The following is a 57671-nucleotide window of genomic DNA, read 5'->3' as shown; positions in this document are numbered from 1 at the left end:
TGCAGCAGTCCGCGGATAAGGAAGGCGTTACCGCCAAGGAACTCGCGGACCGCAACTCCGCCGCCTTCAAACAGATGGAAGCGGACATGGGCACCTCCTATGACCGTTTCATCCGCACCACCGACGCCGACCACTACGCCGCAGCGCAGGCCATCTGGAAGCGGATGGAGGAGAACGGCGACATCTACCTCTCCAAGTACGCCGGCTGGTACTCCGTCCGGGACGAGGCCTACTACACCGAGGACGAGACCGAAGTCCGCGAGGACGGCGTGCGCTACTCCAAGGAGACCGACACCGAGGTGACCTGGACGGAAGAAGAAAGCTACTTCTTCCGCCTCTCCGCCTACCAGGACCGGTTGCTGGCCCTGTACGAATCCCAGCCGGACTTCGCAGCCCCGCGCTCGCGGTTCAACGAAGTCATCAGCTTCGTCAAGGGCGGCCTGGAGGATCTTTCCATCTCCCGCACCACGTTCAACTGGGGCGTGCCCGTGCCCGGCAACCCGGACCACGTGATGTACGTGTGGGTGGACGCGTTGACCAACTACCTCACCGGCGTCGGCTTCCCGGATACGGAAAGCGAAGCGTTCAAGAAGTACTGGCCGGCCGATGTGCACGTGATCGGCAAGGACATCTCCCGCTTCCACGCCATCTTCTGGCCGGCGTTCCTGATGTCCGCCAAGCTGGAGCTGCCTCGGCGGATCATGATCCACGGCTTCCTGCACAATAAGGGTGTCAAAATGTCCAAGTCGCTGGGCAACGTGGTGGCTCCGAAGGCCTGGGCCGAGCAGTACGGCTTGGACTCCGTGCGGTTCTTCCTGCTGCGCGAGGTGCCCTTCGGTGCCGACGGCTCCTACAACCACGACGCCGTCGTGGGCCGGATGAATTCCGACCTCGCCAACAACCTGGGCAACCTCGCCCAGCGCTCACTGTCCATGGTGGCCAAGAACTGCGGCGCAGCGGTGCCGCAGCCCGGAGCGTTCACCCCCGAGGACACAGCGCTGCTGGAAGCGGCCGGGAACCTGCTGCAGATCTCCCGCGAGGCCTACGAGGTCCAGGATTTCCACGGCGCACTGGAAGCCACCTGGAAGGTCCTCGGCGACACCAACGCCTACTTCGCCGACCAGGCACCGTGGGTGCTGCGGAAGACCGACGTCGAGCGCATGAACACCGTGCTCTACGTGACGCTGGAAGTGCTGCGCATTGTGGCCATCCTGATCCAGCCGGTGATGCCGGAAAGTGCGTCGAAGCTGCTCACGGTCCTGGGCCAGGACGACGACGCCGCCCGGCAGTTCAGTGCGATCGCCGCGCCGCTGGTGCCGGGTACCCAACTGCCGGCTCCGACCCCCATCTTCCCGAAGTACGAGGAACCGGCCGAACAGGCCTAAGACATAAAAACACCCCCGGCAGGTTGCCGGGGGTGTTTTTGGATCCTGGGCAGGTCAGATGGATTCGGCGGAGCCGAGGAACCGCTGCGCGGCCGTGCGTTCCATCACGCCGGCCACGTCTTCCTGCTGACGTCGGGCGGTCTCGGTGAGTTCCTGCAGCCGCGCCGTGTTGAACCGGTGATCCGTGGCGGAAAGCACCAGCAGGGTCCGCCACAGGGATTCCTTCATCCGCACCAGGGACTGCAGGGATTCCAGTTCCAGCTGCCCTGTGGCGCCGCCGCCGGTGCTGAGCGGATTCAGCGGACCCAGCTTGCCCGCTGCAGCCCCCACCATGGCCGCAGCCGCCTTCACCTTGCTGCGCGAATAGCCCAGCGCATGGATCAGGGATTCCAGCTCGTCGCGTTCATCGGCGATCTCTTCCGCGAGCCGGGCGAAGGTTTCCTCATAGGGGGATCCTTCCCAGGTGCGCTGCGCGGCTGTGAAAAGGCGGACGCCCGTTTCCGCCCCGACCAGATGGTCGTCCAGGTAGGCGGCCAGCGATTCGTGTTCCGTCTGTGACTGCTGCATGTGCTCTCCTCACGTCGTCCGGATGCATCTCGTCGTGCCGGCTGAAATCAGCCTGCTTAGTAATTCATCCTGTTCAGTATCCTTGCAGATCCGCGGCCGGACCGCGAGGAGCTAGTCCGCGGCCAGCCCGGCCACGGGGGAGAGCCGGGCCGCACGCCGGGCGGGGAGCACCGACGCAGCCAACCCCGCCAGGAGCGCCACGGCCAGGACGGCGAGCAGCTGCAGCCAGGGCAGCGACAGTGCCACAGTGGTGAAGGAACCCAGCGCGGATTCCGCTCCCAACCAGCCGTACAGTGAGCCCAGGATGCTGCCCATCAGGGCGGCCACACCGGCAATCAGCACGGCCTCCAGGGCAAGCATGCCGCGCAGCTGTCCGCGGGTCAGGCCCAATGCGCGCAGCAGCGAGGACTCACGGGTGCGTTCCAGGACGGACAGGGAGAGGGTGTTGGCCACACCCACCAGGGCAATCACCACTGCCACTCCCAGCAGCCCGGTGACCACCATCAGCAGGACGTTGATGATCTGTTCAAAAGCCCCCCGCTCAATGGCCGAGCCCGAGACGGCGTAGTCCTCCACGTCCACCGCCGCGGCAAGGTCGGTGCGCAGGTCCATCAGCTCGTTGGTGTTCAGGCCGTCCGCCACGGTCAGCCACAGCTGCGGCTGCACAGGATAGGTATCCGCTTCCGCCGCCGGCAGACCGCCGAGGGTTTCGGCAGTCTCGCTGCTGATCAGCGGCTGCAGCTGGCTGCTGTCCGAGACCACCACCTTCAGTTCGACGCTCTTGGCCGCTCCTTGAACCGTAAGGGTTTTCTCCGTGGTTCCCTGCGGCATCAGGATGACGCCTGGCTCCAGTACCAGGGTGGAATCCTGCAGCACCTTCGCCGCGTCGGCAGGGTCCAGGGCATAGACACCGTACGGTCCGTACTCCGTCTCGGTCATGCCGGCCGGAGGCACCAGTACCGATTCCTGCACACCCTTCACGGCACGGGCCGCGTCCTCGTCGGTGGAGGTGAACGGCGAGTCGTCGATGGGACCGCTGATGCTGACATCAACCGGGTATTCCGCCGCCAGCACACCGTCCAGGGAAGTCCGGACGGTCGCAGCGCCGGTCATCATCATGGTCACCAGGGTGACGCCGATCAGCAGGGCGGAGGAAGTGGCGGAGGTGCGCTGGGGGTTGCGGACGGCATTGAGGGCCGCCAGCTTGCCCGGCACACCCAACGGCGCCGCGATCCTGCCGACGGTGCGCACCAGGGACGGAACAAACAACGTGGCGCACATCAGCACGCCCACGAAGCTGAGCATCCCGCCGGGCAAGGCAATGAGCAGGTTCCCTTTTACCGCGCCGACGGCCAGCAGTGCGGCGCCGACCGCCAGCAGTACCAACCCGATGCCCAGGCGGACGCGTCCACGTCGAGTTCCTGCACGGACGTCGTCCGCCGGACGCAGGGCTGCCAGAGGTGCAACGGTCGTGGCGGCGCGTGCCGGAACCAGCGAGGCCAGGACTGTCAGCGCGATGCCGACACCCAGCCCGGCGACAACGGCCAGGGGGGAGACCGACAGTGTTGCGAAGCCGCTCTCCGGGATGTTCTTCAGGTAGGTGATAATGCCGCCAACGAGTGCAATGGCTGCGAGGACTCCGGCAACTGACGCCACGATGCCAACGATCAGTGCTTCCACGATGACGGAGCGGCGGATCTGCGAGCGGGCGGCGCCAATGCACCGGAGGAGGGCGAGTTCCCGCGTGCGCTGGGCCACCAGCACCGAGAAGGTATTGGAGACCACCAGGGCACAGACCAGCAGGGCCACGGCAGCGAAGGCCAGCAGGATGGTGGTGAGGATGTCCTCCCCTCCGGTGAAGGAGGCAACCACAGCGTCCGTCTGTTCCTGCGCGGTGCGGACGTACACACCCTCCAGGCCGCTGATGTCCTGCTGCAGTGCTGCACGGACGTCCTCCACTGAGGCGCCGTCGGCCAGTGCCACCTGGATGCTGGTGAAACCGGACCCGGGCTCACCGAACTCAGCCGCCGTGGCAGAGGTTGAATACAGCTGCGGGGTTCCCATGAGCTGCGGGTCCTTGGACGCGGACACCAGGGCAGTGACCGTGAGCTCGGCCGTTTGTTGCTCACCGGCGGGGTCATCGATAAAGGCGGTGAGGGGTAGCACCGACCCCTCGGTCAGCTCCTGGCGCTCGGCGGTGTCCTTGTCCACGGCTACTTCGTTGTCGGCGACCGGGAGCGTTCCCTGGAGTACGTCCACGGGGAAGAGGTCCGTGTGCTCCGAGGTGTTGCCCAGCTGGGCGACGTTCAGGTCCTTGCCGAAGGCGACGTAGGTCTGCCGGGCCGCGTAGATACCCTCCACTCCGGGGGTGTCCCGGACCAGGGCGGCGGTGTCTTCATCCAATACGGCCGCGTCCGCACTGTACATATCGCGGGTGACGAGCAGATCGGCGTTCCGGTACGCCTCGCCGACGCTCTGCGTCAGCGAGGCCTTGGACGAGGAATTGATGATGAGGGTGGCGGTGAGGAAGCCGACGGCAATCAGCACCGCCAGGGAAACGGCGATGAACCGCCGGGCATTCAGGCGCACCTGCGCCAGGGCTACCTGCAGCATGCTTATGCCCCCAGCTGGGTGAGGGCGGCGAGCACGGACTCGGGGGTCGGCTGCGCCAGTTCCCCGACCAGCTCGCCGTCGTTCATCAGGACCACGCGGTCAGCGTAGGAAGCGGCCACGGGGTCGTGCGTCACCATGATGATGCTCTGGCCGAACTCCTTGGTGGAGCGGCGAAGGAGCGAGAGTACTTCGGCACCGGACTTGGAATCCAGGTTGCCGGTGGGTTCGTCGCCGAAGAGGACATGCGGGCGGGTCAGGAGGGCCCGGGCCACGGCCACGCGCTGCTGCTGCCCGCCGGAAAGCTCGTGGGGGCGGTGCCGAAGCCGGTCCCGCAGGCCGAGGGTTTCGGTGATGAAGTCCAGCCATTCACGGTCCACGGTGCCGTTGGCCAGGGAGACCGGCAACGTGATGTTCTGCTCCGCGGTCAGCGTGGGCACCAGGTTGAAGGACTGGAACACGAATCCCACGCTGTCGCGGCGCAGGCGGGTGAGATCGGCGTCCTTCAGCCCGGTGATTTCGGTGCCGCCTACCCAGATACGGCCCGAGTCTGAAGTGTCCAGGCCCGCGAGGCAGTGCATCAGTGTGGATTTGCCGGAGCCGGAGGGGCCCATGATGGCGGTGAACGTACCGGTTTCGAAACTTACGTCCACGTCCTTCAGGGCGTGGACGCGGGTGTCGCCGGTTCCGTAGGTCTTGTTCAGGAGCTGTGCGGCGGCGGCCAGACGCGGTTTTCCGGCGCCGGCCGCAGGGGAATGCTGTGCAAGTGATGTCATACCGCCACAGTATTGCCGAGGCGGATGCGGTTACATCGGAGGGCAGGAGGTCATTTTTCTCAGCGTCTCATACCGTGGGTGGAAGGGGGCCGGCCAGCCGGTAGGACTCGCGGAGCAGCTCGGACAGTTCATCCGGAGGCAGATGCTCCAGCCGGGCCAGGAGGAGCAAGGGGGACCGGTTGTGGTGCGGCGTCCAATAGAACAGGTCCGGCTGCAGCGCCGCCAGCGCCTCGCGTTCGGCGCTCTTCACGGTCAGGACATCGTCCTCCCACATCCGGGCCATCAGGGTACGGGCGAACCAGGCCGGCTGCTTCCAGCTAAGGCGCTCCGTCACGCCCGGGAGGGAGAGACAGATGGAGCGAACGTCGTCGAGCGTGACCATCTCCCTAGGGTGCGACAATCCCCGTCTCGTAGGCAATGACCACGGCCTGTACCCGGTCCCGGGCCTCCAGCTTGGCCAGGATATGCCCCACGTGGGTTTTCACGGTCGCTTCGGACAGGTACAGCTTCGCGGCGATTTCCGGATTGGACAGGCCCTGCGCAATCAGGGTGAACACCTCGTGTTCGCGCGGGGTCAGGGAAGCGACGGCGTCGGCATGCCGGCTGCCCGGCGCACCGGCCGTGCGCAGCAGGGGAGCGACGTGGTTCAGGAGGCGGCGCGTGGTGGACGGCGCAATGACGGCGTCCCCGCGGTACACGGTCCGGATGGCCTCCAGGAGTTCCTCAGGCGGTGCGTCCTTCAGGAGGAATCCGCTGGCACCGGCCTGGATAGCGGTGAGCGCGTATTCATCCAGGTCGAAGGTGGTCAGGACTACGACCTTGGGTCCGCCGCCGGTGTCGCCGTCCAGAATCCGGGAGGTGGCTTCGATGCCGTCCATCCCGGGCATACGGACGTCCATCAGTACGACGTCGGCGGACACGGCTGCCAGCGCGGCCAGCGCCTCCCGCCCGTTACCGGCTTCGGCAACAACCTTGAGGTCGGGCTGGGAATTGATCAGCATCCGGAACCCGCCGCGCACCAGCTGCTGGTCATCAACGAGGAGTACCCGGATGGGGGCTGCGGGCTCGGTGGACGGGTCGGACGCTGCAGTCCAGGGGGAATCCGGCACTGTGGCTAGGCCTCCGTGTAGGGAATGAATGCTTCAATGCGGAATCCTCCGCCGGCCGCAGGGGAGGCCTTCAACGTTCCATCGTAGAGGGACAGCCGCTCTGCCATGCCCTTGATGCCCTGCCCGGCGCCGTCGTCGTGCAGGGCCGACGCCGCGCCCAGCCCGTCGTCGTGGACATCCAGTTCCAGTCCGGCAGGGGTCCACCGCAGGGCCACGTCGGCACGCGCCCGCGGGCCGGCGTGCTTGAGCACGTTGGTGAGCGACTCCTGGATCACCCGATAAGCGGTAAGCTCCGCCCCCGGCGGCAAGGCGCGCCGCGGCGTACCGGTAACGCTGAAGGCGGCTTCCAGCCCGCCCCGTTGAACGGACTCAAGCAGTTCGTCGATGTCGGCGAGGGAAGGGAGGGGACGGGTAGAGGCGGCTTCGTCGCCGCGCAGTACGCCAAGCAGTCGGCGCATCTCCCGCAGGGAACTTCGGCCGGTCTCTGCAATGACGCCCAGCGTCTTCGGCGCGATGTCCGGGTCCTCGGCGCTCGCATACCGGGCGCCGTCGGCCTGGGTGATGATCACGGACAGCGAGTGCGCCACGATGTCGTGCATTTCGCGGGCGATGTGGCTGCGTTCATCGGCGGCGGCGAGTTCACGTTCCTGTTGGCGTTCAACTTCGAGCCGATGCGCGCGGTCTTGGAGGGCCTGCACGGCCAGCCGCCGGGTGCGGGTCAGGTCGCCGAACGTCCATGCCACCAGGACCACCGCTTCGACGGCGACGAGGTCGATGACGGCGATGACGGAAATGCCCTCCCCGGCGATGTCGGGGAAGATATACCGGATCAGGAAGAGTGCCCCGCCGATGCCGGCCAGGGCCAGCCCGGCAATGCTCGCCCAGCGCGGGGCGAAGGCAGCCAGGGAATACACAGTGACCAGAACGAAGATGTCTGCCGGCAGACCGGTGACCGGGACCAGGAAAAGCTGGAGGACACAGGCGGCGGCTTGGACGGCGGCTGCCGCCACCGGGCGGCTGCGGCGCCAGGCCAGGCTCATGCAGATGGCCGCGGACAGGAAGAACTCGACGTTTTGTCCTCCTCCCGTCAGCAGGAAGGGGACGGCGAAGATGAGCGTGGCAGCGATTGCCTGCCAGAAGTTCACTTTCCCGGAGTTCGCCTGCAGCCAGGCATAGAGTCGTCGGTGCACGAGCATGGAAACCAACTTTAGGGGTGTTCGGGCGTCCGCGCGTCATACTGCGGGTTGAACTCCCGGGGGTGACGTCCCGGAGGTCCGTCCCGGGTGTCCACGATGCGGGACGGGTTGCCCGGTATCTGGACCGGTTTCCTAGGATGGGCAGCATGAGCGAAGACACACCCCGAACCATTTCCCTGGCCGTCATCCCCGGCGACGGGATTGGCCCCGAAGTCACCGCCGAAGCAGTGAAGGTGCTGCTGGCGGTTACCGGCGGCGGCCCCGTCCGGTTTGAGCTGACGGAATACCCGCTGGGAGCGGAGCACTGGCTGGAAACCGGCGAGACGCTTCCGGAGCACACACTGGAAGCGCTCAAGGGGCACGATGCCATCCTGTTCGGTGCCGTGGGTGCCGCACCGGGGGACACGCTCGTCCCGTCGGGCCTGATAGAACGCGAACTGCTGCTGAAGCTGCGGTTCAGCCTGGACCACTACGTCAACCTGCGGCCGTCCCGCCTGTACCCGGGTGTGCACAGCCCGCTTTCTGCTCCGGGCAACGTGGACTTCGTTGTGGTGCGCGAAGGTACCGAGGGACCGTACGCCGGCAACGGGGGAGTGCTGCGGGAGGGCACCCCGCAGGAAATCGCCACCGAGGTATCCCTGAACACCGCGTACGGCGTGGAACGGGTAGTGCGCGACGCCTTCCGCCGGGCCGCTGCCCGGCCGCGCCGCCACCTGACCCTGGTCCACAAGCACAACGTGCTGGTGAATGCGGGCAGGCTCTGGAAGCGCACCGTGGAGAAGGTGGCCGCCGAGTTCCCGGAGGTGACGCATGACTACCTGCACGTGGATGCCGCAACGATCTTTATGGTGAGCGATCCGTCACGCTTCGACGTGATTGTCACCGACAACCTGTTCGGCGACATCATCACGGACCTCGCAGCGGCGATCACCGGCGGGATCGGCCTGGCGGCCTCCGGAAACATCAACATGGACCGGACCTTCCCCTCCATGTTCGAGCCGGTCCACGGCTCCGCTCCCGATATTGCCGGGCAGCAGAAGGCCGACCCGACCGCAGCCATTCTTTCTGCCGCGCTCCTGCTGCAGCATCTGGGCTTCCACGAAGAAGCGGCCAGAGTGGAACGGGCAGTGGAGAAAGACCTCGCCGGCAGGGACGGAACGCGGCGTTCCACCGCTGAGGTCGGCGATGCCATTGCCACCGCGGTGTCATAAGCTCGTGCATAGCCAATAAGCAGTCGTAGAACGGGCTTTTGCCGTTCACAGTGGAGGAATCATGACCGTCAGCGCACTGGAGTTTTCCCAGGAGCTTTCCAGCAATCCCAAGCTCGCCGCCGAGCGTGCAGCCATCCTGGCAAACCCCGGGTTCGGCGACTACTTCACGGATCACACCGCCGTCATTGACTGGAAGGCGGGGGAGTCCGGCGAGCAGGAGTGGCAGAACGCTCGGATTGAGCCCTACGGTCCCATCTCCATTGATCCTGCCGCCGGCGTGCTGCACTACGGCCAGGAGATTTTCGAGGGCCTGAAAGTCTACCGCCATGCCGACGGTTCAGTGGTGAGCTTCCGTCCGGAGGCCAACGCAGCCCGCCTGAACCTTTCCGCCCGCCGGCTTGCCCTGCCCGAACTGCCCGAGGAACTTTTCCTGGAGTCCATCCGCCAGCTGGTGGCGCTGGACCAGGACTGGATCCCCGACGGCGACGGCGCCGCACTGTACCTGCGTCCCTTCATGATCGCCACGGAGGCCTTCCTTGGCGTTCGCCCGGCCCGTGAAGTCTCCTACCGGGTCATCGCCTCCCCGGCCGGAAACTACTTCGGCGGGGAATTGAAGCCTGTATCCATCTGGCTCTCCTCCAAGTACGCCCGCGCAGGCCGCGGCGGCACCGGGGAAGCCAAGTGCGGCGGCAACTACGCGGCGTCGCTCATTGCCCAGATGGAAGGCGAAGCGAACGGCTGCAAGCAGGTGCTGTTCCTGGACGAATTCAATGACAACGCCGTTGAAGAACTGGGCGGCATGAACGTCTTCTTCGTCTTCAAGGACGGCCGTCTGGTCACGCCGGCCCTGTCCGGCACCATCCTGCACGGCATTACCCGCTCGTCCGTGCTGCAGCTGGGCCGCGACCGCGGCATGGACGTCCAGGAACGCAAGATCACCCTGGACGAATGGCGCGAGGGCATTGCCTCCGGTGAGATCACCGAGGTGTTCGCCTGCGGTACGGCTGCCGTCATTACCCCGATCGGCCAGCTGAAGTCCGAGGACGAGGTCATTGGCTCCGCCGACTCGAAGCCCGGCGAGGTCACCATGTCCATCCGCGAGCAGCTGCTCGGCATCCAGACCGGCACCGTGGAGGATACCCACGGCTGGCTGACCCGCCTGGCCTAGGACAAACATGCCAATGCTTCCGGAATCCGGAGTGGTCCGCAGCAGTGACCTGACCCGCGTAAGGCTGGCGCCGAACCCGGGTCCCATGTCGCTGGACGGCACCAACAGCTACATTGTGGCTGCCCCCGGATCCGGAAGCACGGTGGTAGTGGACCCGGGCCCCCGGGACGAGCAGCACCTGCAGGCCCTGGCGGATGCCGGAACCGTGGAGCTGGTGCTCATCACCCACCGGCATTCCGACCACACGGAGGCCAGCCGGCGGTTCGCCGAACTGACCGGCGCTCCGGTGCGGGCCTTCGATCCCGCTTTCTGTGTGTCGGGCAAACCACTGGCGGCTGATGAAGAGATCTCCGCTGCAGGTGTGGACATCCGGGTCCTTGCGGCTCCGGGCCACACGTCCGATTCGGTGTGCTTCTGGCTTCCCGATGACGGCGCCAACGGTTCCGTCCTGACGGGGGACACCATCCTGGGGCGGGGGACTACCGTGCTGGACTATCCGGACGGAAACCTCGGCGATTACCTGGACACACTGGATATGCTCTCCAACCTTGGACCGGCCATGGTCCTTCCCGGACACGGACCGGTCCAGGCGGACCTCAGTTCCCTGGTCCTGACCTACCGCGACCACCGAGAAGAGCGGTTGGAACAGATCCGGGCAGCCCTGGCACAAGCCGGGCCGGACGCCGGCGCGGGGGAGATCGCTGACTTGGTCTACTCCGATGTGCCGGCGAACGTCCGCCAGGCGGCGGAACGTTCGGTGGCCGCGCAGCTCGCCTATCTGCGGAACGGCAGCTGACGAAGGAAATTCCCGCCCGGAGCTGTCCGCGCGGGTGTGACGAGGAAAACCGGCTGCGGGCTTGCATGGGGGCAGCGGGACAGTCCTAAAATGGAAACATCGGTTGCAGGGCAGGGGACGGAAAACTGTTCCCGGGCCCAGTGCGGCAGGTCACTTCGATCCGGTTTGCAAGGACCGGAAGCGATGTGTAGAGTTACATGAGTCGCCGCGGCCGGGACGCTGGAAAAGCGCCCGAGCATGGCGGCCAAACCCCAACAAAAAACAGAGTCCAACCAGTGCGCGCCCTTCGCGGGGCCGGTGGAAAAGACTCCGGTTATTGCTGGGTCCGGAACGGCGGAAAACGCCTTTCACGGGCTCCCGACAAGGGAAACCGCGAATTGCAAATAACGCCGGAATGGAATAAGATATAAAACATTGCAGCGAAGAAGAAAAGGAAAACAATTGTTTTCCCGAGTATTTTCGGATTGCGTCTGTTGTTTGAGAACTCAATAGTGTGCCAAGTTTATTGATACCAATTTATTTTGATTGGTTGAACAGGCCGTTTCCGCCCACCCCGTGGGTATGGGACGGTTTTTTTAGCCGGTTTCGAATTTAGTGCAGTGCCTGCAGCCAATTTTCCTTGGCTCGGGTGCTGTGTCTGTAACACATTTACGGAGAGTTTGATCCTGGCTCAGGATGAACGCTGGCGGCGTGCTTAACACATGCAAGTCGAACGATGACTTCTGTGCTTGCACAGAATGATTAGTGGCGAACGGGTGAGTAACACGTGAGTAACCTGCCCCTGACTTCGGGATAAGCCTGGGAAACCGGGTCTAATACCGGATACAACGGACCACCGCATGGCGGTCCGTGGAAAGCTTTATGCGGTTTTGGATGGACTCGCGGCCTATCAGCTTGTTGGTTGGGGTAATGGCCCACCAAGGCGACGACGGGTAGCCGGCCTGAGAGGGTGACCGGCCACACTGGGACTGAGACACGGCCCAGACTCCTACGGGAGGCAGCAGTGGGGAATATTGCACAATGGGCGGAAGCCTGATGCAGCGACGCCGCGTGAGGGACGAATGCCTTCGGGTTGTAAACCTCTTTCAGCAGGGAAGAAGCGAAAGTGACGGTACCTGCAGAAGAAGCGCCGGCTAACTACGTGCCAGCAGCCGCGGTAATACGTAGGGCGCAAGCGTTATCCGGAATTATTGGGCGTAAAGAGCTCGTAGGCGGTTTGTCGCGTCTGCTGTGAAAGCCCGGGGCTCAACCCCGGGTCTGCAGTGGGTACGGGCAGACTAGAGTGATGTAGGGGAGACTGGAATTCCTGGTGTAGCGGTGAAATGCGCAGATATCAGGAGGAACACCGATGGCGAAGGCAGGTCTCTGGGCATTAACTGACGCTGAGGAGCGAAAGCATGGGGAGCGAACAGGATTAGATACCCTGGTAGTCCATGCCGTAAACGTTGGGCACTAGGTGTGGGGGACATTCCACGTTTTCCGCGCCGTAGCTAACGCATTAAGTGCCCCGCCTGGGGAGTACGGCCGCAAGGCTAAAACTCAAAGGAATTGACGGGGGCCCGCACAAGCGGCGGAGCATGCGGATTAATTCGATGCAACGCGAAGAACCTTACCAAGGCTTGACATGAACCGGAAAGGCCTGGAAACAGGTCCCCCACTTGTGGCCGGTTTACAGGTGGTGCATGGTTGTCGTCAGCTCGTGTCGTGAGATGTTGGGTTAAGTCCCGCAACGAGCGCAACCCTCGTTCTATGTTGCCAGCGCGTTATGGCGGGGACTCATAGGACACTGCCGGGGTCAACTCGGAGGAAGGTGGGGACGACGTCAAATCATCATGCCCCTTATGTCTTGGGCTTCACGCATGCTACAATGGCCGGTACAAAGGGTTGCGATACTGTGAGGTGGAGCTAATCCCAAAAAGCCGGTCTCAGTTCGGATTGAGGTCTGCAACTCGACCTCATGAAGTTGGAGTCGCTAGTAATCGCAGATCAGCAACGCTGCGGTGAATACGTTCCCGGGCCTTGTACACACCGCCCGTCAAGTCACGAAAGTTGGTAACACCCGAAGCCGGTGGCCTAACCCCTTGTGGGAGGGAGCCGTCGAAGGTGGGACCGGCGATTGGGACTAAGTCGTAACAAGGTAGCCGTACCGGAAGGTGCGGCTGGATCACCTCCTTTCTAAGGAGCACCTCGAAGACCATGTCCTTCCACAGTGTTGGATGTGTGCTTTGCAGGAGATGCCCATATCGGAGACATATGTTCTCCGGTGGGTGCTCAAGGGTGGAATATCAATGGATAGGCGCCGGCATGCCGGCCGCTATGGATCAGTACGTTCCTTCCCCTGGGGAGGTTCCTGGAACATCCGCTGCGGCCCTGGTAAGTCCGGTTAGTCGTTTGGCACACTGTTGGGTCCTGAAGCAACAGGCACCCGTGTTCTTCTCCCTTTCGGGGGGTGGTTCTGCGGGTTGACTGGTTTGTTTCTGTTTGTTCCTGCGCAGGCCGGAACCGTGTCGCTGACAGCCCTTTGCGGGGTGGTCGGGTGCGGGGATGGGTGTGACGGGGTTGTTGTTTGAGAACTACATAGTGGACGCGAGCATCTTAAAATATTAAGTGCAATTTCAGAAAAACCTGGTAGATCCGGGTGCCTGTCAAAGGGTGCCTGGTGAGACCGTGGTTTTCTCGATAGCGATAATAAATTGATCTTTGTGGTCAAGTTTTTAAGGGCACACGGTGGATGCCTTGGCATCAGGAGCCGAAGAAGGACGTAGGAATCTGCGATAAGCCTGGGGGAGTTGATAACCGAACTTTGATCCCAGGATGTCCGAATGGGGAAACCCCGCCCGGCGCGCGAGTGACCGGGTGACCCGCATCTGAACACATAGGGTGCGTGGAGGGAACGTGGGGAAGTGAAACATCTCAGTACCCACAGGAAGAGAAAACAACAGTGATTCCGTTAGTAGTGGCGAGCGAACGCGGAAGAGGCTAAACCAGTGGTGTGTGATAGCCGGCGGGCGTTGCATCACTGGGGTTGCGGGACTTTCCGTACCGATTCTGCCGGATCGGTGAAGTGAGTGCAGATGTATAGGTGAACCGGTTTGAAAGCCGGGCCGTAGAGGGTGTTAGCCCCGTAACCGGAATGCATGCTGCCGCTTGGAGAGGATCCCAAGTAGCACGGGGCCCGAGAAATCCCGTGCGAATCTGCCAGGACCACCTGGTAAGCCTAAATACTCCCTGATGACCGATAGCGGACAAGTACCGTGAGGGAAAGGTGAAAAGTACCCCGGGAGGGGAGTGAAATAGTACCTGAAACCGTGTGCCTACAAACCGTTGGAGCAGCTCTGATTGCTGTGACAGCGTGCCTTTTGAAGAATGAGCCTGCGAGTTAGTGTTACGTCGCGAGGTTAACCCGTGAGGGGAAGCCGTAGCGAAAGCGAGTCTGAATAGGGCGATGCAGTGGCGTGATCTAGACCCGAAGCGGAGTGATCTACCCATGGCCAGGTTGAAGCGACGGTAAGACGTCGTGGAGGACCGAACCCACTTCAGTTGAAAATGGAGGGGATGAGCTGTGGGTAGGGGTGAAAGGCCAATCAAACTCCGTGATAGCTGGTTCTCCCCGAAATGCATTTAGGTGCAGCGTTGCGTGTTTCTTACCGGAGGTAGAGCTACTGGATGGCTAATGGGCCCTACAAGGTTACTGACGTCAGCCAAACTCCGAATGCCGGTAAGTGAGAGCGCAGCAGTGAGACTGTGGGGGATAAGCTTCATAGTCGAGAGGGAAACAGCCCAGACCACCAACTAAGGCCCCTAAGCGTGTGCTAAGTGGGAAAGGATGTGGAGTTGCCCAGACAACCAGGAGGTTGGCTTAGAAGCAGCCACCCTTGAAAGAGTGCGTAATAGCTCACTGGTCAAGTGATTCCGCGCCGACAATGTAGCGGGGCTCAAGTACACCGCCGAAGTTGTGGATTTCAGATATAGATAAGCCTTCGTGGTTCAGTCGTCTGGAGTGGTAGGGGAGCGTCGTGTGGGCAGTGAAGCTGCGGTGTAAACCAGTGGTGGAGCCTACACGAGTGAGAATGCAGGCATGAGTAGCGAAAGACGGGTGAGAAACCCGTCCGCCGAATGATCAAGGGTTCCAGGGTCAAGCTAATCTGCCCTGGGTAAGTCGGGACCTAAGGCGAGGCCGACAGGCGTAGTCGATGGACAACGGGTTGATATTCCCGTACCGGCGAAGAACCGCCCATACCAAGCAGGGGACACTAACCGTCCGGAGCCTGCCCGATCACCCTTGTGGTGTGAGGGTTTTGGCCGAGCACGGGACCTGATCCTGGGAGGTAAGCGTATTAACAGGTGTGACGCAGGAAGGTAGCCGGGCCAGGCGATGGTAGACCTGGTCTAAGGACGTAGGGTCCGTGATAGGTAAATCCGTCACGGTGTCTTTGATGACGAACCTGAGATCCGACGGGACCCCCTCACGGGGGGATCCGGTGATCCTATGCTGCCTAGAAAAGCATCGGCGCGAGGTTCCAGCCGCCCGTACCCCAAACCGACACAGGTGATCAGGTAGAGAATACTAAGGCGATCGAGAGAATTATGGTTAAGGAACTCGGCAAAATGCCCCCGTAACTTCGGGAGAAGGGGGGCCCCAACCTTGATGGACACTTGCTGTCCGGAGGGGATCGGGGCCGCAGAGACCAGGGGGAAGCGACTGTTTACTAAAAACACAGGTCCGTGCGAAGTCGCAAGACGATGTATACGGACTGACTCCTGCCCGGTGCTGGAAGGTTAAGAGGACCGGTTAGCCCTTACGGGCGAAGCTGGGAATTTAAGCCCCAGTAAACGGCGGTGGTAACTATAACCATCCTAAGGTAGCGAAATTCCTTGTCGGGTAAGTTCCGACCTGCACGAATGGAGTAACGACTTCCCCGCTGTCTCAACCATAAACTCGGCGAAATTGCAGTACGAGTAAAGATGCTCGTTACGCGCAGCAGGACGGAAAGACCCCGAGACCTTTACTATAGTTTGGTATTGGTGTTCGGTGTGGCTTGTGTAGGATAGGTGGGAGACTGTGAGACCCGGACGCCAGTTCGGGTGGAGTCATCGTTGAAATACCACTCTGGTCATACTGGATATCTAACTTCGGCCCGTAATCCGGGTCAGGGACAGTGCCTGATGGGTAGTTTAACTGGGGCGGTTGCCTCCTAAAGAGTAACGGAGGCGCCCAAAGGTTCCCTCAGCCTGGTTGGCAATCAGGTGTCGAGTGTAAGTGCACAAGGGAGCTTGACTGTGAGAGAGACATCTCGAGCAGGGACGAAAGTCGGGACTAGTGATCCGGCGGTACATTGTGGAATGGCCGTCGCTCAACGGATAAAAGGTACCTCGGGGATAACAGGCTGATCTTGCCCAAGAGTCCATATCGACGGCATGGTTTGGCACCTCGATGTCGGCTCGTCGCATCCTGGGGCTGGAGTAGGTCCCAAGGGTTGGGCTGTTCGCCCATTAAAGCGGTACGCGAGCTGGGTTTAGAACGTCGTGAGACAGTTCGGTCCCTATCCGCTGCGCGCGCAGGAAATTTGAGAAGGGCTGTCCTTAGTACGAGAGGACCGGGACGGACGAACCTCTGGTGTGTCAGTTGTACTGCCAAGTGCACCGCTGATTAGCTACGTTCGGATGGGATAACCGCTGAAAGCATCTAAGCGGGAAGCCCGCTTCGAGATGAGATTTCCATACACCTTGTGTGTGAGAGGCCCCCAGCCAGACCACTGGGTTGATAGGCCGGATGTGGAAGCGGGGACTAAAGACCCGTGAAGCTGACCGGTACTAATAGGCCGATAACTTACACCACACCAGCACCTGGACGGACACGACTTCAAACGGTCCGTCAAAGTATAAAGGGTGTTGTAGATCATGCTGCTTGCGTCCACTATGTGGTTCCCGGACAACAACCGTTGGTTGTTGCACCAGGAACGAACACCGAATCACGCCTCCTTGTCCGGGGGGCGGGTTCACCAATATTTACCGCACTGCCGGCACCCCTCCTTGCGAGGTGGTTTCGGGACGTGTTGTAACCATTGTTTTCCCCCTGCATGCCCTGTTGGTTTTGGGTGTGTGGTGCGGGTGGAAGGGTTACGGCGGTCATAGCGTGGGGGAAACGCCCGGTCCCATTCCGAACCCGGAAGCTAAGACCCACAGCGCCGATGGTACTGCATCCGGGAGGATGTGGGAGAGTAGGTCACCGCCGGACAATATTTGAATACAGGTTGAGCCCGTACCAGTGCTGGTACGGGCTCTTCCTCTTTAACCCGCCAATCCGGATAGATTGAATACATGGATTCCAAGGTCGAGACAAAAATCACCAGCGGGCGCGGTATCTTCTGGCTGATCCATTTCGCTGCAGTGCTTGTTTCGCTGTCTTGTTTTGCCTACGGAACCACGATTTACGATTCCCTGCCGGAGACAATTCCAACCCATTGGGGCGCCGGCGGCAGCCCGGACGAGTGGGAAGCGAAGTCTTTCGGCACCGTTTTCTTCCCCTTGATGATGGGCGGCGGCCTCAGCGTCCTCCTGGCCCTGATTGCCGCCGTCGTGCCTGCCATGGTTCCCCCGGAGACGGATTCATCGGACTGGGAGCTGTATCGCCGGGAGGGGACGATCCGCGGCACAGTTGCGGCCCTGGGCTGGACTTCGTTCCTGATAGCGGTGCTGATCGGTACGCTCACTGTTGCCGGCTGGCGAACCCCGGACCATGTCCCCGCCGGGCCGGCCCTCGTGATGGTTGCGCTGATTCTTGGCTGCCTGGTCCTTTGCTATGCGGCTGGCGCGCGCTGGGCGAGGCGGACGGCTGAGCGGGACGGTGTCCGCCCGACAGCAGAGGAACAGGAAGAGGAGAAACGATGGGTGGGCGGTATCCTCTACAACGACCCGAATGACCCCCACGTCCTGGTACCCAAGCGCAGCGGGTCCGGCACTGGCTTGACGGTGAATGTCGGCAACCGCGCCGGACGCACCGCCGTCGTTGTGTTCCTGGTCGTTTTTGTTGTCCTTCCTGCCGGTTTCGGAGTCTTCCAGGCCCTGTAAGTACCGCCTGCCGGCTTGGCCAGTTTCTCCACTAGGCTTATACCCATGCGTATTGCTCGATTTGTACAGGACAGCGACCCCGCCTTCGGCGTGGTCGGCGGAGAAGAAGGCAGCGAAGAAATCGCCGTCATTAAGGGTGACCCGTTCTTTTCGGGCGTCCAGCTGACGGGGGAGCGGCACAAGCTGGAAGACGTGCGCCTGCTGGCCCCGATCATCCCGCGAAGCAAAGTGGTCGGCATCGGCCGTAACTACGCGGACCACGCCAGCGAAATGGGCAATGATGTGCCGCCGGCGCCGTTGATGTTCCTCAAGCCGAACACCTCGGTGATCGGCCCCAACGATCCCGTGGTGCTGCCCTCCTTCTCGGACGAGGTTTCCTACGAAGCCGAACTCGCCGTCGTCATCGGGCGCATCTGCAAGGATGTCCCGATTGAACGCGTGGACGAAGTCATCTTCGGCTACACCTGCGCCAACGACCTCACGGCCCGCGATGCCCAGCGCACCGACGACCAGTGGGCCCGCGCCAAGGGCTTTGACACCTCCTGCCCGCTGGGCCCGTGGATCGAAACCGAACTGGATCCCGAGAACACCGCGGTCCGCGGCTACCTCAACGGCGAACTGGTCCAGGACGGCAACACCAACTCGATGATCTGGGGGGTCAAGGAACTGGTTTCCTACGTCTCGCAGGCCTTCACACTGCTGCCGGGCGACGTCATCCTCACAGGCACTCCCGCCGGCGTCGGCATCATCAGCGACGGCGAACGCTTCGAGGTCGATATCGAAGGCATCGGCCGGCTGGTCAACACCGTCCGCAGCTGATGCCCCGCGGAGCGGACCGGGAGTCCGGCCGGAACACAGCCGCGTCTGCGCTGATCTGGTCCTTCATCCTCCTGGCCGCTCCGTTTCTCGGCTTTCCACCCGGTGCCGCCCTGCCGTGGGGAGCAGGTGCAGCGTTGCTGATGGGCGTTTTCCCGGCCGTCCTGGTCACCTACCTGCAGCGGCACAACGACCTCCGCAGCCTGCCGCCGTCGTCCCTGCCGCCCACCGTGCTTGGCGCGGCGGCACTGGCGTTTATGTTCCAGCGGCTCATCCTCTGGCTGGACGGCCCGCTGCCGCTTTCTGCGGCGGCCTTCGCCCTGCTGGCCGCAGTCCTCGTGCTGCTGGTCGCCAACGCGTTCACGTCCTGGTCCTGGCTGGACCTCACGCTGGGGGTGGGCATTGTGATCCTCGGTTCGACGGCGGCCCTGCTGTTCCAGGGACTGCCGGGGACAGTGTCAGGTGTCGTCATTGCCTGCGCGCTGGCGCTTTTCCTCGCCGCCCGGCTGCAGCAGGGACGCCCGGCAGGCCATCTCCTCGCAGCCGCCGCCGGAGCGGCAGCCGGCGGGGGAGTCTTCCTCTGGCTGCTGTCCTACGCACAATAAGGCGGCTACCGGACAGAAGAGTCTAAACTGGGAAGTATCATGACTAACGCTCCCACTCCCTTAGCTGACCTGCCCACCGTTACCGATGACACGCCCGTACGCGTGCGCTTCTGCCCGTCTCCCACGGGCACCCCGCACGTCGGCCTCATCCGGACCGCCCTTTTCAACTGGGCCTATGCCAAGCACACCAAGGGCACCATGGTGTTCCGCATCGAAGATACCGACACTGCGCGTGACAGCGAGGAAAGCTACCTCCAGCTCCTCGACGCGCTGAAGTGGCTGGGCATCACGTGGGATGAAGGCGTGGAAGTGGGCGGCCCGCACGAACCGTACCGGCAGTCCCAGCGCGGCGAGATCTACCAGGACGTCATCGCGAAGCTGCGCGAGGCCGGCTACGTTTACGAGTCCTACTCCACCCCGGAGGAAATCGAAGCACGCCACCGCGCCGCCGGACGCGACATCAAGCTTGGCTATGACAACTATGACCGCGACCTGACCCCGGAGCAGATCGAAGCCTTCCGGGCTGAAGGCCGTTCACCCGTGCTGCGCGTGCGGATGCCGGATGAAGACATCACCTTCACGGACCTGGTCCGCGGCGAGATCACCTTCAAGGCCGGAACCGTTCCCGACTTCGTAGTGGTCCGGGCCAACGGCGCACCGCTGTACACCCTGGTCAACCCGGTGGACGACGCGCTCATGGGCATCACCCACATCCTCCGCGGCGAGGACCTGCTGTCCTCCACCCCCCGCCAGGTCGCGCTCTACCGCGCGCTGATCGACGTCGGCGTGGCCAAGTACATGCCCTTGTTCGGGCACCTCCCGTACGTCATGGGTGCCGGCAACAAGAAGCTCTCCAAGCGCGATCCGGAGTCCAGCCTCTTCCTGCACCGGGAACGCGGCTTCATCCCCGAAGGCCTGCTGAACTACCTGTCCCTGCTGGGCTGGTCCCTGTCCGCAGATGAGGACATTTTCACGGTCGACCAGCTGGTGGAGAACTTCGACATCCACAACGTGCTGGCCAACCCCGCCCGCTTCGACCTGAAGAAGGCCGAGGCCATCAACGGCACCCACGTACGCATGCTCGAAGCCGAAGACTTCCGCAACCGGCTGGTTCCCTACCTGCAGCAGGCCGGCTTGGTAGGGGAGACCCTCACCCCGCGTGAAGAGGAAATCCTGACCGAAGCCGCCCCGCTGGTACAGGAACGCATCACCCTGCTGGGCGAGGCCCCGGACATGCTCGGCTTCCTCTTCAAGGCCGACGACGCCGTCGACGTTGCCGATGACGCCCGCAAGGGCCTGCCGGCGAACCTGGGCGAGGTCCTCGACGCCGCCCTGGCGGCGCTCGAGTCCGTGTCCGACTGGACCGCGGAGAACATCCAGGCAGCGCTGCGCCAGGCACTGGTGGAAGACATGGGCATCAAGCCCCGCCTGGCCTTCGGTCCGGTGCGCACTGCCGTCTCCGGACGACGGATCTCACCGCCCCTGTTCGAGTCCATGGTCATCCTTGGCCGGGAATCCTCGCTCGCACGGATCCGCGCGTTCCGCGCCGCAGCCTAGGGAACACCGAAATGGGCAGGTTCATCGATGCGGTGCTGTTCGACATCGACGAGACCCTCATCGATCTGCAGGCGGCCATGGGCACTACCCTGCAGGCGGTCAGCGCCGATGACCTGACCCACTTCACAGCGGCGGACTGGGAGGCCTACACCTCCCTGTTCGCCGCCGACCCCCAGGGGCACTATGACGCCTTCCTGGCCGGACGGCTGGGCTTTGCCGACCAGCGGGTGCTGCGCCTGCAGCATGCCCGCGAACAGGCGGGGCTGGCACCCCTGGACAGTGACGCGGCACGGGCATGGAACCAGGCCTATGAACAAGCCCTGCCGCAGTACTTCCGCGCCTTTGACGACGTCGCTCCGCTGCTCGATGCCTTGGAAGCCCGCGGCATCGCGTACGGGGCAGTCAGCAACAACGTGCACGACTACCAGCGGGCCAAGCTGGACGCCGCCGGGCTGCAGCGCATCAAGGTCCTGGTCGGCATCGACACCGTCGGTGCCGCCAAACCGGAACCGGCCATCTTCCATGAAGGAGTACGCCTGCTCGGCAGCCGGCTGGAACGGACCGCCTACGTCGGGGACAACCTGCAGGTGGACGCCGTGGGAGCGGCAGGCGCCGGCCTGCTGGGCGTTTGGCTCGACCGCACGGGCAATCCTTCTCCGGTGCGCGACGACGGAGCAGCAGCGCCTTCGGAAGTGCACACCATCGGGTCCCTCGGGGAGCTGCTGGAGCTGGTCTGAAGCGGGCACCGGGCCCGTTTTGTACTTGGTCCGGAAGCCGTGTATAGTTATATCTCGTGCTGAGGGGCTGCGGCCGGGGATAACTCCTCGAGAAGCAGCCGGAAAAGTGCATTGGGATATGGTGTAATTGGCAACACATCGGTTTCTGGTACCGACATTCTAGGTTCGAGTCCTGGTATCCCAGCGGTAATCAATTGGTGGTTTAGCCCCGATTGGTCTCCTCTGAAAGAGTATGAAATACTCTACAGGCCGGTTCTCCGAAACCGGCAAGGAAGTGCCTGGGTTGAAAGACTTGGAGCACTGTACACGGCCCCATCGTATAGCGGCCTAGTACGCTGCCCTCTCACGGCGGTAACGCGGGTTCGAATCCCGCTGGGGTCACAGATTACCGGCTCCGGACAATATGTCCGGGGCCGGTTTTGTTTTGCCCCGATAATATTGGCCCGCGGCGCAGGATTGCCGCCGTGCTAATTTCGAAAAGTCAGCCGCAAAACCATAACCAGAGGAACAGCCCGTGCCGTCCGAAGCCCTGACCGTGGACCAGCTCGATGAAAAGTCACTCCTGGCCCGGATCTTCCCTAGGCTCGGACCGGATACTGCGCTGCTGGGGCCGGGTGACGACGCCGCCGTCATCGCTGCTCCGGACGGCCGAACGGTGATCTCCATCGACACCCTCGTCCAGGACGCAGATTTCCGCCTGCTTTGGCCCTCCGGCTACCGCACCTCTGGGGCCGACGTCGGCTGGAAATGCGTGGCCCAGAATGTCTCCGATATCCGTGCCATGGGCGCGGTGCCCACCTCGCTGGTGGTCAGTCTCACCCTCCCGGGCAGTACGGAAGTCGCATGGGTGGAGGAACTCGCTGCAGGGCTTGCCGCCGGCATTGAATCCCTGGCATTCGAGCGGTGCTCCGTGGTGGGCGGCGACCTTGGCCGGGGCAGCCAGATTGTCGTCACGGCAGCTGTGACAGGTGATTTGGAGGGGCGGGACCCGGTTCTGCGTTCCGGGGCCCGGCCGGGGGACGTTCTGGCCCACATTGGATCGCTGGGACTCGCGGCCGGCGGGCTGGCCGTACTCGAGAGTAACGTTCACATGGCAGACCCCGGGAGTTCCAAGGACCACTTGCTTGCTGTGCTGGCCATGGCGCAGTGCAGGCCGCGTCCGCCGCGGACCGGCGCCGGACCCGAGGCAGCAATTGCGGGCGCTACGGCCATGCTGGACGTCTCCGACGGTCTGGTGCGCGACGCCGGACGCATCGCCCGTGCCTCGGGCGTGGCCATTGACCTCGACGCCGGCTATCTCACCGACCGGGCGCAGCTGCTGGCACCGGCAGCTGCGCGCCTCGGTGCGGATCCGCTGGCCTGGGTGCTCGGCGGGGGAGAAGATCACGGGCTGCTGGCCACCTTCCCGCCGGACGCGGTCCTGCCGGAAGGGTTTGTCCGAATTGGAGAGGTAACGGACGGCGCGGGAGTTACCTTCGGCGGAGAGGTGCCGCCGGCCGTCGGCTGGGACCACTTCGCCGGCTAGCTCAGGGGTCCGGCATGATGCGCCGGTTGCGGATTCGTTCGGCCAGCTCCAGCAGCTGCTCCCGGGACAGGTCCGGCAGGTGCTCCAGCTCCTTGACGAAGTCATCCAGTGCGTTGGTGGCCCGGGCCTTGAGGAGTTCGGTGTAGAAGCCGACGATGATGCCGGTCATGAGGGCCACCACGAGGATCCCGTACAGGGTCACGACCACCGTGATAATCCGGCCGGCCGGTCCGGTAGCCACATAATCGCCGAAGCCGACGGTTGTGAAGGAAACGAACAGATACCAGAGGCCGTCGCCGAAATCGGAGAATTGCGGTTCGAGCCGCGGCAGCAGGAAGCCGGCGACCCCAAGGACAATCAGGAAGCCGAAGAAAATGTAGTCGGCGCCGGAGATCCGGACAATGTGCCACAGCACCCGCATCCGCTTCATGGGAACTCCCTTGGGTTTCGATCCCCAACGGTTCTAGGTTCCCAATATAGGGTTACTCGCCGCTGTTGCGCAGTGCCTCGGTAAGCTGGGCTCCGGCCTTGGCCACCACTTCGGCGTGAACGCGGCCCGGCTGGCGGGTGAGGCGTTCTATCGGCCCTGAAATGGACACGGCGGCAATCACCCGTCCGGACGGCCCGCGCACCGGAGCGGAAACGGAGGCAACGCCGGGTTCACGTTCGCCCAGGCTCTGGGCCCAGCCGCGGCGTCGGACACCGGCGAGGACGGTCGGAGTGAAGCGGGCATTCTGCAGGCCCTCGAGCAGACGGTCATGGTCCTCCCAGGCCAGCAGGCACTGGGCGGCGGAACCGGCTTTCATGGACAGCTGGGTGCCCACCGGGATGGTGTCCCGCAGGCCGATGGGCCGCTCGGCGGAGGCGACGCAGACCCGCCACTCGCCCTGCCGCCGGAAGACCTGGGAGCTTTCGCCCGTCGCGTCACGCAGCGACAGCAGCACCGGCCCGGCGGAGGCTATCAAACGGTCTTCACCGGCCGCGGAGGCCAGTTCCACCAGGCGTCCGCCCAGGACAAAGCGGCCCTGGATATCGCGGCCGACCAGCCGGTGGTGCACCAGTGCCAGCGCCAGCCGGTGCACAGTGGGGCGGGCCAGTCCCGTCGCGGAAACCAGCTGCGCCAGCGTGGTGGGGCCGGCTTCCAGTGCATCAAGCACCATGGCCGCTTTGTCGATAACGCCTACCCCGCTGACTGTGTCCATAAGCTGATACTGCCGTCTCACTATCTGAGATGCAAATCGGAAAGCTGGACCGCCGGCTCTGCCTGCTGGTTCTCTTGAGGGACTAGGGATTGAACCAAATGAGGGGTACCGGTATGGGTGAGCATGTGGCAGGCAGGACGCTTGCGCAGAAAGTCTGGGACGAGCACGTGGTCCGCAAGGGGGAGGACGGTGCACCCGACCTGCTCTACATCGATCTCCACCTCGTCCACGAGGTCACCTCCCCGCAGGCCTTCGAGGGCCTGCGGCTGTCAGGCCGCGGACTGCGCCGCCCGGACCTGACCATTGCCACCGAGGACCACAACACTCCCACCCTGGCCATCGACAAGCCCATTGCCGACCCGGTGAGCCGCACCCAGATCGAAACGCTGCGGGCCAACTGCGCCGAGTTCGGCGTGCGGCTGCATCCGCTGGGGGATGCCGAGCAGGGCATCGTCCATGTGGTGGGTCCTCAGCTTGGCCTGACCCAGCCCGGACTCACTGTGGTCTGCGGAGACTCCCACACCTCGACACACGGCGCGTTCGGCGCGCTGGCCATGGGTATCGGCACCTCCGAGGTCGAACACGTCATGGCCACCCAGACACTGTCCCTCAAGCCGTTTCGAACCATGGCGATCAACGTCGAGGGAACCCTGCGGCCCGGTGTGACGTCCAAGGACATCATCCTAGCGGTGATCGCCAAGATCGGCACCGGCGGCGGGCAGGGCTACGTGCTGGAATACCGCGGCTCCGCCATTCGCGCACTGTCGATGGAGGCGCGGATGACCATCTGCAACATGTCCATCGAGGCCGGCGCCCGTGCAGGGATGGTCGCCCCGGACGAAACGACCTTCGCCTACCTCAAACACCGCCCGCACGCACCACAGGGCCGGGACTGGGACGCCGCCGTCGAGCACTGGAAATCCCTTGCCACGGACGCCGACGCCGAGTTCGACGCCGAGGTTTCCCTGGACGCCGACACCCTGGAACCGTTCGTCACCTGGGGAACCAACCCCGGGCAGGGAGTTTCGCTCTCCGAAGCAGTTCCCGCCCCCGAAGATTTCAGCGATGAAAACGCGCGCGCCGCCGCCGAACGTGCGCTGGCCTACATGGACCTGGCCGCCGGCACTCCCATGAAGGACATCCGCGTGGACACCGTCTTCCTGGGCTCCTGTACCAACAGCCGCATCGAGGACCTGCGGATAGCCGCGGATATCATCCGCGGCCGGCAGAAGGACCCCGCAGTCCGGATGATGGTGGTGCCCGGCTCCGCGCGGGTGCGGCTGGAGGCCGAAGCCGAAGGACTGGACCGGGTATTCAAGGACTTCGGCGCCGAATGGCGGTTCGCCGGCTGTTCCATGTGCCTGGGCATGAATCCTGACCAGCTCGAGCCGGGGGAGCGCTGCGCCTCCACCTCCAACCGAAACTTCGAGGGCCGGCAGGGCAAGGGTGGACGGACCCACCTGGTCTCCCCGGTGGTGGCAGCAGCCACTGCCGTCCGGGGAACCCTCAGCTCACCCTCGGACCTTGACCCGCTGCCGGGCGCCGTCGTCGGCGCCGCAGCCTAGGAGAACCGTCATGGACAAGATCACCACCCACACCGGAATCGGCGTCCCGCTGCGCCAAAGCGACGTGGACACCGACCAGATCATTCCGGCCGTCTACCTCAAGCGGATCACCCGCACCGGATTCGAGGATGCGCTCTTCGCCGGCTGGCGGAAGAACGAGGACTTCATCCTGAACCGGGAACCCTACCGCCAGGGCTCCGTGCTGGTGGCCGGGCCGGACTTCGGTACCGGATCCTCCCGTGAACATGCCGTCTGGGCCCTGAACGACTACGGCTTCCGCGCCGTGCTCTCCTCCCGCTTCGCTGACATTTTCCGCGGGAACGCCGGCAAACAGGGCCTGGTCGCGGCCCAGCTTGCGCAGGATGACATCGAGCTGATCTGGAAGGTCCTGGAAAACTCGCCGGGAACAACGGTCACCGTTGATCTGCAGGCCCGGACCGCGGTCTGCGGCAGCGTCACGGCTCCATTCGAGATTGACGAGTACACCCGCTGGCGCCTGCTGGAGGGATTGGACGACATTGCCCTGACCCTGCGCCATGAGTCGGACATCACATCGTTCGAGGCCGAGCGCCCCGCAGACAAGCCCACCACGCTCCCTGCCCTGCACTAGCACAGTCCAGGCAGGGGCAGGCCGGCACTGCAATTATCAGCAGGCTTCCGGTTTGCACTCCGGCGGTTTTTCTGCCTCTCCCAGCGCCCCGATATCATTGATAGGCCCCGCTTCGGCGGGGCCTATCCGCTTTCCACTGCGGGCATGACCGGAATCACACCGGTTCCGGCCTGCCGGAGGGCGGCGTTATTTCAGTAAGCAGAGCCTTGCTCATATGCTTGAGTGCAGTCTCTTATTGCTTCCGGGGCCAATCTATTTTAAGAAATCAGGTGTTCATGGGTAGCGTCCTCACCATCCGAGGCGGTGTTCCTCTCTCAGGGAAGGTACCGGTCCGCGGGGCGAAAAATCTGGTCCCCAAGGCGATGGTTGCGGCCCTGCTTGGCACCGGCCCGTCCACCCTGCGCAACGTTCCTGAAATCAAGGACGTCGAGGTAGTTACGTCGCTGCTGCAGCTGCACGGCGTCGAGGTCACCAAGGACCCTGTCACGGGTGATCTCACCATGGATCCGAAGAACGCCAAGACGGCGGCGTCCAAGGACATCGACGCCCACGCCGGCGATTCCCGCATCCCGATCCTGCTCTGCGGGCCCCTCATGCACAGCCTGGGCGAAGCCTTCATTCCTGACCTCGGCGGCTGCAAAATCGGCGACCGGCCCATCGACTACCACCTGCAGATGCTGCGCAACTTCGGTGCCGTAGTGGAAAAGCGCCCCGGGGGCATTTCCATTTCCGCGCCCAAGGGCCTCAGCGGCGCAAAGCTCGAACTGCCGTACCCGAGCGTCGGAGCCACCGAACAGGTGCTCCTGACGGCGGTCAAGGCCGTGGGCATCACCGAGCTTCGCGGCGCGGCCGTGGAACCGGAAATCATGGACCTGATCGCCATCCTGCAGAAGATGGGCGCCATCATCTCCGTGCAGACGGACCGAGTGATCCGCATCGAGGGCGTTTCCGAACTCACCGGGTACAACCACCGGGCGCTTCCGGACCGCAACGAGGCTGCTTCCTGGGCCTCCGCCGCACTCGTCACCAAGGGAGACATCTACGTTGAGGGCGCGGAGCAGAAGGACCTCACCGCCTTCCTGAATACCTACCGCAAGATCGGCGGCGCGTTCGACGTCGACGACGGCGGCATCCGGTTCTACCACCCGGGCGGCGCACTGAACCCGCTGGTGCTGGAAACGGATGTACACCCCGGCTTTATGACCGACTGGCAGCAGCCCCTGGTTGTCGCCCTGACGCAGGCCGAGGGCGTGTCCATCGTGCACGAAACCGTGTACGAGAACCGTTTCGGGTTCACGGATGCGCTGATCCGCATGGGTGCCAACATCCAGGTGCACCGTGAGTGCCTGGGCAGCGTTCCATGCCGTTTCGGCCAGCGCAACTTCCTGCACTCGGCGGTTATTGCCGGATCCGTGCAGCTGCGCGGTGCAGAGATCGACATCCCGGACCTGCGCGGCGGCTTCAGCCACCTCATTGCGGCGCTGGCTGCCGAGGGAACCTCGCGGGTGACCGGCATCGAGCTGATCAACCGCGGGTACGAGCACTTCCAGGGCAAGCTCGAGGGCCTCGGCGCGGACTTTGACGTCGCTTCCGGCGTATCTGCCGGACTCCGGTAGCCTGACGGAATGACGGAATCGAATAAGTCACGGGTTGTTTTTGCTCTGCTCGCCGGATCTCTCCGGCCGGTATTCAATATCTTCCTGAAAAAGCAGTGGCAGGGGGCAGAGAACCTGCCGAAGGACCCGGGCTTCATTGTCTGCCCGAACCACGTGACTGAAATCGATCCGGTGGTCGTGGGGCACTTCCTGTACAACCAGGGACGCCCGCCGCACTTCCTCGCGAAGGCATCCCTCTTCAAGGTGCCCGTGCTGGGACCGGCGCTGTCCGCCACGAACCAGGTCCCGGTGGAGCGGATCACCACCGGGGCCGCCGGTTCGCTCGACGCCGCCCGTGAAGCCCTGGCAGCAGGGCGCACGCTGGTCATCTACCCCGAAGGCACCCTTACCCGGGACCCCGACCTCTGGCCGATGAAAGGCCGGACCGGGGCTGCGCGGCTGGCCCTGCAGACCGGGGTGCCCGTCATCCCGATCGCCCACTGGGGTGCGCAGGAAGCCTTCCCGCGCTACGCGAAGTTCCCCAAGCTGTTCCCGCGCAAGCGGGTGCGGCTGGTGGTCGGCAAGCCCGTGGACCTGTCCGAATTCTCCGGACTGCCGATCAGCAAGGCAGTGCTGGACGCAGCCACGGAACGGATCATGTCCGACCTTACGGACATGGTCTCCAAGCTCCGCGGCACCCAGCCGCCCACCGAGCGGTGGAACCCCGTGGCCCGGGGCCAGCGGCAGGTGGGACGTTCCTTCGAAAACGGAGCCGGCGCATCCGCCACATCAACCAAACCAATCCAACCGGAGGCCGGACAGTGACCCCCCGCAGTGAACACCCCGCCGTCGTCGCCGTACTGGGCGCCGGCAGCTGGGGTACCGCCTTTGCCAAGATTGCCGCCGACTCGGGAGCCGGGCGCGGCACCGACGTCCGGCTCTGGGCCCGCCGCCCCGAGGTGGCCGCAGACATCAACGGCAGGCACCGCAACACCCAGTACCTCAAGGACACCGTCCTGCCCGCGAACCTGCGCGCCTTCACGGACCTCGGCGAGGTGCTCGCCGGAGCCGACATGGTGGTCCTCGCCGTCCCTGCACAGTCCCTGCGCGCACAGCTCCGGGACGTTGCCGGCCGGATTCCCGCCGACGCCGTCGTTGTGTCGCTGATGAAGGGCCTGGAGCGGGGCACCGACGCCCGGATGAGCCAGGTGATCGCCGAGGAACTGGGACTGCCCGCCGAGCGTATCGCCGTGGTTTCGGGACCGAACCTTGCCATGGAAATTGCCCGGCAGGAGCCCACCGCGTCCGTAGTGGCCTGCACCGACCTGGATACCGCCGCGTGGATCGCCGAGGCCTGCACGGCACCGTATTTCCGCCCCTACACCAACGAGGACGTGGTGGGCACCGAGATCGGCGGCATCGTCAAGAACGTTATTGCCCTCGCGGTGGGGATCTGCGACGGCAAGGGCATGGGCGACAACACCAAGGCGTCCGTGATGACCCGCGGACTTGCCGAAACCACCCGCCTGGCCCTGGCGCTGGGCGGCAATGCGGAAACCATGGCCGGCCTGGCCGGCATGGGCGACCTGATTGCCACCTGTTCCTCGCCGCTGTCGCGCAACCACACGGCAGGTACGCTGCTGGCCCAGGGGCTGAGCCTTGCCGAGGTCAACGCGTCCATGACCCAGACCGCCGAGGGCATCAAGTCCGCGCAGGCCGTGCTGGACCGCGCCACCCAGCTTGGCGTCTACATGCCCATCACCGAAAACGTTGTCGCCGTACTGCAGGGCGTAATTACTGTTGACGAACTGGGCCCGCGGTTGCTGGCCCGAGAACTGAAATCCGAAGGTGTGTCCGCCCCGTGACTGTTGAACCCCTGCCCGCCGGTACCGTAGCTGACCGTCCCGGAACTGAGCGCCCCCGGGTTGCCGTCCTGTTCGGCGGACGCTCCAGCGAACACGCCGTCAGCTGCGTGACCGCGGCCGGCGTGCTGCAGGCCATTGATACGTCCAAGTACGACGTCGTTCCCATCGGCATCGCGAAGAACGGCCAGTGGAGCCTGGTGTCTGCTGACCCGGCCGAGTGGTCCCTGCGCGCCGCGACCCTGCCCGAGGTTCCGGCGTCGGAGGAATCCGTGGTGCTCTCCTCGCAGAACGGCAGCCGGGAACTGGTGGCACACGCCGCCGGCAGCCTGCCCCGCAGCCTCGGCACCATCGACGTGGTGATGCCGCTGCTGCACGGCCCCTTCGGCGAGGACGGAACCCTCCAGGGCATGCTGGAAATGGCTGACATGAGGTATGTGGGAGCAGGTGTCCTGGCGTCTGCCGTCGGCATGGACAAGCACTACATGAAGGTGGTCTTCGAATCCGCAGGCCTGATGGTAGGCCCCTATGAGGTCATCACCGACCGGCAGTGGCTGCGCGACCCGCAGTCCTGCCTCGACCGTGCCGGTGCCCTGGAATTCCCGCTGTTCGTCAAGCCGGCCCGCGCCGGTTCCTCCATGGGCATCACCCGCGTCACGGACGCAGCGGAACTGCCGGAAGCCATCGAAGCGGCACGCCTCCACGACCCGAAGGTGGTCGTGGAAGCCGGGATCGTCGGCCGGGAAATCGAAGTGGCCGTCCTGCAGGGACGCGGCACCGAGGATCCGCGCACCAGCCAGCCCGGCGAGGTTGCCGTGCGCGACGGCGGCCACGAGTGGTACGACTTCGAAGCCAAGTACGTGGACGGGGCGGCGGCAGACCTGAGCTGCCCGGCCGACCTTCCGGCGGATATCACCGCCCGGGTCCGCAGGCTCGCCGGGACCGCCTTCGACGCAGTGGGCGGTGAAGGCCTGTCCCGGGTGGACTTCTTCTACACGCCGGACGGCGAACTGATCATCAACGAGATCAACACCATGCCCGGCTTCACACCCATCAGCATGTATCCGCAGATGTGGGCCAAGTCCGGGTTGCCGTACACCGAGCTGATCGATGAACTGATTTCCCTGGCGCTGGCCCGGAAGACGGGGCTGCGCTAGCCCTGCCCGGCTTCCAGGTCCAGCGTGTCCGCGGGGCTCAGGCACTGGCTGGTGGGCTCGATTTTGGACACTGCGTTCTGCAGCTGGACCAAAAGGGTGGACGAGGCCACCTCGTTCGGATTGAAGATCACTTCCACCGCCGGTTCCCGGCCGTAGGTGGTGGCGGTCCAGGTGTCTTCGCCCTCACGCAGGATCCAGTCGACGCCGTTCACTGAGGCGCACGGATCGGTGGTCGGGCCCGGCACGGGGACACCGCACTTCAGGATCGCCCGGGACGGGTTGCCCCACGCCGCCGTCGACTGGCTGTCCGTGTCCCGCAGCGCGTAACCGGCCATCTCGTCCGGCAAAGCCACCATGACGGCGGCGCAGTCCGGATTGGCAGCGTCCGGGGCCGATTCGATGCTGGCTACCGGACTGCAGCCGGTGGCCGCCGCTGCAGCGAGAATGAGGACTGCTGGTAACGCATAGAACTTCATGATTCCAGCGTATCCGCCGCGGTGCCCCGGACCGGAATCGGAATGTATAGACTCATACCGCCCCCGACCTGAGGAAAAACACTTGAGCGAGTACCCCTTTTCCCCTGAAACTGACGTTCCCGCAGACACCACGCGCAGGAAGTCACACCGTGTGCGAAATGTGCTGCTGGTTTTTGTTGCCCTCGTGTTGGTTGCCGCGCTGGCGGCCGGTGGCTACCTGTGGCATCTGGCGCGGACCTTCGACAGTTCCACGGACACCATTGCCAATGCGCTTCCAGAGACACGTCCGGAGAAGGGCGCTGCCGCAGGAGACTCACAGAACATCCTGCTGATGGGAAGCGATACCCGCGATCCCGCTTCCGGCGACGCACGGTCGGACACGATGATGCTGGTCCATATCCCCGGGGATCGAAGCGGCGTCTACGTTATGTCGATCATGCGGGACACCTGGGTGGAGATCCCCGGGCACGGGGAACACAAGATCAACGCTGCCATGGCTCTCGGCGGAGTGTCCCTGACGGTTGACACCGTTCAGACCCTGTTCGACGTCCCCATCGACCACGTGGCGATTATCGATTTTGAAGGTTTCCAGGGTCTGACGGACGCCCTGGGCGGGGTTACCCTCAACAACGACATCGCCTTCCAGTCCGAGGGCGGCCACGGCGAGTACTTTGCCGCCGGGCCGATCACCGTTGAGGGTGAGTCCGCGCTCAAGTACGTCCGCGAGCGGTACGCCTTTGCCGACGGGGACTACCAGCGGGTCAAGAACCAGCAGGCTTTCCTGAGCGGTGTGATCTCCGGTGTCCTCAACACGGAAACCCTGACCGACCCGGTAAAGGTCAGCAACATCGTGGGCGAAATTTCACCGTACCTGAGCGTTGATGAAGACCTGGACGCAGCGGCGGCAGGGGCGTTGGCGGTCAGCCTCCGCAACGTCCGGTCCGGGGATGTCCATATGTTCACCCTGCCGAACGCCGGGGTAGGCACGTCCTCCGACGGACAGTCGATTGTGGTGCCGGACGAGGCAGCCATCGCCGAAATCGGTGCTGCACTGGACGCTGACGACCTCGCCGGCTACCTCCGGTCCGCCGTTCCGCAGGGTTGACCGGCCCAACCGGCGGCAAATCGTTATCGGCCACTGTCAGTGCCCTGCGGTAGGCTTCCTAATGACATAGACGGTTAGCGGCAATGACGGCGAAGACCGGATGGGACGGGCCCCGATGAGCGGCACCAGCAGGACCAGAGACAGCTCTACAAGCAGGAAACGGGATTACCTTGCAGACTAAAATCACCGCCAACGCGCAAGCGCTGAAGCGATGGTTGAGCAACGCAGAGGTCTCCTTGGGTAACCACAGCGACCGCCTCAATGCCATCAATATCTTTCCCGTGGCCGACGGCGATACCGGCACCAACCTCTACCTGACGCTCCGCTCCGCCTCGAGGGCTATTGCGGAAGAGGACACCGCCGACATCGGCGAGCTGCTGGGAATAGCCGGCCGTGCAGCGATGGAAGAAGCCCGCGGCAACTCCGGAACCCTGTTTTCAGTCTTCCTCACCTCCATGGCGGAACCCCTGGCCGGCGCAACCCGGCTCTCCGCACCGTTGCTCGCATCCGCCCTGCAGCGCGCGCAGCTGCGCTCCTGGTCGGTGCTTAGCGACCCGGTGCCAGGCACCATGCTCTCCGTCCTCGAGGCGGCAGCCCACGCCGCCTCCGACAGCGAAGCAGCAGTCACCGGAGATGACAGCAACGTGGGACTAGCGGTCACGCTGCGCGCCGTGATGGACGCCGCCCTGACGGCCGTCATCCACACCGAAAGCCAGCTGGATGCGCTTGCCGCTGCCCATGTGGTGGACGCCGGCGGCGTCGGTTTCCTGCTGGTACTGGACGCCCTGCGAGCCGCAGCCCTGGGCGAGGAACTGCAGGAAGAACTGCTGGACGGACTGCACGGCTACGACGTCCAGGACCCGCACATCCACGCCCACATGCCCCGCATGGAAGGCGTGGAGGTCATGTGCACCATCACCCTCAGCCCGTTGGATGCAGCCACGCTGCGGCTCCAGCTGGACGAGCTGGGGGACTCCGTCATCATGAGCGCCGTCAGCCCGGTGGGAGACGGCTACCGCTGGCGGATCCACGTCCACACGCCCGACGCAGGTGCCGCCATCGATCTGCTGCGCACCCTGGGCGATCCCGAGAACCTGACCATCACCGAGCTGTCCGCAGACGGACACGAAACCAAAGAAGTCCCCGAGGCACATGGACTCTAGGCTCCCCGGAGAACTCGACTTTCCGCTGGACCGCCGGATCGGCAAGACCACGGCCAACGCCATGGAGAAGCAGCTCGGCCTGAAGACCGTCGGCGATCTGCTCCACCATTTCCCGCGCCGGTACCTCGAGCGGGGCGAACTCACACCCATCGCCGAAATACCGTTCGACGAAGACGTCACCCTGATAGCCCGGGTGCAAAGCAACAACCGCCGGCAGATGCGGGCCCGCAAGGGATCAATCGTTGAAGTGGTGGTCACCGACGACACCGACGGCAGCCTCGGCCAGCTGCACCTGACGTTCTTCAACGGGTTCAACGCCCACAAGGAGCTCACCGTCGGCACCCGGGCCATGTTCTCCGGCAAGGTCGGTGCCTACCGCGGCCAGCTGCAGCTGACCAATCCCAGTTACGCGCTGCTGGATGATGACGCCGTGGATGAGGAGGAGGCCAAACGGCCTATCCCCGTCTACCCGGCCTCCGCCAAACTAGCCAGTCCCACCATTGAAAAGTCCGTGTCGATGCTGCTGGACGTGCTTCAGGCAGCCCGGCTGCGTGATCCGATCCCGGAGCCGATCCGCCGTCGGGAACACTTACCCGACATCACGGAGGCCTACCAGCGGATCCACCGGCCGGCCACCATGGAGGAGGCCTACGCCGCCCGGCACCGGTTCCGGTACCAGGAAGCCCTGGTCCTGCAGACCGCACTGGCCCGGCGTCGTGCCCTGACCGCCGAAGAGGAAGCCACCGCGCGTCCAGCAGTGCCCGGCGGCCTCCTGGACCGCTTTGACGCGTCCCTACCCTTCACCCTGACTCGCGGCCAGGCCGAAATCGGGCGCGACCTTTCCGCCGAACTGGGCGGGGACCATCCCATGAACCGCCTCCTGCAGGGCGAGGTGGGCTCGGGCAAGACCCTGGTGGCGCTGCGCGCCATGCTGCAGGTGATCGACGCCGGGGGACAGGCCGCGCTGCTGGCACCCACCGAAGTTCTGGCATCGCAGCACTACGAATCCATCAGCGCCATGCTGGGACCGCTGGGCCGCGGCGGCCAGCTCGACGGCGATCCGGAGGGCACCCGCGTGGCGCTGCTCACCGGGTCGATGAGCACCGCCGGGCGGCGGGCGGCCATGCTGGATGCTGCCGGCGGCGCCGCCGGAATCATCATCGGCACGCACGCACTGCTGTCCGAGAACGTCTCCTTTGCCGACCTCGGCCTGGTGGTGGTGGATGAACAGCACCGGTTCGGCGTCGAGCAGCGCGATGTCCTGCGCACCAAGGGGCACAGCACCCCGCACCTGCTGGTCATGACGGCCACCCCGATTCCCCGTACCGTGGCGATGACCGTCTTCGGTGACCTCGAGGTCTCCACCCTCACCGAGCTGCCGGCCGGGCGGGCCCCCATCTCCACCTACGTCTCACCGCTGGCCGAAAAGCCGCAGTGGGAGCAGCGGATCTGGGCCCGCGCCCGGGAAGAGATCGACGCCGGCCGTCAGGTGTACGTGGTCTGCCCCAAAATCGGAGCGAAAGAAGAGGAACCCGGTACGGAGCTGGACCTGTTCGACGAGAAGGAAGCAGCTGCCGGACGGGAGCGTGCCCAGCGGCAGGAGCTGACCTCCGTCACCGAGTTGACCGAATACCTCACCACCGTGCCGGCGCTCGCAGGGAAGGTCATTGCGCCGCTGCACGGACGGCTGGACCCGAACGACAAGCACGAGACCATGGCTGCCTTCAACCGCGGCGGCATTGACGTGCTGGTCTCCACCACCGTCATCGAAGTGGGGGTGGATGTGCCCAATGCCTCGCTGATGGTGATCATGGACGCGGACCGGTTCGGCATCTCCCAGCTGCACCAGCTGCGCGGCCGGGTGGGCCGCGGCGGGCTGCCCGGCACCTGCCTGCTCGTGACGCAGCTGGAACCGGGACATCCGAGCCGTGAGCGGCTGGAGGCCGTGGCGGCCACCACCGACGGTTTCGAACTGTCCCGCAAGGACCTGGAACTGCGCCGCGAAGGCGACATCCTCGGCGCCAGCCAGTCCGGCGGCCGCTCCACCCTGAAACTGCTGCGCGCCGTCCAGGACGAAAAGCTCATTGAAAAGGCACGTGCCGACGCCGTGGCCCTGGTGGCCGAGGATCCGGACCTGCGCGACTACCCGGCCCTGGATGAAGCCATCGAGGCCTACCTGAACCCCGAAGCCGAGGCGTTCCTGGAGCGCGGCTAACGCCCGCCTTCCGTCCTCTCGGCTTCCGGCAGCGGATAAAGTGAAGGCATGAGCCGCATTATTGCCGGGGCTGCCGGCGGATCCTCCTTGTACAGCGTTCCGGGTGACGGAACGCGTCCCACCACGGACCGGGTGAAGGAAGCCCTCTTTTCCCGCCTCGAGTCCTACGGCATCCTGCAGGAAGCCCGCGTGCTGGATCTGTTTGCCGGGTCCGGTGCCCTGGGGGTGGAGAGCGCAAGCCGCGGCGCGGCCGCCGTCGACCTGGTGGAACTGGCCGACAAGCCCGCGGCCACCTGCCGGCAGAACGCGGAACTGGTCAACAAGATCCTGGGCCGGACCTGCGTCAACGTGCACCGGGCCAAGGCCGAAACCTTCCTGCTGCGGGTCCCGGCGGACGTGCGCTGGGACGTGGTGTTCATCGATCCGCCTTACGCGTTCACCGAAGCGGAGCTGGCTACGGTCCTTACCCCGCTGGCCGGGCACCTCGCAGTCGGAGCGGTTGTGGTGCTCGAGCGCTCCACGCGTTCCCCCGAGCCGGTCTGGCCCGAGGGCCTGGAGCGTTTCAGCGAGCGTAAATACGGTGAAACCACGCTGTGGTTCGCCGAACCCGCCGACGATGACGCAGAGTCCGACGACGCCGAGGCCGCGCAGGCCTAACCCGCGAAGCGGTCCAGGTCCTCGCCCGTAAGCACCGCTGCCGGGTGCGGACCGGCAGCCAGGAGCTGCTGCGTCCACTCGGCGGGCCAGGGGAACCGGGTTGCCGCGAGCACGATGTTGCCGGGGTAGCGCCCCGTGAACATGTCCCGCTGCGCCAGCGCCGCCACGTCGCCGTCCGTGCGCTCAGAGTCCGTTTCCGTGCCGTCCGTGACCAGTGCGGCCTGCATCTCGCGGACCTGCCGGCGGGCGAAGGCCAGCGGCGGATCGTCCCCGACGTTGACCAGCAGCACCCCGGCGGGGGAGAGCAACGCAAGCAGCTCGGCGTAGAAGTCCGACGTCGCCAGGTGCGCGGGTGCATCGGGGCCGGCGAAGATGTCCAGGACAATGGCATCGAAACGCCGGCCGGCAAAGCGGTCCAGTGATTCCCGTGCGTCCCCGATAACGGTCTCCAGCTTGGTGCCCTCCGGCAGCGGAAGGTGCGCCAGCACGAAGTCCAGCAGTTCGCGTTCCAGCTCCACCGCCGCCTGCTCGGACCCGGGGCGGGTGGCCTGGAGGTAACGGGTGAGGGTCAGCGCTCCGGCACCCAGATGCAGTGCACGCAGCGGCTCCCCGTCCGGTGCGGCCAGGTCCAGGACGTTGCCTATCCGGCGCAGGTACTCGTAGAAGATTTCCTGCGGGCGGGCCAGGTCCACGTGGGACTGCTCCGCGCCGCCGATGCTCAGGATGAAGGCACCGGGGGTGAAGCCGTCTTCGGTGATGGTGGCGTGGGCGCCGATGCCCCGCAGCAGCCGGGACGCGTTCACAGCAGCCCGCCCAGCCGGGCGAGGCGCTCGGAGGCCTGGTCCAGGACGTCCGTTTTCTTGCAGAAGGCGAACCTCAGCAGGGACCGGGTGCGCTGCGCTCCTTCCGCATGGCAGAACACGGCCACCGGAATGGCCGCCACACCGATCAGTTCCGGCAGCCGCCGGGCCAGTTCCGTGGCGTCGGTAATCCCCAGGGGCGACGTGTCGGCGGTAACGAAGTACGTTCCGGCGGACGGCAGGACTTCCATCCCGGCCGCCCGCAGTCCGGAACCGAGCAGGTCCCGCTTCGCCTGCAGTGCCGCGGCGGCTCCGGTGAAGTAGGAATCCTCCAGTCCCAGGCCGACGGCGACCGCGGACTGGAAGGGGGTGCCGGAGGTGTAGCTCAGGAAGGTTTTGACGGTGCGGACCGCTGCCACCAGCGGCGCCGGGCCCGTAAGCCAGCCGATTTTCCAGCCGGTCACGGAAAACGTTTTGCCCGCCGAGGAAATGGTCAGGGTCCGTTCCGCGGCACCGGGCAGCGTGGCAACGGGAATGTGCACCGGCCCGAAGGTCAGGTGTTCGTACACCTCGTCGGTGACGATCACGGCGTCGTGCTTCGCTGCCAGGTCCACGATCTGTTGCAGGACCTCGCGGGGAAGGACAGCGCCCGTGGGGTTGTGCGGGTTATTGACCAGCACCACCCGAGTGCGGTCGGTGAACGCCGCTTCGAGGGCGCCGTCGGCGGGGAGGAAATGCGGTGCCTCGAGGGCGACGGTGGTGTGCGTGGCGCCGCTGAGCCCGATGACCGCGCCGTAGGAATCGTAGAACGGTTCGAAGGTCAGCACCTCGTCTCCGGGACCCGTCAGGGCCAGCAGGGACGACGCAATGGCTTCCGTGGCGCCGGTGCTGACGATCACCTCGGTGTCCGGGTCCACGTGCAGCCCGTAGAACCGCTCCTGGTGCGCTGCGACGGCGTTGCGCAGGACGGGCAGGCCCTGTCCCGGGGCGTACTGGTTGGCGCCGGAGGCAATGGCTTCCCGTGCGGCGGCGAGCATTACGGCCGGGCCGTCTTCATCGGGAAAGCCCTGGCCGAGGTTGATGGCTCCGTGCTGTCCGGCAAGGGCAGTGATTTCCTCGAAAATGGTCACCCCGAGGTTGCCGTCGGCCGCGAGCAGGTTGGCCCCCGCGGCGGTCCGCTGCCAGGGTTGGGCGGCGGCCGTACCGGTGCCGGACCGGGCGCGGAGCAGGGACGCGGCTGTGCTGATACTCATTCCTCAAGTATTACCCGCCCGCACCCGGTAGATTCGACCTATGCGACGCGCTGTATGCCCCGGTTCCTTTGATCCCATCCACAACGGCCACGTGGAGGTGATTGCCCGTGCGGCGACCCTCTTCGACGAAGTCATCGTGGCGGTGTCCACCAACTATGCGAAGAAGTACCGCTTCAGTGCCGAGGAACGCCTGGAACTCGCAGCGGAAACCTTTGAGGCTCTGAGCGGAGTCTCCGTGGTCCCCATGGGGGACGGGCTCCTGGCCGACTTCTGCCGGGAACACGGAGCCTCCGCGATCGTGAAGGGGCTGCGGTCCGTCCAGGACTACCAGTACGAACTGCCCATGGCCGTCATGAACAGGCAGCTCACCGGCGTCGAAACCGTCTTCCTGGCCGCGGAAAGCAGCTACACCCACCTGTCCTCGTCCCTGATCAAGGAAGTGGCGGCCCTGGGCGGCGACGTCGCCGGCTATGTTCCCCCAACGGTGTTCAAGCGCCTGACGGCAAGCTAGGCGGGGTCGGATCCGTCCCCGGACGCACCGGAGGGGAAGTACCGGGGACGCCGATTAGCCGGATGCCCCGTGGCGGGTAAACTGGGTAATGGAGCACGTGCCCGCACGTGTTCCTTGGCTGCGGTGCAGCCGCAGTTTGAGAGATTCCGGCAAGTCAGGCTAAGATGATATGTCGGTCTATGTTCTACAGGAGTTCTCATTAGCGAATTTTCGCGGTCCAATCCGGAAACTCCCCTGGCTATCAACGTCAGGGACCTCGGGCGCAGCCCGGGAACGATGCGGACCTTGCATGAACATGTACCGGCACCGAAAGACTTCGGTGTTGCGCTTATCGGCGTTCCGGAAGGATCCGGCCTCGAGCTCGATCTGAGGTTGGAGGCCGTGCACGAAGGGATTCTGGTATCCGGCGTAGTAATCGCCCCCGTAAAGGGCGAATGCGGCCGCTGCCTGAAGCCACTCGCGTACGACCAAGAAGTCGATGTGCAGGAACTCTTCTACTACGAGGACGCTGAGTCCTTCGAAGAAGAAGATGAAGAAGAGCAACACCGGATCGAGCGAGATGTCATCGATCTTGAGCCGGTATTGCGGGACGCAGTGGTTCTTACCATGCCGTTCCAGCCGGTGTGCCGGGAAGACTGCGAAGGCCTTTGCTCCGAATGCGGAGCGCGCCTTGAGGAGGATCCGGGTCACCACCATGAAGCAGTGGATCCTCGCTGGGCAGCCCTCGCCGGGCTGACCGGCACGGCCGCAGAAGATACTGCGGCACCAAGTACAGAGTCAGACGAGAGAGAAGAGAGTTAGCCGTGGCTGTTCCGAAGCGGAAAATGTCCCGCGCGAATACACGTGCACGCCGGTCCCAGTGGAAGGCGACCGCGCCCAACCTGGTGAAGACCGTGGAGAACGGCCGCGTCACCTATAGCCTGCCGCACCAGGCCAAGGTCGTAACCGACTCCGCCGGTACCGCGCTGTTCCTTGAATACAAGGGCCGCAAGGTCGCGGACGTCTAAGACCAGTGTTCGGCCCGGTGTTGCGCATCATTAGTGTTGTTGCGGTCGGGCACGTGAATACTGCTTTTCGGGTTGTATCCAAAAAGTGAAGAATACTGAAGAGCTTATGAAGCGTCTCGGTGTCGATATCGACGCCGGGACGCTTCGTCTTGCACTCACGCACCGTTCCTACGCTTACGAGCAGGGCGGCATCCCCACGAACGAGCGCCTGGAATTCCTGGGTGACTCCATTCTGGGGTTCTCGGTAACCGATGCGCTCTACCGGGATAATCCTGATCTTTCCGAGGGCGAGCTGGCCAAGCGCCGCTCCGCCGTCGTGAGTACCCGTGCCCTCGCCGGCATTGCCCGCGGCCTGGGGCTGGGGGAGTACATCCTGCTGGGCCAGGGCGAAAAGCTGACCAACGGGCGCGACAAATCCTCCATCCTTGCGGACACCACCGAGGCAATCATCGGTGCCGTGTACCTGGATCACGGAATCGAAACCGCGCGGCAGATGGTGATGCGCCTTGTCGGGCCGCTGCTGTCCAATGCCGAGGCACTCGGTGCCGGCACGGACTGGAAGACCAGCATCCAGGAGATCGCTGCCGGCCGGAAAATGGGCGACATCGAATACCGGGTCTCCGGATCCGGTCCCGACCATTCCCGCAGCTTCGTTGCTGTCCTGCATATCGGTGACAAGGCCTACGGCACCGGTGTCGGCCACTCCAAGAAGGAAGCCGAGCAGGAAGCCGCCGCTGCCTCCTGGAAGATGATCAACGCCAAGGAAGCCGATTCCGCGGCTGCCGGTTCCTAGGCACTCCCGGCAATGCCTGAGCTTCCCGAAGTCGAGGTGGTCCGCCGCGGACTGGCGTCATGGGTCCGCGGCCGTACCATCACCGGCGTCGAAGTCGTGGATCCCCGGTCCGTGCGGCGCCATGCGCCCGGCCCGGCCGACCTCGTCGCCAACCTTGAAGGCGCGGTGGTGGCCGACGTCGTGCGCCGCGGCAAGTTCCTTTGGCTGCCGCTGCTCGAGTCGGCTCCTTCACCGAACGGTGCGGACGACGACGTCGTGCCCCCCTTTGCGCTGATGGCCCACCTCGGCATGAGCGGGCAGCTGCTGATGGAGGACTCGGCGCTTCCGGACGAGAAGCACCTGAAGGTCCGGTTCACGCTCAGTCCCGCCGTTGATGCCTCCGGTGCTGCGATGCCGGACGAGCTGCGTTTTGTGGACCAGCGGATCTTCGGCGGTGTGTTCCTCACCGATCTGGTGCCGACTCCCGACGGCGCTCCCGGCGGCCTGTCCGAAACCGGACTTCCGCTCGTGGCGCAGGAAGCCGCGCACATTGCGCGGGACCCCCTCGATCCGGCGTTTTCCTTTGACGAGTTCTACCGTCGGCTGCGGGGCAGGAAGACCGGGATCAAACGCGCCCTGCTGGACCAGGGACTGATTTCCGGGGTCGGAAACATTTATGCCGACGAGTCCCTGTGGGCGGCACGGATGCACTTTGCCCGCCCCACGGACACCATGCGACGGGCTGACGCGCTGCGGCTGGTCGAGGCCGCCCGGGACGTGATGACCCGTGCCCTGGCTGCGGGCGGCACCAGCTTCGACTCGCTGTACGTGAATGTGAACGGTGCCTCGGGGTATTTCTCCCGGTTCCTCAACGCCTATGGCCGCGAAGGGTTGCCCTGCCCGCGCTGCGAGGAACTGGGGTTGCATACCCTGATCCGGCGGGATTCGTTCATGAACCGGTCGTCGTACAGCTGTCCCGTGTGCCAGCCGCGGCCCCGGAACGGCCGCTGGTAGTTTTCCGTTCCGCGAACTGGATCGGATGTCCGTCGAAGTCCTCGACGAATGCAACCCGCAGTTTTCCGTCCAGGAACGGGTGCGGTCCTTGAAGGTCTTTTGCTCCGGCGTCGAGCGCAGCTGTGTAGGCGGCTGCGGCGTCATCCGTCCAGAGCGTGAGGCACACACGGTGTCCGGCCGTGACCGGGGTGAGCCCGTGGGCTTCGGCCGCCGGTCCAGGCAGAGCGAGCCCGAGTTCGAAGCCTTCCAATGACATTTCGATTTTGACGGGTGCTGTCCCTGCTCCCGTTGCGCGGAACTCTTCAGTGAAGCCGAGGGCCGCGTAGAAGCGTGCCGCCCGCGCGACGTCGGCGACGAACAAGATGACCTGCGGATTGTAGATTTTCACGGCTGTCCTCATCTCGGGCGTTGGAGTGCGCCCGTTCACGGCACCTTTGCGTACGGTAACAAATCCGGGTGGTATCCGTCGCCCAGCAGCCGGCGTCACACCGGGCGCGCTCCGGGCGGGCATCCAGGGCCGGTCCCGCCACCAGCGTCAGGAACAGAAAAATTACGAAACTCTTGCAATCTTTTCGGAATTACGTAATTCTCTATTCATGACTGCAGGAGACGACGCCCGGCTGGAGGCGCTGGAAGCACGCGTGGCAGCCCTGGAGCAACGCGCGGAAGCCGCGGAGCCGACGTCGGCCGCGGACGGGACGTCGGCCTCGGACGGGGCAGACGTGTTCTGGGCCCTCGAAGGGGTGCGGAAGCGCTATCCGGAGCCGGGAGCCGTGCTGTTCACCGGCACCGCCACTACCGCCGCCGGTGCCCACTACGAGTACCAGTACGGGTTGGAGACCGGGCATCTGCTCGACGTCGACTGGACGCAGTTCGCCGAAACCCTTGCCTCCCTCGGCCATCCCATCCGGCTTGCCGTGCTCCGCGCCGTGCTCGGCGGAACCGAGACCGTGGCAGAACTGGTGGAGGAACTGGGTTCCGGAACCTCCGGACAGATTTACCACCACGTTCACCAGCTGGCCGCCTCGGGATGGCTCGCACCGCACGCCCGGTCCCGCTACCAAATCCCGCCGGCCCGGGTCATCCCGCTGCTGGCGATTCTGACCGCTGCCTCCGGAGGTAACTGACATGTCCAAACACAGACGCATGGCCGTGGCCGTCCTGGCTGCTGCAGCGGTACTGGCCGCCGGGCTCCTTGCTGCCCCGTGGACGCCGCGCCTGTCGACGCAGGTTTCCGGGGATGCAGCCCTCACCGATGCTGTCCGGCCCCTGCTGCAGAAACCTGCCGATGCGGTCAGTGTGGCATACCTCGAAAACGGCGATGTCCGGTTTGCCGGATTCGGTGCCGACGAGCGGACCGAGTTCGAAATCGGTTCGGTGTCCAAGACATTCACTGCAGCGCTGCTCGCGGACGCCGTCGAGCGCGGCGAGGTGACGTTGGAGACCACCGTTGCCGAGATCCTGGGTCCGGAGCTGCGGGATCCGGAAGCCGAAATCGGCGCCGTCACCCTGGCCGAGCTGGCCAGCCACCGTTCGGGGCTTCCCCGGCTTGCCACCGATCCGGGAGCGATGGTCTCCCTGCTTGCCGGCACCGTGCTCCACCGCGACCCCTACACCGCCTCGCCTGCCGAGGTGCTGGAGCAGGCACAGTCTGCGTCGGTGGGCGGAAGGGGAGCGGTGGCCTACTCCAACCTCGGGTATGCCTTCCTCGGGCAGCTGCTCGCCAGGGCAGCCGGGATGGAATACACCGACCTGCTGGAGCAGCGGATTTTCGAGCCACTGGGAATGAAGGATACGTACGTGCCAATGACGGCCGACAACCTACGTCCCGATGCTCCGACCGGCCGGAATGCAAGCGGACTGCCAGAGGGTGCCTGGACCGGCAACGGCGGGGCGCCGATGGGTGGGATCCGGTCTACCGCAGCGGATATGTCGCTCTACCTCCAGGCACTGCTGGCGGAGACTGCTCCGGGTTCCCGTGCCCTGGAACCGCAGTGGGATACCGGTGAGGACGGAGAGCAGGTGGGCCTGGCATGGTTCACCCAGGCCTCTCCCTCGAGTGGGCGGGCTGCGACCTGGCACAACGGCATGACCGGAGGTTTCTCGGCAATGGCGGCAATGGACCGCGAGGCGGGCACGGCGGTGCTGATCCTCTCCAACGTGGCTGCCGGGCAGGAAGAAGCTGCCTTGGCTTTGTTGAAGGAAGGTCTCTGATGACATTCAGCCTGATGTCCTGGATCCTCGGCGCCTGGCTGGTGGTGACCTGTCTGTCGATGGCGGTTCCCGTCTGGAAACGGGCGGGAATGCCTTCCGGCCCCAGCCGGAGGTCACTGCTGGCCGGTTTGATGGAAGCGGCTTCGCTCGCGGGCCTTTTGCGGCTGGTCGTGCCGTGGACTTCCGGGTCGGTGGTCCTTTGGGTGGTGGCCGTTGTCGCGCTCGCGGCGGCTGTTGCCGGTGCCGTTCTTCGCTGGCCGGAGCTGCCGGGTCGGGTTGAGTCTGAGGGTCCGTTACGGGAGAAGGTATCCGAGGCTACGACGGGACCGGAGCCGGCCGGTTCGGAGCTGGTTCCGAACCCAGACATCCCTGCGGAGGCGTCGGATCAGTCCCGGCTGCCGCAGACCGCGGCGTCACAAGCCGCATCGGTGGAGCGGTCACGGCTACCGTTCTTTCCTGTGCGGGAAAGGGCGGCCGCACCCGGCACCGGGAATTCCGACACCGCCAGCCCCGACCACGGAAGCCCAGACCGGAAGGCGAAGGCCGGGAAGAAGAAGCCGAAGAAGGAGCCCGGAAACCTCGCGCTGGCGGGGAACGCTGCACTGCTGCTCGGCGTCGTCGTGGTTTCTTTTCTCGCTGGGTAAGGCCGGTTTCGGCCGCAAGAGCGTCGCTTGGAAGGCTATAAAAGACAACTGAAAAAACAGGTGGTTGAACGGGTATTTTACGCCTAGATCAGAGCTCCAGACCCCGATAGACTCGAACACATGTTCGAATATTCTCACCCTGCAAACCACCCTGCAAACCACCCGCGGACCGGCGGATCGACCGCCGGTACCGCGTTGGTGAACGCGTGGGTTGAGGTACTGGGGGATCAAGCTGAGGGCCTGTCCAGCGGGGCGCCGGATGACCGCGAGCTCATTGACCGGATCCGGGCGCTCGAGGAACTGAAAGCCGCAGCCTCGGCGGCACAGGCCCGGGCCGCTGTAGAATTCGATGCCTCGCAGCGCCGGAAGCAGGCCGAGGCCGGAGTGCCGCGCGCGGACCTCGGCCGCGGAGTCGCGTCCCAGATTGCCTTGGCCCGCAGGGAGTCACCGAGCCGCGGGGGACGGCTGCTGGGGTTTGCCAAGGTGCTGACAAAAGAGATGCCGTGCACGCTGGACGCGCTGACCCGCGGGAAAATCAGTGAATGGCGGGCAACGCTGCTGGTCCGCGAGACAGCTTGCCTGAGTCTGGAGGACCGGCGGCGGGTGGATGAAGAACTGGCCGGAGATCCGGACGTGCTTGAGACCCTGGGGGACCGGCAGATCATTTCCCGTACCAGAGGTGCCGCTTACCGGCTCGACCCGCAGGCAGCGGTCAAGCGCGCAGCCAAAGCCGAATCCGAACGCTTTGTTTCCTGCCGTCCGGCACCGGACACCATGACTTACCTAACCGGACTATTGCCCGTCGCCCAGGGAGTGGGAGTTTTTGCCGCACTGTCCCGTGAAGCAGACCGGCTGCGGGCAACCGGAGATACCCGGGGGCGGGGCCAGATCATGGCGGACACTCTCGTGGAACGCGTGACCGGCCAGGCGGAGACAGGGCAGCTGAAGGTGGAAGTTCAGCTGGTGATGTCGGACCGGACACTGTTCGGCGGAGACTCAGAGCCTGCTCTGGTCCCCGGGTACGGCCCGGTGCCGGCGCAATGGGCAAGGGACCTGGTCCGGGGAAGGCGTCCGGGGCAAGAACCCGGGCAGGACTCCGAACATGACGGGCAACGGGCTGCAGGCCGGACAACGAAGCAGGACAAGCAGGAAGAACGCTGGATCCGCCGGCTCTACACCGAACCGATTGCCGGTCAATTAGTCGCTATGGATTCCCGGGCGCGCTTGTTCCCGGCTTCGCTGGGACGGTTTATCGCGGCTCGCGACCAGACCTGCCGAATGCAGTGGTGCGGGGCACCGATTCGGCATCTCGACCATATTCGCCCGCACCGTGACGGCGGGGAGACCAGCACTGCGAACGGTCAGGGACTCTGCGAGGCATGCAACCAGGCTAAGGAAGCACCCGATTGGAAGGCGCAAACGCTCGATCCGCCGCCGGGATCAACTACACCGCAAACCGTCGAGACCACCACCCCAACAGGGCACACCTACCGGTCCACGGCGCCTCCGCTCCCCGGAAGCAGGGCCGAGGACAGCGCTGGCGATCGGACGGGAGGCAAGCCGCCCCCGAAGGGTTTCCTGGAAGCCTGCATCGTGGACCTGGTTTGGGCCGCGTAGCAGGCAGAACGCTACCGGTCCGCCAGCTCCGCAAGGACCCCGTCGGTAAAGGGAGGCCACACCTCGGCAGCCCAAGGACCGAAATCGCGGTCGGTAAGGCAGACAGCAGCAGCACGAGCCGCAGGATCCACCCAGAGGAAAGTGCCCGACTGGCCGAAGTGCCCGAAAGCGGCCGGCGAGCTGTTGGCACCGGTCCAGTGCGGAGACTTCTGGGCACGGATCTCGAAACCGAGACCCCAGTCGTTCTCGTTCTGCCGGCCGAAACCGGGAAGCACTCCCGCCAGGCCGGGAAAGACCACCTGCGTGGCTTCCGTCAACCGGCCCGGATCCGTGAGCGTGGGAGCCTGCAGCTCGGCAGCAAACCTGCTGAGGTCCGCAGCCGTGGAGACGGCACCGGCAGCGGGGGAGCCCTCCAGTGTTGTGGAAGACATGCCCAGCGGAACCAGCACGCCTTCCCGCAGGTATTCCCCGAAGGCCATGCCCGTAGCCTGCTCCAGTGTCTCTCCGAGTACCTCAAAACCCGCGTTGGAATACAGGCGCCGGGTACCGGGGGTGTAGCGGACGGTGCGCTCGCCGAAGTCGTAGCCGCCGGAATGGGCCAGCAGATGCCGGACGGTGGATCCCTCGGGGCCCGCAGGCTGATCGAGTTCCAAGGCTCCCTCATCGAGGGACACCAGAACGGCGTATGCGCTCAGCAGCTTGGTGACTGACGCCAGCCGAAAACGGAGGTCCTGGTCGCCGGCGGTTCCCAGCACCTCGCCGTCAACGCCTACGACGGCGGCAGCGGCGTGGTCGACGGGCCAGGACTCGATCGTCTGCAGGCTTTTCACGGGATCATCCTAGGAGTAGTGCCGGGCAAGCCGGATCATGCCGTCTTCAATCGAAACTTCGGGCGTCCAGTCCAGCACTTCGCGGGTTTCGCGCTGGTCAAACCAGTGCGACGTCGAGAGCTGCTCGGCAAGGAAGCGGGTCATGGGCGGCTCGTCATGGACCAGACCCCGCCGGCCGGCCACCAGCCATGCCTTCTCGATCAGGCTTCCGGCGCCGCGGGCAACCTTGCCGGGAACGCTCCAGCCCGGTGCAGCCACTCCAGCGGCGGCACAGATCCCGGCAATCAGTTCCCCTACCGGCCTCGGCTGTCCGTTAGTCACCACGAGGGCACGGCCGGCCGCGGCATCCATCCGCTCGAGCCCGCGGACAATGGCTGCCGCCGCGTTGTCGATATACGTGGTGTCGATCAGCGCAGCACCGGCATCCAGCAGCGGCAGCCGGCCGGACCGGGCACGGTCGATCACGCGTTCCACCAGCTGCGTATCGCCGGGCCCCCAGACGATATGCGGGCGGATGGCAGTGACCCGGAAATCGGAGGAGTTCTGCGCCAGCGCAATGAGCTCGGCCTGGGCCTTGGACGCGGCGTAGAAGCCGCGGGCACGGGACGGATCTGCAGTACCCGCACCGGCACCGGCAATCGGTTCGCCGAAGTGCGCCACGGACGGAGAGGACACGAAGACGACGTCGCGGACCCCGGCCGCCTGCGCAGCCTGCAGCAGGACCTGCGTACCAACGATGTTGGTTTCCTCGAACTCATGCCACTCGCCGGTAAAGGAAACCTTCGCGGCGAGATGGATTACTGCGTCCATCCCGTCCACGGCGCGGGCAGCAGCAGCGGGATCCGCAACGGACCCGGCCACGGAGTCCCGGCCCGGGACTCCCGGCCGGCGCTGGAACGTGCGGACCTTGTGGCCCTTGGCTTCCAGCAGGTCCGCCACGGCGCCGCCCAGCAGGCCGCTGGCACCGGTGACGAGGACATTCCGGGGAGGCAGGACGGCGGAGCTCATCGCCGTCCCTTGCCCAGGCTCGGCACCGGACCGCCGGCGAGCAGCCGGGAGGCCCAGTCCGCCAACGCGGTGCGGTCGATCTTGGAATTGTGCCGGATATCGGTGGGCATCTGCGGCAGCACCAGTACCGCCGCCAGATCGAGCCCCACCAGCTCGGCCACGCGGGACCGCACAGCTGCGGTCAGCGCCGGAGTCGCGGTTCCGGCCCGGCGGGCGGGCGGTTCCGTTTCGAGCACGGCCACGGGCACCTGGGCACCCGCGGGTCCGACGCCGACCAGCGCCACCCTGCCTACGCCGTCGACCGTCTCGGCCGCCTGCTCGGCTGCCACCGGAGTCCGGACACCGTCCGCAGTGGTGAGGATGTGCCCCAGGCGGCCCTCGACCCACAGCCGGCCCTCATCGTCGAAGTGGCCGACGTCGCCGGTGCGGTGCCAGCCGTCAATGGAGGAACTGTGGCGTTCCGTGATCCAGAGCCGGTCGTAGCGGTCCTTGACGTGCGGGGCGCTGACCAGGATTTCACCGGTGCGGTTCGCGACGGTCAGCGGTTTGTTGCCGACCGAGCCGTCCGGCAAGACTTCGGCGATGGCCACGTCGGCCCGGGACACCGGGATGCCCACGCAGACGCCGTTGCCGGCACCCGCGGCACGGATGCCCTCGAGGCTGATGTCGGTGACCGGCAGCGCTTCGGTCATGCCGTACGGGGTGTGCAGGGACGCCTTCGGCACCAGATCCTGCACCTGGGCCAGAAGCGGCTCGGCTATCGGGGCGCCGGCGGAAAGCAGCAGTTCCACCTGTGCCAGTGCGGCCCGCTGTGCAGCGTCCAGTTGGCCGGACGTGGCCAGCACGTTGGTCAGCGCCGCAGGGGAAGCAAAGATGGTGGTGGCATCCACGGCGACGGCGGCATCAGCCAGGGCTGCCGCGGTCAGGGTGCGCGGGGAGGTGACGTCCATGTCCGGAGTCACTGACGTTGCCCCCAGCGCCGGCCCCAGCAGGGCGAACGGCGCGAAGCCTGCCACCAGCGAGGTCCCGGCACGGAGGTTATAGGTGTCCTTGATGGCGTCGCGCATCGCGGCCAGCTGCCGGTGCGTGTACACCACGCCCTTGGCCGGGCCCGTCGAGCCGGAGGTGAACAGGACGGCGGCGTCGGCGTCGGGGTCCGCGGGATACCACGGCGCTTCGGAGCCGGAACCGTCGGCAATGAGACCCTCGACGGAATGCCGCACACCCAGCAGCCGTTTGCGGGCCGGAGACAGCTCGGACACGCTGATCCGGGTTCCCGGCCAGCCCAGCGCCCGGGCACCGATCAGCGCCCGGTCGATGCCGATCAGGAACGCCGGACCGGCGCCCTTGATGGCGCGGCCGAGTCCCTTGGTGCCGAGGCCGGCGTCGGCCACCACGATGACGGCGTTCAGGCGCAGGCACGCGTAAATCAGCGAGGTCAGTTCAATGCCGGGCGGAACCAGCAGGTTCACCCGGGTTCCGGGACGCACGCCGGCCGCGGCGAGACCCGCAGCGAGGGCATTCACGCGTTCCGCAAGCCCCGCCCAGGACAAGGTGCGCGGGGCCGTGCCTTCGCCTCCGCCCAGCGGTGCCATGTCGACGACGGCGGGGCTCGTATCGCGCGCCCGCTCATCCAGCTCGGCAAGCATGGGGCGGAACGGCTCAGTGCGCCGGAGGGCGGAATCCGCAGGCTCTTCGACGGCCGTCCGCAGCCAGGCGAAGACGGGGGAGGCGATGTCGACGTCTTCGGGAAGCAGGTGCCCCGCACCCTCGAACCGGTGCACGGAGGATTCCGGCAGCCGCTCCAGCAGGTCGCGCAGGTAGCGGTCGGAAAAGACCGGATCCCGAGGACCCCAGAGAACCAGCGAGGGAACGTTGAGCCGGCGGATGCCCTCGGCTACGGTGTTCAGCGCGCGCCAGCTCGGGTGGGAATCGACGGCGGGAATGTCGGCAACGAAGTTCGCGACGCCCTGCCGGCGGGCCGCACCGCGGTACGGCAGCGCGAAGGCCTCCCGCACGGGAGCCGGGTGTGCGGGCTGCGCGAGGGAATGCGTGACCCGGATAAAGGCATCGGTGCTGCGCGTGCCCCAGGGGTGGACGGCCGGATGCAGGGCCAGCTTCAGGGCCGGCGGCAGCGAGTAGCCGGCCGGATGCACAGCGGTGTTGGTCAGGACGACGCCGGCCAGCTGGCGGCGGTGCCGCAGCGCCCAGCCCAGGGAAATCACGCCGCCCCAGTCATGGCCGACAGTGACCACGGGACCCGTGATCCCCAGCGTGTCCGTGAGGTTGCCGAGGTCGGTGATCCGGTCCTCCAGCCGCCGGAAGGCACCGGTGCGCTCGGAGAAGCCCATATCCAGCTGGTCAACGGCCACTACGCGCCACGGCTTGTCGGCGGAAGCGCCGGCAGCCAGCAGGGTGCGCCAGAGATAGGACCAGGTGGGGTTGCCGTGCACGCAGAGCAGGGTTCCGGCCGGTTCAACCCCGGCGGCGGCCAGGTCAGGGCCGTTGTCGAGGATGTGCCACTTGCGCACGGAGCCGGCGACGTCGACGGCGGCGGTGGAGGGAACGTGGACAAACGTGGACCAGGCGGCGGAAACGCCGGGCCAAAGCTCCTCTACCACGCAATCTCCATCATGGTCGTGTTCAGTCCGGAGCCCACGCCCATGCACAGCACACGGTCGCCGGGGTTCAGGGAACGGGATTCCTGGGCCAGGGTCATCGGCAGCGACGCCGGACCGACATTGCCCCAGTTCGGGAACGTGATCGGCACCTTTTTCCGGTCCAGGTCCACGGCCTTGATGATGGCGTTGGTGTAGGAGTTGGACACCTGGTGGGTCACGTAGCGGTCCATGCCGGACCAGTCCCAGCCGTTGCCGTGGGCTTCGTGCCACGCATCCACCACGAGTTCCAGGCCGCCGTCCAGCAGGCCCTTGGTGTCGGTGTACATGCCGTCGATGCCGCCCACGCACAGCTCGTGGTGCTGGGTGCCGGCACGCGAAACGCCGCCGAGGATGCGGTGCGAGCCGGGGTGGCGGTCCGCGCGGCCGATGACGGCGGCAGCCGCACCGGAGCCGAGGGTGAGGGTGGCGAATTCCCGCAGGTAGTCGTCGCGGGTGGAATCGGGGGCGTTCAGGCGCTCGAAAGTGGCTTCCTGCACGCCCTGGGAATCTTCGCCGGCCACGATCAAGGCATAGTTGATCTGCCCTGAGTCGATCATGTTGGACGCCAGGGTGATGCCGTTGACGAAGCCCAGGCAGGCGTTGGCCAGGTCGAAGTTCATGGCGGAGGAGGGCAGTCCCAGGCCGTTGTGGATCTTCACGGCTACGGAAGGCTCAAGGTTCCGGCGCGTCACCGAGGTGTTGATGAGCAGTCCGATTTCGGATGCTTCGACGCCGGCTTCGGCCAGGGCCTTGGCACCGGCTTCGGTGGCGCCGTCGTCGAACGCGGTGCCGGGGGCCCACCAGCGGCGTTCACTCACGCCTGCCACCCGCTCGAGCAGGCGTTTGGAGAGCCGCAGCCGCTTGAGCGACGGCTCGAGGCGCTCGTCGAATTCACTGGAACTCATGACCACCGGAGCTTCAACGCTGTTCACGCTGAGGATGGCGGAGTTGGAGTGCTGGAAGTTGAAGTTCCCGGTCAAAATGCCTGCCTTGTCTGCTGCTGAACCTATCGCGCTGGCGGCCGCCGTGAAGCCTGCATCCACGCCCTAAAATCATATGACTCTTCTAGAAGCCTACTGACCGGCCCCGCGATTCCGCAGGCAAAAGCCGGATTACGCTCTCCGAGTAGAGCGGAATTTTGACGCTAACCGCGTAGATTTAAGGAATCAACCCCGGCAGGAGAGATTAACCCCCGTGCATCTGAAGACCCTGACCATGCGAGGATTCAAGTCCTTTGCATCGGCCACCACCTTTGAGTTCGAACCCGGTGTGACGGCGGTGGTTGGCCCCAATGGGTCCGGGAAGTCCAATGTGGTGGATGCCCTGGCATGGGTGATGGGCGAACAGGGCGCCAAAACCCTGCGCGGCGGAAAGATGGAAGACGTGATCTTCGCGGGCACGTCCGGCGCTTCCGGCCGTGCACCGCTGGGCAGGGCCCAGGTATCGCTGACCATCGACAACGCCGACGGCGCCCTGCCGATTGAATACTCCGAAGTCACCATTTCGCGCACGCTCTTCCGCACCGGCGGATCCGAGTACGCCATCAACGGCAGCCCCTGCCGCCTGCTCGACATCCAGGAACTGCTCTCGGACTCCGGCCTGGGCCGTGAGATGCATGTCATAGTCGGGCAGGGCCAGCTGGACAAGGTGCTGCACGCTTCAGCGGAGGAACGCCGGGGCTTTATCGAGGAAGCCGCCGGCATCCTCAAGCACCGGCGGCGCAAGGAAAAAACCCTGCGCAAGCTGGACGCCATGGCCGCGAACCTCGCCCGCGTCACCGACCTCACTGCCGAACTGCGGCGCCAGCTCGGACCGCTGGGCAAGCAGGCCGCCGTCGCCCGCCGGGCCAAGACGGTGCAGCAGGATGTCCGGGACGCCCGTTCACGGCTGCTGGCCGATGACCTGGCCACCCTGAAGGCTGCCTACGAGAAGGACGCCGCGGATGAATCGGCCCTGAAGGCACGCCGCACGGTAGTGGAGGCTGCGGTGGAAGAGGGCAGGAAGCGGCAGGCCGAACTCGAGGCCCTGGCTGCGCAGGCCGCACCGAAGCTCAACGCCGCACGGGACACCTGGTACGAACTGTCCTCCCTGCAGGAACGGTTCCGTTCCCTTGCCGCGCTCGCGGCCGAGCGTGCCCGGCTGCTGGGGGCAGCGGAACCGGCGGCCGGCAGCGGCCGGGACCCGGAACAGCTGCAGGCCTCCGCGGACCGGGTCCGCGCTGAAGCCGCGGCCCTGGACACCGAAATCGAGGACCGGCGGGCACGGCTGGAGGACGCCGTGGAGATCCGCGAGGCGGCCGAAGAGGAAGCGGCTGCGGAGGAAAAGCGGTATGCCGGGCTCCTCCGGGCCGCCGCGGACCGGCGCGAGGGCATGGCCCGGCTGACCGGCTCGGTGGAAGCCGCCCGTTCGAGGGTGGCCTCGGCACAGTCCGAAGCGGGCAGGCTGCGGGCCTCGATCGCCGCTGCCGAGGAACGCCGTACCCGCGCCCGCGAAGAGTTCGAGCAGCTGGAAGGGTCCGCTGCCGGAGCCGAGGCAGGCGAAGCGGACCTGGACGCCGAGTATGAAGAAGCGCAGGCAGCCCTCGAAGCGGCCGAGCAGGAACTCCGGCAGCTGCAGCAGGCCGAGCGGGAAGCAGTCCGCGAAACCGAGAACCTCGCCGCCCGCCGTGAGGCCCTCGCCGTCGGCCTGGACCGGCGCGACGGCAGCGCCTCCCTGCGCGGGGCCGGGGTGGACGGCGTGCTGGAACCGCTGGCGGAATTGGTCAGCGTCAAGCCGGGCTGTGAACGGACAGTGGCGGCAGCATTGGGATCCGCAGCGGACGCCCTGGCCGCCGCGGACCTCGACGCCGCAGCCCGGGCCCTGCAGCACCTGAAGGACACGGGGGAGGGGCAGGTGGAACTGCTGCTGGGCGGGGCACCGGCCCGGGCCGCTGAGCTGCCCGCGGACCTTCCGGCCGGCGCGGTGCCCGTGCTGTCCCTGCTGAGCGCCGATGCCAAGGTGCAGGAAGCCCTGTACGCACTGCTGGGCAACGCCGTGGCAGTCCCCGACCTGGCCTCGGCCGTGAGCCTGGTGGCCGCCTCGCCCGGCGCCGTCGCGGTGACGCCCGACGGGGATGTGCTGAGCGCCTTCAGCGCCCGGGGCGGGTCCGCCTCGGCCCCGGGGCTGCTGGAAATCTCCGCCGCGGTGGAGGAAACGGATGCCCGCCTCGCAGCGGCACGCGCCCGGGCGGAGGAAGCAGGTGCCGGCATCGGCGCAGCGGCCGCGCGGGTCGAGGCGTGCCGGCTGCGGGCGGACACGGCACTCGCGGCCCTGCACGAGTCCGATGCTCGGCTGGCTGCGGTAGCTGAACGGCTCGGCACTCTGGGTTCCGCCCTGCGCGCCGCCTCGGGGGAGGCCGAGCGGCTCTCGTCCCTGGTGGCGGCGGCAGAAGCCAACGTGGTGGCGGAAGAAGCGAAACTGGCGGCCGTGTCCGAGCGCCTCGCCGCAGCCGGCGAGGAACACCTGCCCGACGAGGAACCGTCTGCGGACCAGCGGGATGCTTTGGCGCTCGCCGCGGCGTCCGCACGGCAGGCGGAAATGGATGCCCGGCTGGGCCTGCGCTCGGCCGAAGAACAGCTCAAGGCCGTAGCCGGCCGCGCGGAGTCACTGGAACGCGCTGCCCTGGCCGAACGCCGGGCCCGGGCTGCCGCGGCGGAACGGGCCCGACGCCGTGCCGGACAGCATGCCCGCGCGGTTGCCGTGGGCGCGGCGGCAGAAGCCGTGCTGGCACACCTGCAGGTTTCCCTGGCACTGGCAGCCGAGGAACGCAGCCGTGCGGAGGAAGCCCGGACCGCACAGGAAGCCGAACTGTCCGCCGTCCGCAGCGCCAACAACGACGCCGCTGCGGAACTGGCACGGCTCACGGACTCCGTCCACCGCGACGAGCTGGTCCGTGCACAGCAGCGGCTGCGCATCGAGACCCTCGAAGCCCGCGCCCTCGAGGAGCTGGGCATGACCGCCGAGCATCTGGTGGCGAACTTCGGGCCGGACCAGCCGGTCCCGGTGCCCGCCGAGCCGGTCAGCGGCGACAAGTGGGCGGCACTGCGCACGCCCGTGGACGAGGACGGCAATCCGCTCCTGGACGGCATCCCGTATGTCCGGGCGGAGCAGGAGAAGCGGCTGAAGCGCGCCGAGCGGGACCTGGCGGCGCTCGGAAAGGTCAACCCCCTGGCGCTGGAGGAATTTGCCGCCCTGGAGGAACGCCACCAGTTCCTGTCCACGCAGCTGGAAGACCTCAAAGCCACCCGGAAGGACCTGCTGGACATCATTGCCGACGTCGACCGCCGCGTGGAAGAGGTCTTCACCGCCGCGTACCGGGACACTGCCGAGCAGTTCAAGCATGTCTTCGGCACGCTGTTCCCGGGCGGGGAGGGACGGCTGGTGCTGACCGATCCGGACAACATGCTGACCACCGGAATCGAGGTCCATGCCCGGCCGGCCGGCAAGAAGATCAAGCGGCTTTCCCTGCTCTCCGGCGGGGAACGCTCACTGACGGCCGTGGCGCTGCTGGTGGCCATCTTCAAGGCCCGGCCCTCGCCGTTCTACGTGATGGACGAGGTGGAGGCCGCGCTGGATGACACGAACCTCGGCCGGCTGCTCACCATCTTCGAGGAACTGCGGGAGTCCAGCCAGCTGATCGTCATCACCCACCAGAAGCGCACCATGGAAGTGGCGGACGCGCTCTACGGCGTGACCATGCGCGGCGACGGGGTTTCCACCGTCATCAGCCAGCGGATCGAGCGCGGGACGGAGCCCGGAGCCGTCCGGCGCTAGGACGCGTAACGGCTCACGAAGTTGCGCAGCACCCGCGGCGGCACGTGCACGGCCGATCCGCGGACGGCGTCCATCACCGTCTCCGCCTCATCCGGCTCAAAGTAGCCGGCATGCCGGTACACGGAGATCCGCGTCAGCAGCCCGGCCACGTCCAGCTCCGGATGGAACTGCGTGGCGTACAGGTTGGACTTCACCCGGAACATCTGCACCGGGCAGGTCGCCGAACCGGCAAGGCTCACCGCATGGGCCGGCAGCTCGGCGATGGCCTCCTTATGCCCCACGTACGCGGCGAAGGTATCCGGTACGCCTTCCAGCAGCGGGTCGCGTCGGCCTTCGGGCGTCAGCCGGACCTCGACCGGGCCCACCGGCTCGCCGTACCGGCGGTCCACGGTTGCGCCCTGGTGCCGGCCCAGCGTGCCCACTCCGTAGCAGGCACCGAAGAACGGAAAGTCGCGGGCTACGACGTCGTCCAGCAGCTCGGCCATCTCCGACTCCACCCGCAGCTGGACCGGGGACTTGGACTCCTCGGGATCGCTCGAGTTGAACGGGCCGCCGCCCACAATCACGCCGCTGTAGGAATCCAGGTCCACCGGCGGCAGCGGGCCGGCTTCGAGGCGGACCCGGTGCAGCTGCCCCTCGTCGAGCCCGCCGAAGCGCAGGAAAGAGGCGTACTCCTCGTCGGCGGCGTCATCTTCGGCGCGGGTGGCCAGGAGCAGGAAAGGCTTCATTCCTCGATGGTAGTGGGGGCCGGGGCCGCTTTCCGGGCAGGCAGGGTCTCCCGCGCCGTCAGCCAGGCGATGAAGCCCATGGCGGCAATGGCACCGGTAACGCCGAACGCCCAGGAGTAGCCCAGCGAGTCGGCGAGCATGCCGGCGAGGATGGGACCGGCAATGGCGCCGGTGTCGCTGGCCATCTGGAAGGTGGCCAGGACCTTTCCGCCGCTGCGCCCGTTGCCGATGATGTCGCCCACGGCGGCCTGCTGTGCGGGATTGAGCAGGCCGGTGCCCATGCCGGCGATGACGGAGATGATCAGGAACTCCGGCACGCTGGAGCTGAAGCCCATCAACGCGGTGGCTGCGGCGTTGACGGCCAGTCCGATAAGGGCCAGGGGCTTGCGGCCCCAGCTGTCGGCCAGCCGGCCGGAGAACGTCAGGACGACGGCGGTACCCACTGCGAAGGCGGTCAGGGAAATGCCCGCCACCTCCGGTCCGGCGGACAGCGCCGCGGCAGCGAACAGCGGAACCAGGGCATTCCGCACACCGAACGAGGACCAGCCGTTGGCGAAGGAGGAAACCAGCGCCGCACGGTACGTCGGATCCCGCAGCGCCTCCGCGACGGTCAGTACGGGCAGTGCGGCGGGCTTGGTGTCGTCGGGCCCGGCGACCGGCCGGGAGTCCTTCAGCCGGAGGAAGACGACGCCGGCGGCCAGCACCAGCGCGGCGGCATAGACAAGGAACGGAACGCGCAGTCCGAATCCGGCCAGCAGGCCGCCGAGCAGCGGTCCGCCGATATTGCCCAGCAGGAACGAGGAGGCATAGGCGCTGGAAACCCTGCCGCGGATCTCCGGAGGTGCAAGCCGGATGATGAGCGCCATGGCCGAGATCGTGAACATGGTCGAACCAATGCCGCCCAGGCCGCGGAAGACCAGGAGCTGCCAGTAGCTCTGGGCAAAGGCGCATGCGGCGGTGGACAGGGCCACGATCAGCAGGCCGGCAATGTAGACCGGGCGCTCGCCGAGCTTTTCCAGCAGCATGCCGCCGGCCGGGGCGAACACCAGCCGGGTGAACGCGAAC

General features: G+C 65.6%; 48 protein-coding genes, 2 tRNA genes and 3 rRNA genes (2 of these 53 running past the window's edge). 35 read left to right on the top strand and 18 right to left on the bottom strand.

The window, feature by feature from the left end:
* On the top strand, window positions 1-1385 hold the 3' portion of the coding sequence (gene metG, locus N2L00_RS10450; RefSeq protein ID WP_255862780.1) for a methionine--tRNA ligase. 181 nt of this gene lie to the left of the window's left edge; 1385 of the gene's 1566 nt are visible here — the last part of the coding sequence; the start codon falls outside the window, past its left edge; the stop codon is at window positions 1383-1385.
* A 54-nt stretch (window positions 1386-1439) separates the two neighbouring features.
* On the opposite strand, the gene N2L00_RS10445 is transcribed toward metG, so the two are convergent.
* From N2L00_RS10445 to N2L00_RS10420, 6 genes are all read right to left on the bottom strand, one after another.
* Window positions 1440-1952 carry a hypothetical protein gene (locus N2L00_RS10445; protein WP_255764575.1) on the bottom strand — a complete coding sequence of 171 codons (513 nt, stop codon included), beginning with the start codon at window positions 1950-1952 and terminating at the stop codon, window positions 1440-1442.
* A 111-nt stretch (window positions 1953-2063) separates the two neighbouring features.
* Entirely contained in the window at window positions 2064-4565 is a 2502-nt protein-coding gene (locus N2L00_RS10440; RefSeq protein WP_255862781.1) for an ABC transporter permease, read from the bottom strand.
* 2 nt (window positions 4566-4567) lie between these two features.
* Complete coding sequence (locus tag N2L00_RS10435) at window positions 4568-5338, bottom strand: ABC transporter ATP-binding protein (protein WP_255764573.1); 771 nt, start codon at window positions 5336-5338, stop codon at window positions 4568-4570.
* 67 nt (window positions 5339-5405) lie between these two features.
* On the bottom strand, window positions 5406-5720 hold the full coding sequence (locus tag N2L00_RS10430; protein WP_255862782.1) for an MmcQ/YjbR family DNA-binding protein: 315 nt from the start codon (window positions 5718-5720) through the stop codon (window positions 5406-5408).
* 4 nt (window positions 5721-5724) lie between these two features.
* On the bottom strand, window positions 5725-6447 hold the full coding sequence (locus tag N2L00_RS10425) for a response regulator transcription factor (RefSeq protein WP_255862783.1): 723 nt from the start codon (window positions 6445-6447) through the stop codon (window positions 5725-5727).
* 5 nt (window positions 6448-6452) lie between these two features.
* The gene (locus N2L00_RS10420; RefSeq protein WP_255862784.1) at window positions 6453-7643 is read right to left on the bottom strand and encodes a sensor histidine kinase; all 1191 of its coding nucleotides are present in this window, start codon (window positions 7641-7643) and stop codon (window positions 6453-6455) included.
* Between the two features lie 146 nt (window positions 7644-7789).
* Here N2L00_RS10420 and N2L00_RS10415 point away from each other — a divergent pair, with 146 nt between their 5' ends.
* The 14 genes from N2L00_RS10415 to thiL all read left to right on the top strand — a co-directional run bounded on the left by N2L00_RS10415 (window position 7790) and on the right by thiL (window position 23129).
* Complete coding sequence (locus N2L00_RS10415; protein WP_255862785.1) at window positions 7790-8854, top strand: 3-isopropylmalate dehydrogenase; 1065 nt, start codon at window positions 7790-7792, stop codon at window positions 8852-8854.
* Between the two features lie 61 nt (window positions 8855-8915).
* Window positions 8916-10022, top strand: a complete 1107-nt coding sequence (locus N2L00_RS10410; RefSeq protein WP_255764568.1) for a branched-chain amino acid aminotransferase — start codon at window positions 8916-8918, stop codon at window positions 10020-10022.
* Window positions 10023-10029: 7 nt separating this feature from the next.
* Complete coding sequence (locus N2L00_RS10405; protein WP_374676601.1) at window positions 10030-10818, top strand: MBL fold metallo-hydrolase; 789 nt, start codon at window positions 10030-10032, stop codon at window positions 10816-10818.
* A 647-nt stretch (window positions 10819-11465) separates the two neighbouring features.
* A 16S ribosomal RNA gene (locus N2L00_RS10400) occupies window positions 11466-12993 on the top strand.
* A gap of 529 nt (window positions 12994-13522) precedes the next feature.
* Window positions 13523-16657 (top strand): 23S ribosomal RNA (locus N2L00_RS10395).
* Window positions 16658-16939: 282 nt separating this feature from the next.
* Window positions 16940-17056, top strand: a 5S ribosomal RNA gene (gene rrf / locus N2L00_RS10390).
* Together the 16S, 23S and 5S rRNA genes form the textbook arrangement of a ribosomal RNA operon.
* 83 nt (window positions 17057-17139) lie before the next feature.
* Window positions 17140-17889, top strand: coding sequence for a DUF1648 domain-containing protein (locus tag N2L00_RS10385; RefSeq protein WP_255862827.1), 750 nt, complete (start codon window positions 17140-17142; stop codon window positions 17887-17889).
* Between the two features lie 45 nt (window positions 17890-17934).
* Window positions 17935-18708: a fumarylacetoacetate hydrolase family protein gene (locus N2L00_RS10380; RefSeq protein ID WP_227923562.1), complete on the top strand. Its 774-nt coding sequence runs from the start codon at window positions 17935-17937 to the stop codon at window positions 18706-18708.
* Window positions 18708-19310 (top strand): hypothetical protein, encoded by a 603-nt coding sequence (locus tag N2L00_RS10375; RefSeq protein ID WP_255862829.1) that lies wholly within the window; start codon window positions 18708-18710, stop codon window positions 19308-19310. Before N2L00_RS10380 ends, N2L00_RS10375 begins: the two co-directional genes overlap by 1 nt.
* Window positions 19311-19349: 39 nt before the next feature.
* On the top strand, window positions 19350-20867 hold the full coding sequence (gene gltX / locus N2L00_RS10370) for a glutamate--tRNA ligase (RefSeq protein ID WP_229951542.1): 1518 nt from the start codon (window positions 19350-19352) through the stop codon (window positions 20865-20867).
* 11 nt (window positions 20868-20878) lie between these two features.
* Window positions 20879-21604: an HAD family hydrolase gene (locus N2L00_RS10365; RefSeq protein ID WP_255862830.1), complete on the top strand. Its 726-nt coding sequence runs from the start codon at window positions 20879-20881 to the stop codon at window positions 21602-21604.
* Window positions 21605-21716: 112 nt separating this feature from the next.
* Window positions 21717-21788 (top strand) — tRNA-Gln (locus tag N2L00_RS10360).
* Window positions 21789-21912: 124 nt separating this feature from the next.
* Window positions 21913-21985: transfer RNA gene (locus tag N2L00_RS10355), tRNA-Glu, on the top strand.
* 133 nt (window positions 21986-22118) lie between these two features.
* The gene (gene thiL / locus N2L00_RS10350; RefSeq protein ID WP_255862831.1) at window positions 22119-23129 is read left to right on the top strand and encodes a thiamine-phosphate kinase; all 1011 of its coding nucleotides are present in this window, start codon (window positions 22119-22121) and stop codon (window positions 23127-23129) included.
* Window position 23130: 1 nt separating this feature from the next.
* Here thiL and N2L00_RS10345 read toward each other — a convergent pair whose 3' ends face one another.
* Both N2L00_RS10345 and N2L00_RS10340 read right to left on the bottom strand, forming a co-directional pair.
* Window positions 23131-23559: a potassium channel family protein gene (locus N2L00_RS10345; RefSeq protein ID WP_255862832.1), complete on the bottom strand. Its 429-nt coding sequence runs from the start codon at window positions 23557-23559 to the stop codon at window positions 23131-23133.
* Window positions 23560-23611: 52 nt separating this feature from the next.
* The gene (locus tag N2L00_RS10340) at window positions 23612-24331 is read right to left on the bottom strand and encodes an IclR family transcriptional regulator (RefSeq protein ID WP_227923577.1); all 720 of its coding nucleotides are present in this window, start codon (window positions 24329-24331) and stop codon (window positions 23612-23614) included.
* 113 nt (window positions 24332-24444) lie between these two features.
* Here N2L00_RS10340 and leuC point away from each other — a divergent pair, with 113 nt between their 5' ends.
* The 6 genes from leuC (at window position 24445) to N2L00_RS10310 (ending at window position 31120) form a co-directional block, all read left to right on the top strand.
* On the top strand, window positions 24445-25896 hold the full coding sequence (gene leuC, locus N2L00_RS10335; protein WP_255862833.1) for a 3-isopropylmalate dehydratase large subunit: 1452 nt from the start codon (window positions 24445-24447) through the stop codon (window positions 25894-25896).
* A 10-nt stretch (window positions 25897-25906) separates the two neighbouring features.
* Window positions 25907-26506, top strand: coding sequence for a 3-isopropylmalate dehydratase small subunit (gene leuD / locus N2L00_RS10330; protein ID WP_255862834.1), 600 nt, complete (start codon window positions 25907-25909; stop codon window positions 26504-26506).
* Window positions 26507-26781: 275 nt separating this feature from the next.
* The gene (murA, locus tag N2L00_RS10325; protein WP_255862835.1) at window positions 26782-28122 is read left to right on the top strand and encodes a UDP-N-acetylglucosamine 1-carboxyvinyltransferase; all 1341 of its coding nucleotides are present in this window, start codon (window positions 26782-26784) and stop codon (window positions 28120-28122) included.
* Window positions 28123-28131: 9 nt separating this feature from the next.
* Complete coding sequence (locus N2L00_RS10320) at window positions 28132-28926, top strand: 1-acyl-sn-glycerol-3-phosphate acyltransferase (protein ID WP_255766562.1); 795 nt, start codon at window positions 28132-28134, stop codon at window positions 28924-28926.
* Entirely contained in the window at window positions 28923-29966 is a 1044-nt protein-coding gene (locus tag N2L00_RS10315; protein ID WP_255862836.1) for an NAD(P)H-dependent glycerol-3-phosphate dehydrogenase, read from the top strand. Before N2L00_RS10320 ends, N2L00_RS10315 begins: the two co-directional genes overlap by 4 nt.
* Window positions 29963-31120, top strand: coding sequence for a D-alanine--D-alanine ligase family protein (locus tag N2L00_RS10310; RefSeq protein ID WP_255862837.1), 1158 nt, complete (start codon window positions 29963-29965; stop codon window positions 31118-31120). Before N2L00_RS10315 ends, N2L00_RS10310 begins: the two co-directional genes overlap by 4 nt.
* On the opposite strand, the gene N2L00_RS10305 is transcribed toward N2L00_RS10310, so the two are convergent.
* A complete protein-coding gene (locus N2L00_RS10305) occupies window positions 31117-31596 on the bottom strand; it encodes a DUF3515 domain-containing protein (protein ID WP_255862838.1) in 480 nt (159 codons plus the stop codon). The genes N2L00_RS10310 and N2L00_RS10305 overlap by 4 nt on opposite strands.
* A gap of 82 nt (window positions 31597-31678) precedes the next feature.
* Between N2L00_RS10305 and N2L00_RS10300 the strand changes: the two genes are divergently transcribed.
* The 4 genes from N2L00_RS10300 to rsmD all read left to right on the top strand — a co-directional run bounded on the left by N2L00_RS10300 (window position 31679) and on the right by rsmD (window position 36736).
* On the top strand, window positions 31679-32701 hold the full coding sequence (locus tag N2L00_RS10300) for an LCP family protein (protein WP_255862839.1): 1023 nt from the start codon (window positions 31679-31681) through the stop codon (window positions 32699-32701).
* Between the two features lie 203 nt (window positions 32702-32904).
* A complete protein-coding gene (locus tag N2L00_RS10295) occupies window positions 32905-33864 on the top strand; it encodes a DAK2 domain-containing protein (protein WP_255863297.1) in 960 nt (319 codons plus the stop codon).
* The gene (locus tag N2L00_RS10290; RefSeq protein ID WP_255862840.1) at window positions 33854-36079 is read left to right on the top strand and encodes an ATP-dependent DNA helicase RecG; all 2226 of its coding nucleotides are present in this window, start codon (window positions 33854-33856) and stop codon (window positions 36077-36079) included. The genes N2L00_RS10295 and N2L00_RS10290 overlap by 11 nt, the downstream gene beginning before the upstream one ends.
* 48 nt (window positions 36080-36127) lie before the next feature.
* Entirely contained in the window at window positions 36128-36736 is a 609-nt protein-coding gene (rsmD, locus tag N2L00_RS10285) for a 16S rRNA (guanine(966)-N(2))-methyltransferase RsmD (RefSeq protein ID WP_255766556.1), read from the top strand.
* On the opposite strand, the gene N2L00_RS10280 is transcribed toward rsmD, so the two are convergent.
* Both N2L00_RS10280 and N2L00_RS10275 read right to left on the bottom strand, forming a co-directional pair.
* Window positions 36733-37539: a spermidine synthase gene (locus N2L00_RS10280; RefSeq protein WP_255862841.1), complete on the bottom strand. Its 807-nt coding sequence runs from the start codon at window positions 37537-37539 to the stop codon at window positions 36733-36735. The genes rsmD and N2L00_RS10280 overlap by 4 nt on opposite strands.
* Window positions 37536-38789 carry an aminotransferase class I/II-fold pyridoxal phosphate-dependent enzyme gene (locus N2L00_RS10275; protein ID WP_255862842.1) on the bottom strand — a complete coding sequence of 418 codons (1254 nt, stop codon included), beginning with the start codon at window positions 38787-38789 and terminating at the stop codon, window positions 37536-37538. Before N2L00_RS10275 ends, N2L00_RS10280 begins: the two co-directional genes overlap by 4 nt.
* Window positions 38790-38829: 40 nt before the next feature.
* On the opposite strand from N2L00_RS10275, the gene coaD reads away from it, so the two are divergent.
* The 5 genes from coaD (at window position 38830) to mutM (ending at window position 42093) form a co-directional block, all read left to right on the top strand.
* Window positions 38830-39300 (top strand): pantetheine-phosphate adenylyltransferase, encoded by a 471-nt coding sequence (gene coaD / locus N2L00_RS10270; protein ID WP_255766553.1) that lies wholly within the window; start codon window positions 38830-38832, stop codon window positions 39298-39300.
* 234 nt (window positions 39301-39534) lie between these two features.
* Entirely contained in the window at window positions 39535-40101 is a 567-nt protein-coding gene (locus N2L00_RS10265) for a DUF177 domain-containing protein (protein WP_227923697.1), read from the top strand.
* A gap of 2 nt (window positions 40102-40103) precedes the next feature.
* Window positions 40104-40307: a 50S ribosomal protein L32 gene (gene rpmF, locus N2L00_RS10260; RefSeq protein ID WP_146364453.1), complete on the top strand. Its 204-nt coding sequence runs from the start codon at window positions 40104-40106 to the stop codon at window positions 40305-40307.
* Window positions 40308-40392: 85 nt separating this feature from the next.
* A complete protein-coding gene (gene rnc / locus N2L00_RS10255; protein ID WP_255766552.1) occupies window positions 40393-41100 on the top strand; it encodes a ribonuclease III in 708 nt (235 codons plus the stop codon).
* Between the two features lie 12 nt (window positions 41101-41112).
* Window positions 41113-42093, top strand: coding sequence for a bifunctional DNA-formamidopyrimidine glycosylase/DNA-(apurinic or apyrimidinic site) lyase (gene mutM, locus N2L00_RS10250; RefSeq protein WP_255862843.1), 981 nt, complete (start codon window positions 41113-41115; stop codon window positions 42091-42093).
* Here mutM and N2L00_RS10245 read toward each other — a convergent pair.
* Window positions 42029-42481 carry a glyoxalase/bleomycin resistance/extradiol dioxygenase family protein gene (locus N2L00_RS10245; protein ID WP_255862844.1) on the bottom strand — a complete coding sequence of 151 codons (453 nt, stop codon included), beginning with the start codon at window positions 42479-42481 and terminating at the stop codon, window positions 42029-42031. The two genes, mutM and N2L00_RS10245, sit on opposite strands and share 65 nt — an antisense overlap.
* Before the next feature lie 208 nt (window positions 42482-42689).
* Here N2L00_RS10245 and N2L00_RS10240 point away from each other — a divergent pair, with 208 nt between their 5' ends.
* The 4 genes from N2L00_RS10240 to N2L00_RS10225 all read left to right on the top strand — a co-directional run bounded on the left by N2L00_RS10240 (window position 42690) and on the right by N2L00_RS10225 (window position 46568).
* Window positions 42690-43220: a helix-turn-helix domain-containing protein gene (locus N2L00_RS10240; RefSeq protein ID WP_255862845.1), complete on the top strand. Its 531-nt coding sequence runs from the start codon at window positions 42690-42692 to the stop codon at window positions 43218-43220.
* Window position 43221: 1 nt separating this feature from the next.
* The gene (locus N2L00_RS10235; protein ID WP_255862846.1) at window positions 43222-44307 is read left to right on the top strand and encodes a serine hydrolase; all 1086 of its coding nucleotides are present in this window, start codon (window positions 43222-43224) and stop codon (window positions 44305-44307) included.
* Window positions 44307-44951, top strand: a complete 645-nt coding sequence (locus N2L00_RS10230) for a hypothetical protein (protein WP_255862847.1) — start codon at window positions 44307-44309, stop codon at window positions 44949-44951. The genes N2L00_RS10235 and N2L00_RS10230 overlap by 1 nt, the downstream gene beginning before the upstream one ends.
* A gap of 120 nt (window positions 44952-45071) precedes the next feature.
* Window positions 45072-46568 carry a DUF222 domain-containing protein gene (locus tag N2L00_RS10225; protein ID WP_255862848.1) on the top strand — a complete coding sequence of 499 codons (1497 nt, stop codon included), beginning with the start codon at window positions 45072-45074 and terminating at the stop codon, window positions 46566-46568.
* A gap of 11 nt (window positions 46569-46579) precedes the next feature.
* On the opposite strand, the gene N2L00_RS10220 is transcribed toward N2L00_RS10225, so the two are convergent.
* The 4 genes from N2L00_RS10220 to N2L00_RS10205 are packed head-to-tail and all read right to left on the bottom strand — an operon-like array spanning window position 46580 to window position 52046.
* Window positions 46580-47398, bottom strand: a complete 819-nt coding sequence (locus N2L00_RS10220; RefSeq protein ID WP_255862849.1) for a serine hydrolase — start codon at window positions 47396-47398, stop codon at window positions 46580-46582.
* A 9-nt stretch (window positions 47399-47407) separates the two neighbouring features.
* Entirely contained in the window at window positions 47408-48406 is a 999-nt protein-coding gene (locus N2L00_RS10215; RefSeq protein ID WP_255862850.1) for an NAD(P)-dependent oxidoreductase, read from the bottom strand.
* Entirely contained in the window at window positions 48403-51027 is a 2625-nt protein-coding gene (locus N2L00_RS10210) for an alpha/beta fold hydrolase (RefSeq protein WP_255862852.1), read from the bottom strand. Before N2L00_RS10210 ends, N2L00_RS10215 begins: the two co-directional genes overlap by 4 nt.
* A complete protein-coding gene (locus N2L00_RS10205; RefSeq protein WP_255766543.1) occupies window positions 51021-52046 on the bottom strand; it encodes a 3-oxoacyl-ACP synthase III in 1026 nt (341 codons plus the stop codon). The genes N2L00_RS10210 and N2L00_RS10205 overlap by 7 nt, the downstream gene beginning before the upstream one ends.
* A gap of 214 nt (window positions 52047-52260) precedes the next feature.
* Between N2L00_RS10205 and smc the strand changes: the two genes are divergently transcribed.
* Window positions 52261-55878, top strand: a complete 3618-nt coding sequence (gene smc, locus N2L00_RS10200) for a chromosome segregation protein SMC (protein WP_255862853.1) — start codon at window positions 52261-52263, stop codon at window positions 55876-55878.
* Here smc and N2L00_RS10195 read toward each other — a convergent pair.
* On the bottom strand, window positions 55875-56606 hold the full coding sequence (locus N2L00_RS10195; protein WP_255862854.1) for a glutamine amidotransferase: 732 nt from the start codon (window positions 56604-56606) through the stop codon (window positions 55875-55877). The two genes, smc and N2L00_RS10195, sit on opposite strands and share 4 nt — an antisense overlap.
* Window positions 56603-57671, bottom strand: the 3' portion of a protein-coding gene (locus N2L00_RS10190) for an MFS transporter (RefSeq protein WP_260554275.1). 161 nt of this gene lie beyond the right edge of the window; 1069 of the gene's 1230 nt are visible here — the last part of the coding sequence; its start codon lies off the right edge, out of view — the gene reads right to left on this strand; its stop codon occupies window positions 56603-56605. The genes N2L00_RS10195 and N2L00_RS10190 overlap by 4 nt, the downstream gene beginning before the upstream one ends.

It is taken from the genome of Arthrobacter sp. zg-Y1171, from assembly GCF_025244845.1.
Classification (GTDB): Bacteria; Actinomycetota; Actinomycetes; order Actinomycetales; family Micrococcaceae; genus Arthrobacter_B.
This window is presented reverse-complemented; position numbering and strand designations above follow the sequence as displayed.

Excerpts from the sequence above, each read along its gene's own strand:
- N2L00_RS10215 (WP_255862850.1), bottom strand. The coding sequence starts at position 48,406 with ATGAGCTCCGCCGTCCTGCCTCCCCGGAATGTCCTCGTCACCGGTGCC.
- N2L00_RS10420 (WP_255862784.1), bottom strand. The coding sequence starts at position 7,643 with ATGCTCGTGCACCGACGACTCTATGCCTGGCTGCAGGCGAACTCCGGG.
- N2L00_RS10435 (WP_255764573.1), bottom strand. The coding sequence starts at position 5,338 with ATGACATCACTTGCACAGCATTCCCCTGCGGCCGGCGCCGGAAAACCG.
- gltX (WP_229951542.1), top strand. The coding sequence starts at position 19,350 with ATGACTAACGCTCCCACTCCCTTAGCTGACCTGCCCACCGTTACCGAT.
- N2L00_RS10195 (WP_255862854.1), bottom strand. The coding sequence starts at position 56,606 with ATGAAGCCTTTCCTGCTCCTGGCCACCCGCGCCGAAGATGACGCCGCC.
- N2L00_RS10240 (WP_255862845.1), top strand. The coding sequence starts at position 42,690 with ATGACTGCAGGAGACGACGCCCGGCTGGAGGCGCTGGAAGCACGCGTG.
- N2L00_RS10305 (WP_255862838.1), bottom strand. The coding sequence starts at position 31,596 with ATGAAGTTCTATGCGTTACCAGCAGTCCTCATTCTCGCTGCAGCGGCG.
- N2L00_RS10405 (WP_374676601.1), top strand. The coding sequence starts at position 10,030 with ATGCCAATGCTTCCGGAATCCGGAGTGGTCCGCAGCAGTGACCTGACC.
- coaD (WP_255766553.1), top strand. The coding sequence starts at position 38,830 with ATGCGACGCGCTGTATGCCCCGGTTCCTTTGATCCCATCCACAACGGC.
- leuC (WP_255862833.1), top strand. The coding sequence starts at position 24,445 with ATGGGTGAGCATGTGGCAGGCAGGACGCTTGCGCAGAAAGTCTGGGAC.
- N2L00_RS10375 (WP_255862829.1), top strand. The coding sequence starts at position 18,708 with ATGCCCCGCGGAGCGGACCGGGAGTCCGGCCGGAACACAGCCGCGTCT.
- N2L00_RS10445 (WP_255764575.1), bottom strand. The coding sequence starts at position 1,952 with ATGCAGCAGTCACAGACGGAACACGAATCGCTGGCCGCCTACCTGGAC.
- N2L00_RS10275 (WP_255862842.1), bottom strand. The coding sequence starts at position 38,789 with ATGAGTATCAGCACAGCCGCGTCCCTGCTCCGCGCCCGGTCCGGCACC.
- rsmD (WP_255766556.1), top strand. The coding sequence starts at position 36,128 with ATGAGCCGCATTATTGCCGGGGCTGCCGGCGGATCCTCCTTGTACAGC.
- N2L00_RS10410 (WP_255764568.1), top strand. The coding sequence starts at position 8,916 with ATGACCGTCAGCGCACTGGAGTTTTCCCAGGAGCTTTCCAGCAATCCC.
- N2L00_RS10225 (WP_255862848.1), top strand. The coding sequence starts at position 45,072 with ATGTTCGAATATTCTCACCCTGCAAACCACCCTGCAAACCACCCGCGG.
- N2L00_RS10415 (WP_255862785.1), top strand. The coding sequence starts at position 7,790 with ATGAGCGAAGACACACCCCGAACCATTTCCCTGGCCGTCATCCCCGGC.
- N2L00_RS10365 (WP_255862830.1), top strand. The coding sequence starts at position 20,879 with ATGGGCAGGTTCATCGATGCGGTGCTGTTCGACATCGACGAGACCCTC.
- leuD (WP_255862834.1), top strand. The coding sequence starts at position 25,907 with ATGGACAAGATCACCACCCACACCGGAATCGGCGTCCCGCTGCGCCAA.
- N2L00_RS10235 (WP_255862846.1), top strand. The coding sequence starts at position 43,222 with ATGTCCAAACACAGACGCATGGCCGTGGCCGTCCTGGCTGCTGCAGCG.
- N2L00_RS10340 (WP_227923577.1), bottom strand. The coding sequence starts at position 24,331 with ATGGACACAGTCAGCGGGGTAGGCGTTATCGACAAAGCGGCCATGGTG.
- N2L00_RS10230 (WP_255862847.1), top strand. The coding sequence starts at position 44,307 with ATGACATTCAGCCTGATGTCCTGGATCCTCGGCGCCTGGCTGGTGGTG.
- N2L00_RS10320 (WP_255766562.1), top strand. The coding sequence starts at position 28,132 with ATGACGGAATCGAATAAGTCACGGGTTGTTTTTGCTCTGCTCGCCGGA.
- murA (WP_255862835.1), top strand. The coding sequence starts at position 26,782 with ATGGGTAGCGTCCTCACCATCCGAGGCGGTGTTCCTCTCTCAGGGAAG.
- N2L00_RS10385 (WP_255862827.1), top strand. The coding sequence starts at position 17,140 with ATGGATTCCAAGGTCGAGACAAAAATCACCAGCGGGCGCGGTATCTTC.
- N2L00_RS10440 (WP_255862781.1), bottom strand. The coding sequence starts at position 4,565 with ATGCTGCAGGTAGCCCTGGCGCAGGTGCGCCTGAATGCCCGGCGGTTC.
- N2L00_RS10380 (WP_227923562.1), top strand. The coding sequence starts at position 17,935 with ATGCGTATTGCTCGATTTGTACAGGACAGCGACCCCGCCTTCGGCGTG.
- N2L00_RS10430 (WP_255862782.1), bottom strand. The coding sequence starts at position 5,720 with ATGGTCACGCTCGACGACGTTCGCTCCATCTGTCTCTCCCTCCCGGGC.
- N2L00_RS10290 (WP_255862840.1), top strand. The coding sequence starts at position 33,854 with ATGGACTCTAGGCTCCCCGGAGAACTCGACTTTCCGCTGGACCGCCGG.
- N2L00_RS10345 (WP_255862832.1), bottom strand. The coding sequence starts at position 23,559 with ATGAAGCGGATGCGGGTGCTGTGGCACATTGTCCGGATCTCCGGCGCC.
- mutM (WP_255862843.1), top strand. The coding sequence starts at position 41,113 with ATGCCTGAGCTTCCCGAAGTCGAGGTGGTCCGCCGCGGACTGGCGTCA.